Genomic DNA, 55591 nt, shown 5'->3' with positions numbered 1-55591 from the left:
AACCTGATTAAAACCATCATTGCAGGGCTACCGGGCGCAGAAGAAGGTTATACATTAGACCAATTCCGTGAGCGCTTGGCGCTGTATAATAATATTGATGAAAATCAGTTACGTGAGAACTTACGTTATTTCTTGCAGAAAATCGTTCCTGTATGTGAAGAAGAAAATGTGGTTTTAGCTATTCACCCCGATGACCCTCCGCGCCCAATTTTAGGCCTGCCACGTATTGTTTCTACCATTGAAGATATGCGGTTTATTAAGCAAAGCTGCGATAGCATTCATAATGGGTTTACTATGTGCACAGGTTCTTATGGTGTGCGAGCCGATAACGACCTAGTAAAAATGATTAATGAATTTGGTGATCGTATTCATTTCACACATTTACGTTCAACGGTGAGAGAAAACAACCCAAATACTTTCCATGAAGGAAATCATATTGCAGGTGATGTCGATATGTTTGAAGTGGTCAAAGCCATTTTAGCGGTTGAACAAAAACGCCATGCTGCGGGGCTTGCACCAATTCCAATGAGACCAGATCATGGTCACCAAATTTTGGATGATTTGAAGAAAGTGACTAACCCTGGTTATTCCGCTATTGGCCGCTTAAAAGGCCTAGCAGAGGTGAGAGGGTTAGAATTAGCGCTGAAGCGGATGTATTATCCAGAATTACTAAAAGTATAATTTTCTTTGCAATATTGGCTTTTATTATTTGGTATTTACGTGATATCAAAGGGTTGAGTACGCATAAAAATACGCGACTAAATTATAATTAGTCGCGTATTGAACTAGTTGTTAAGTTATTTTAATTTTTTTTTATCGATACTCCAATTCTGTTTTGCAGAAATAGTCAATAAGTCGCCTGACTTAATAATATACGTATAGTAGCCACCAACTATTGAACTATTACGATCCGCTGTTGATTTAACTATAATCTTTTTATTACTTAGGGGCAGTTTGGGAATGGAAATTTTATTTAGCCATTTCTCATTTTTAATTTCAATATATATACTATCGTTAGTTTTAAAAATATCCTTTATCATTTTTTGTGTAATAGAATCTTCATTCTTAAACGTAAGCTGATAAGCTGATTTTTGCTCCAACGAATCTACGTCATTTTTCATTTCAAACTGCCAATAAGACTTACAGGAAACCGTACATTTTTCACCTGTTGAAATCCTATGCTTCTCTTTATTCACGATCAGTGTACTACAATAGGCCGCAGTAGGATCAATGGTAATGGATTGATTATTTTTTAGTGGCGGTATTGTAATTTGGTCAGCCCAGTGACCATTTTTTGATTCAATAAGAATATGGTTGTGCTGATTTAGTGCGGCATTCAATACCTTAATGGTGATATTATCGTCATTATTAAATTTTAATTTATGGTAATTAATTTCATTAGATTTAGGTTTAGATTTGTATTTAATAATTTTATTTCTTAGGGTATTAATTTCTTTCCATGTTTTCTCGTCATAGATTTTTATGTATTCATCTTTGTATTCTTTATTCATTAATAGATTTGATTCTGAAATTAATGAATCAGTTTCTTCGTCAGCATAATCTGGTAGCTCAGCGGCTAAACTTGGTAAAGTAGGTAATAATATTATCGTATCATATTCAGATAAATGAATATTTTGATAAAAATTCCAAGCTTCAAAGGTTAGTTTATCATCTTCTATTTTTAATAAATAGCCAGTGCCTTTATCTGTAACCCCGTTTTCACCTAATGTTAAACTTGGAATATCAATTAATGTTCCAAATGGACGTTGAATAGCTTCAATAATCCTAAAGCCATTATGAATGTGACCACTTAACATAATTATTTGGGGATAACGAGAAAATAGACTTTTTAGTCTTTCATCTTGCGGTCCAAATCCGCCATATAAGTATGACCGCCAATGTGAACAATTGAATGCTTGATGTGTCATCACAAAAATCGGTTTATTCGCATCAGCGCCTTCAGCCAGTTTTTTTTCTAACCAGAGAAGTGATGCTTCATTTAATTCCATTTGATTTTTTAAAGGAACATCTGTGTTCAAACAAATAAAATGATAACCATTAATCCATGCATCAATGCACATTGTATCTTCTTGCCGGTCAATATTGCATTTTTCTAAGTAAGAGTCATATAATCCGACTAAATCGGGGTCTAATGGCTCATGGGGTTCGGCCCCAGTTCGGACATCATGGTTGCCTAACATCAATAATAAATTTTGATGATATTTTTTTGGAAATTGTTCTAGGAAAATATCAAAAGAATCTTTTCTATGTTGATGATAATCACCAATATCCCCAGCCATTAATAACCCTTCGGCTCCACAGTGATTAATATTTTTAATAGACGTTGCCAATACTTCTTTATCATGATCTGAGCCTATATGAATATCACTAATTACACCAATTATCATACGAAATTTCCTTTTAAAATGAGTTGAAAATTATAGTCCATTGTTTTTTGTCTGATTGGGGTTTTTTATTTCAATTGTACTGTCTTGAATTTCATTAATAAAACTGTTTTGGCAAGAAGATAAAAATAAAGAAAACATAAAAAAAGAAATGATTTTCATTGTTAGTCTCGAATTATTTAAATTGATTTTTATTTAAAGTAAAATTATTCATTAATAAATTTCAATATTACTTTCTTTTAGTAGATAAGCTCTCCTATTAATAAAAAAATTAAAGGGTTCTTTTTTAAACACCAAGTCAGGATTCGATTTTTTATTAAAGTATTCCTCAGTCATGAATGAATAGCCAGTTTTATTTTCTAATGAATGTAATAAATCCAGTTCGTTTATTGTAAGTGTTTTAAAGTTTATACCGATTTTTTTTATTTCTTTTAAAAATTCTATCATGGTACAATGTTCGAATGATGATTTTGTTTGAATAAGAATTTCATTACTCATCATTTTCTCAACGCTCATACTTTTTTTCATTAATTCTTTATGAAAAACTAAACCTAATATTTCAGTTTTTAAATTTATTTTTTGTATACTTTTATGGTCAACGTCGATATCTACAGGTGATATTATGATGTCATAGTGGTGGTTTTTTATTTCATACAAAATATCATTTGAGATCTTGCATTCAACTTCAATGTTAATACTCTTATTTTTCAATAAGTTGTTTATTATCGAATGTATTCCATAGAATGGAAATCCATCAATAAGAATTTTAATTTTTTTTTCATTGTTTGGCACAGTTAAATTGTTTAATATTTTATTTATACTTTCATAGTGAGGGTTTATTTTATTAAATAGCTCCATGCCATAATCGGAAATGAGTATTTTATTTTTTTTTTAACTAAAATATTCTTTCCTAGCTTTTTTTCGAGAAGAATCAAACCTTGTGATATCGCTGAAGACGTGACATTGGTAGACTCTGCCGCTTGATTTAGCGAACCATTTTTAGCCAAAGCAATAAACTGGTTTAATTGTTTCGAGAAAAACATAACTGTCCTTAGTCGGTTGGAAAACTCTAAATTAGGATCTCAATCCATTGATAATCTATTACGGTAGTTTAATCTAAAAGCTGTTTTTATAAGTTAAATTAATATAAAATACAGCTATTAGAATTCTAACTAAACATTTATCTATAATTCGCTAATAAATAAAATTGAATAAATAGGAAGTATAATTATTAGTGTGATTAATAACTCTCTCATTTCTACGGTCTCCGCTATAATTTAGTTTTAAAACTATATCAAAGAAAATTAATGCAGTAATTTAAATATCCTTGCTAATGTTTCAATAAAAACTTTATTTAGCTGTATCTATTAGCTTATTAATTATTCTTATATCGTTAAAGTTTGATTAACCCCACATATTTTAACAAGAATAGATGATTTTAAGGCCACCACAATCGGTCATTTATGATATTGAAATAGATTGATTTACACCTTTGAAAATACCTTTATCATCTGTGATTTTGTATCATAATTGTTCTTTGCTTAAGGTAAATTTGTCTGCATTTTTTCCTTTGTTGCCTACAAAACCCTTATCAGATCAAATACCCGTCTTGATACAAGGGCATCAAGGTAGCGACCTAACCGTTTTTGTTTTATCCTGAGCAGTAAGTGGCAGCAATTTCCGCCGATGGCATAAAATAGGAATGATTAATTTGAGTATAGGTTTACCCTATGCTCAAAAAATTGTTCAGAAAATGGAAAAGTGAGAACGCAATGGGTATTCGTATCGTTCCTAAAGAAGAGTTAGGACAAGAAAGATTGAAAGAAAAGGGAATTGGTTTTATTCCACCAGTTCTGTTTCCTAACTTAAAAAGTTTATATCAACGCCGTGCTGAGCGACTCAAAGAACTTGGTGCAGGAGAACATCCTTTTGCAGATTATCTGAATTTTGCTGCTGAAGTGGCAACCGCACAACATAATGCACAGCATGATAATCCATTAGAAATGGATATGGCATCTATCCTTGAGCGCTCAACAAATACCAATAATTCGCCATTGGATGCAAAAACATTTCCACGGACAATGCATTGGCACAAATTATTAACGGCTATTATTGCCGAATTAATGCCAGTCGTGCCTGAGTCTGTACGCCCGGCGTTAGAAAACCTGAATAAAGCGTCTGAAACAGAACTCGAAGCCATGGCAACTGCGTTGCTAAATGAAGAGTTTGAAAAAGTTCCTGCGGACAAATCGATGTTCATTTGGGCTGCATTATCGGTGTATTGGGCACAAATGGCAGCAAATATCCCAGGTAAAGCACGTGCAGAACATGGTGACCATCGCCATTTCTGTCCTGTATGTAATAGCATGCCAGTGTCGAGTATTGTGCAAATTGGTACATCACAAGGTTTACGTTATTTACACTGTAATTTATGTGAAACTGAATGGCATATGGTGCGCGTTAAATGCAGTAACTGTGAGCAAACAGGTAAATTGAATTATTGGTCATTAGATGATGAAAATGCGGCAGTTAAAGCAGAAAGCTGCGGTGATTGCGGTAGCTACTTGAAAATCCTTTATCAAGAAAAAGAAGCTAAAGTTGAAGCTGTCGCGGATGATTTAGCCTCAATTATTTTAGATGCACGCATGGAAGAAGAAGGCTTTGCGCGTAGTAGTATTAATCCGTTCTTGTTCCCTGGTGAAAAATAAGCGGTAAAAGAGAATCGTGACTATGGCTGAATCAGACTTGGCTTTATATCGCCAACTTCCTGCTATTGATAAATTATTGCAGCTCGATGAAGTGCAAATATTGGTTGAACAATCAGGGGCTCATTGGGTCACTGCATGTTTACGTAAGATGCAAGAACAAGCTCGAGCCAGTATTGCACAGGCAGGGAAATTACCTGCTTGGCAGGAAGATTGGGTAAAAGAGTTAGCACAACGCCATCAAGCTTTAGGGCAAAGCGCCCTAAAAAACGTGTTTAACTTGACGGGTACGGTGCTACATACCAATTTAGGCCGTGCGGTCATGTCAACCACGGCGGTGAATGCAGTTAGCCAAGTGATGAGTTCGCCTGTCACATTAGAATATTCTCTAGATGGTGCGATGCGTGGGCATCGTGACCGTGCGATTGCTGACTTGCTGTGTGAGCTCACTGGCGCCGAAGATGCCTGTATTGTTAATAATAATGCTGCCGCAGTTTTATTATTGCTAGCAACGGTTGCAAATGGCCAGCAAGTTATTGTTTCTCGTGGTGAATTGGTTGAGATTGGTGGGGCTTTCCGTGTGCCAGATGTGATGGCGCAGGCAGGCTGCCAATTAGTTGAAGTGGGTACAACGAATCGGACTCACTTACGTGACTATGAGAATGCGATTAATGATCAAACTGCACTATTAATGAAAGTGCATACCAGCAATTACAGTATTGAAGGATTTACTGCAGAAGTTGAAGGTGAAGAGCTTGCAGAGCTAGGTAGAAAGTACCAATTACCAACGGCAATTGATTTAGGCAGTGGTTCGATGATTGATATGACGGCTTATGGGCTACCCGCAGAGCCTATGCCACAAAGTTACCTTTCTCAAGGTATTGATTTGGTTTCGATTTCTGGAGATAAACTTCTTGGTGGCCCACAAGCAGGGATTATCTTAGGGAAGAAAAAATGGATTGATGCAATTCAAAAACATCCATTAAAACGTGCTTTACGCGTTGATAAAATGGTTTTAGCTGCACTTGAAGCAACGCTAAAACTGTATTTAACTCCCGAAAAACTCACAACAGAATTACCCACATTACGTTGGCTAACACGAGATCCTGAAACTATTCGTGATAGCGCAGAAAGCATAGTTGTTGCTCTACAAGCCTTTTATGGGGACAAATTTATTGTTGAAGTTGAGCCTTGTCTCTCACAAATAGGGAGCGGTTCACTTCCTGTCGACCATCTTCCTAGCTTTGCGGTAACATTCACACCGCTAAATGGAAAAGGTAGTACATTAGAGCAACTCGCAACGCAGTGGCGCCAGCTACCTCAACCAGTGATTGGGCGCATGAAAGACGGTAAATTGTGGCTTGACCTGCGCTGTCTTGATGATGAACACGCGTTATTACAGGTTTTACTTTCATGATTTTTGCGACAGCAGGCCATGTTGACCATGGTAAAACTTCTTTAATTCAAGCCATTACTGGCGTAAATACCGCACACCTCCCTGAGGAGAAAAAGCGCGGAATGACCATTGACCTAGGGTATGCCTACTGGCCACAGCCAGATGGGAGCTCTATTGGTTTTATCGACGTTCCAGGACATGAAAAATTCTTAGCCAATATGTTGGCTGGGATTGGTGGTATAAACCATGCGCTTTTGGTAGTAGCTTGTGATGATGGCGTGATGGCGCAAACCCTTGAACACCTTTCGATTTTAAGGCTAGCGGGTTGTGAAAATATCAGTGTTATACTGACGAAGGCTGACCGAGTCGATCATTCGCGAATTGAACAGGTTACGGAGCAAGTCACCTCCGAGCTGGCTAAACAAGGTTGGCCAGATGCAAAACTATTCATTACGTCTATTGAAGATGGGCGCGGCATTGATGCGCTGCGTTTATATCTGCAACAACTTCATCAGCAAAGTGGTTCACATCCCAATATCCAACGTCGTTTTCGTTTAGCCATTGACCGCGTTTTTTTGGTTAAAGGTGCAGGGGTAGTGGTGACTGGCACTGCATTAGCGGGAAAAATTCAAGTTGGTGAGTCACTATGGGTGACAGGAGCGGATAAGCAAGTTCGCGTCAGAGGTATTCATCGGCAAAACCAAATATCTGAATTCGCTGTTGCAGGTGATCGCGTGGCCTTAAACTTGGTGGGCGATATTGATAAAGAAAATATTACCCGAGGGGATTGGTTGCTTGCAGAGCAACCTGCGTTTATTGCAACACGGGTTATTGTTGAATTGGAATGCGATGCATTAATTAAGCACTGGCAACCTGTGCATCTTTACCATGGTGCAAGCCACATCACTGGGCGAGTGTCATTATTAGTTGAGCAAGGGGAAACCCCCGTGCTTGCTGAGTTAATTTTAGATACCCCATTATGGTTAGTAGAAAATGACCGGTTAATTATCCGTGATATTAGCGCTCGCCAAACGTTAGGTGGGGCTCGAGTGATACGTTTGGTTTCCCCACGGCGAGGTAAAAGGCTTCCGGAGTTTTTGGATTGGTTATCTAAGCTTTGCCGAGAACAAGATGAACTGGCTCACTTTAAGCTACAGCTTCCTCAAGGTGAACTTAATTTACGGGATTACAGTTGGGCGCGGCAACTCACCCATGATGTGTTAGATAATTTATTGGCTCAAATGGATGTGGAGCGTGTTGGCAACCATGTTTTATCCACATTTAAAGCGCAAATAGCGAAAGAACGTATCGTTCAAACCCTTGAAGAATTCAATGAAATACACAGTGACCAAATCGGTGTAGGCAAAGCACGTTTAAAACGTATGGCTCTGCCTTCAATGAGCGAGGCATTAGCATTTAAATTCATTGATGATCTCATTGGTGAAAATGTTATTAAGCAAACTCGCGGTTGGTTGCATATGCCCCAACATGGGCTGGTGTTTGATGCCCAACAGCAATTGATTTGGCAGCAAATACACCCATTATTTTCACGTAATGAGGCGTGGTGGGTACGTGATTTAGCATTAGAAAGTGGCTATGAAGAAGATACGATGCGTCGCGTTCTAAAAAAGGCGGCGCAAATGGGATTAATTACGGCGATAGTTCGTGACCGCTATTATAGCCATGAGCAAATTAATTATTTTGCGTCACTTATTCACCGTTATTGCATGGAAAATGAAGTCATTTTTGCGGCTGATTTCCGTAACGAATTAGGGATTGGTCGGAAACTTGCGATTCAAATTCTTGAGTTTTTTGATAAAAGCGGTTTTACTCGTCGTAAAGGCGATGGTCACCATTTACGAGATAAAGGCATTTTCGTTGAATAAATTGAGTGTTTTAATCCGTTATAGTAGTGCCTCATAGCAACCTCCAATATTAAACTTGTGGTAAAACTGATGAAGAAAAAGTTATTTGCAGGCTTTTATCTGGCATTGATCTTTATTGGCTCCCTTTTCTTAGTCTTTGAAAAAGGTAGCGTAATTTATCCTGCTCTCATATCGGTCAGTGTATATGCCGTTTTATTCGGTATTTTAATGGTGCTAACAGCTCGCTGGTTATTTTCCGCTATTATTACCAGCACATTATTTATCATCATAAAATTCCTGAATCAGTTAAAAGTTCATTATTACAAAGAACAACTCTTCTTTAGTGATATCAATATTATGACAGACACTTCCAATATGGGGACCTTGGGTCATTATTGGTTAGCAGGTGTCGCACTGGTTGGGTTGCTTATATTATTAGTCATTAATGGGGTTATTAGCTGGCGATTGCTCAAGCCGAGTAAATCAAAAATGACTCGTGTTATTGGTGTTGTTCTTATTGTTGCGGGTTACTTTGGTATTAACTTCACAAGCTCACATTATTATGACAGATGGTCTCAGACGTTGCCAAAAGGCCGAGGGACAGTGACCAATATTATTATGTCGGCACAAAATGCGAGTTATCAATCCCCTGAATTTGCAGGCTCAGCTGATTATTTTATGGAAAAAGCAGCAGCAATATCCCTAGAAAATAATGCAGTCTCAGAAAAACCAGACATCGTTTTATTACTGCAAGAGTCTACTGTTGACCCACATATTTATGACTTACCTGAAGGAACTAAGCTTCCTGATTTATTTATGTTCCAGCAAGATAGTGGCGTAAGTGCGCATAGTCAGATGCGGGTACAAACTTTTGGGGGAGGAACTTGGTTATCTGAATTCTCAGCGCTAACTGGCTTAAATAGTGATGATTTTGGTGCGCAAAAAAGCGGTGTCTTTTATTTTATCGTTGACCACCTTAAAAATAGCTTATTCAAAGAAATGAAGGCCAACGGTTATTATACTGTGGTACTTACCCCCTTTAATAAAGGTGCATACCATTCAGGGCATGCCTATGAAACGCTTGGGGTTGATCGAATTATTCAACCACAAGAGCTCGGCTATCCAGGTAAACTGCAAGATAACTTATGGACAATCAGCACCGATGATATGCTGAAATATGTAAAAGAAATCTTAGCGAAAGAAACAGATAAACCCGTATTTATTTTCTCTCTTACAATGTATGAGCATGGTCCTTACAAAGAGAGCCATAGTGATGACTACGGTATAAAAGACAAAATTAAAAACTCAGATGCTGCAGGTGAATTTAGCCATTATATGGACAAAATCGTAACCTCAGATGAATCAATACGTGATTTCGCAGAATTCATTGAAAAACGTGAGCGTCCGTTGATGTTTTTATATTTTGGTGACCATCAACCAGGAATTAGCTTAAATCAGTATGATTCTTCATTTTCATCACCCGCTTACCTAACACAATTTACTTTGCGGGATAATTTGAAATCAGGAACTGCGATAACAACGGGCCAGTTAACAGATATTTCCTTCTTAGGCGGAATCTTATTAGAAAGGGCAAATTTAAACATTTCCCCATTTTATGAAGCCAACATCAAAATGCGCCACTTGTGTGACGGCAAATTGAATGATTGTGAAGACCAAAAGTTACTTGATAGCTATCGCAACTATGTTTATGGAACTTTAGAAGCAGCTAATGCCAATAAAGGTGATATGTAAGAGTATGTTATTATCAGCCGTAGATATTTACGGCTGATACTCTCTTTTTTGTTATTTCCTGCCTAAAATATTAATATTTTCTTAAAATTTATTATTTTTTTACGCTTTCTTGTTTTAATAACAAAACCATTCGTTATTTTTTTTGTCTTAATTTTAGTTAATTTTTCTGTGAAATTAGGTGCTCATTTCGAGCTTTAGAATGGTTTAACGCTAGAAGACAATGAATATGAAATATTTGGTCACGGGAAGTGCGGGTTTTATTGGTTTCACGCTTTGCCAACGTTTATTAGAGAGTGGGCATGAAGTTGTCGGGATTGATAACTTAAATGCGTATTACGATCAGGGGCTTAAACAATCCCGTTTACATTTATTGGAGCAGTTTCCGTTATTTCGTTTTATTCATCTTGATATCACAGACCGTGAGACTGTCCGTGTATTGTGTACACAAGAACAATTTGACCGAGTCATTCACTTAGCGGCACAAGCGGGTGTTCGTTACTCGTTGGAAAACCCATTTGCTTACGCAGATAGTAATTTGACTGGCCACCTCGCTATTTTAGAAGGTTGTCGCCAAGCAAAAGTGAAGCATTTAGTCTATGCCTCTTCAAGTTCGGTGTACGGCGTAACCGATAAGACGCCATTTACTACTGACATGGCAACCGATCACCCGATTTCACTCTATGCGGCAACAAAGAAAGCCAATGAATTAATGGCGCACTCCTATTCACATTTATACCAGCTACCGACCACAGGGCTGCGGTTCTTTACGGTTTATGGCCCTTGGGGGCGCCCAGATATGGCTTTATTTAAGTTTACGAAAGCTATTTTGGCGGGCGAGCCTATCGATGTCTATAATAACGGCAATCTCAGTCGTGATTTCACTTTTGTTGATGATATTGTCGAAGGTGTGATCCGTATTTCAGATATAATTCCACAAGCGAACCCGAATAATCATTCGGCATCACCTGCAGAAAGCAGCGCGCCATATCGAATCTATAATATTGGTAATGGGCAGCCTGTTAAGTTGATTGAATTTATTTCTGCACTGGAAAAGGCACTGGGTAAAGAAGCGATTAAAAACTTTTTACCTATGCAAGCGGGTGATGTGTACACCACTTGGGCGGATACGGAAGACTTGTTTAATGTGACAGGTTATCGCCCACAAGTTTCTATTGAGCAGGGTGTTCAGGCATTTGTGGATTGGTACCGTTCTTATTACCACCAATAATATCAATAAGCTGTAACATCTTTAGCAGGATTTGAGAGGCAAGTTTGAAAATAGCAATCGCAGGAACCGGCTACGTCGGCCTATCTAACGCCATGTTGCTGTCACAAAACCACGAAGTGGTTGCGGTGGACATCATCCCTGAAAAAGTGGCGATGCTAAACAACCATCAATCACCGATTGTTGATGCAGAAATTGAACAGTTTTTAACGGAAAAGACCCTCAATTTCCGTGCCACAGAAGATAAAACTGAAGCTTACACCGGTGCACAATACGTCATTGTCGCAACGCCAACCGACTATGACCCAAAAACCAATTACTTCAATACAAGATCGGTTGAGTCTGTTATTCATGATGTGAATGAAATTAACCCAGAAGCGACGATTATCGTGAAATCCACTATCCCTGTGGGCTTTACCGCGCGCTTACGTGAAGAGTTTGGTTATACCAACGTGATTTTCTCTCCTGAATTTTTACGTGAGGGGCGTGCTTTGTGGGATAACTTACATCCTTCCCGTATCGTGGTGGGAGAGCGTTCAGAGCGCGCGAAAATTTTTGCAGATTTGTTGCTGGAAGGCGCAATTAAGAAAGATGTGCCCGTGTTATTTACCGATGGAACCGAAGCCGAAGCCATTAAACTGTTTGCCAACACTTATTTAGCCATGCGTGTGGCGTACTTTAATGAACTCGATACCTACGCAGAAAGCCGCGGTTTAAATGCACGTCAAATTATTGAAGGGGTCTCTTTAGACCCACGTATTGGTAGCCATTATAACAACCCATCATTTGGTTACGGCGGTTATTGTTTACCGAAAGATACCAAGCAGTTGTTAGCTAACTACGATGACGTGCCAAATAACCTTATTAACGCCATTGTGGAATCAAACCGCACCCGTAAAGACTTTATTTCCGATGCAATTATTGCTAAAGCACCATGCAAAGTCGGTGTTTATCGCTTAGTCATGAAAGCGGGCTCTGATAATTTCCGTGCCTCTGCGGTACAAGGTGTGATGAAGCGCATCAAGGCCAAGGGCATCGAAGTGGTGGTGTATGAGCCGGTTTTAAAAGAAGAAGAGTTTTTCCGTTCGAAGGTTATCCGTGATCTCGACACTTTCAAAGCACAAAGCGACATTATTCTAGCCAACCGTATGGTGCCTGAGCTGGAAGATGTGGCAGAGAAAGTCTATACCCGAGATTTATTTGGTAATGATTAAAACGCGTTTATGGGGTAGGTTGGTATCGTGCTAACCTATCTCTGTATATTAAGACCTAATAACCCTATCTATTTTGTGCCATAGTGCACAAGTTACCTATTTTTAAACGCTACTCTGCAACAATCGCTAAGAAATGTTGTTTGCCATTTGCTAGCATCCGTCAATGATATGAACCACAAACAATGAGAAACAAAAGAGATAGGGAATTGGCGAAAATAAACGGGAATTCGCGGATAAGAATCTAGGTGATTCGCGGGTTTGCGAGAAGTAACGTAGAACTATTTAAGCATTTATGCAAAATTATCAAAATGAGAAAAAAATTTGAATTAGTTATTTTGATTCACTTATTTTGGTAAATACATCATGCATATGAAAATCATTTAAAACATCTTTAAAATCTATTTAAAACTTGCCAGCCATTTAGCTGGCTTTAGTTTTATCGCTCATATCGCGGTTAGCTTTGCTGCGCTCGTCTTCAAAGAAAGATTCCAAAAAACTCTTTTTGTCTTCAGGGGCTAAAGATGCATACATCCTAGCAATTAGCATGTCGTCAGCCGATAGGTCATCAACAGTTTCATGATGTGATGCGACAGCTTGCGCATTGCGTAACAAAGCATTTATTCCCTGCCTAAAAACGCTGTCAAGAACAGCCTCTCTTTCAATTGGTGTCATTCTATCTAAAATCTCTTTCCACACTCTTTGCTGTTCAGGCGTAGCACTCGATGATGATAGTTTGCTCATATCGTTAGTCAAAATATCCGATGATTCGTCAATTTCTCCAGTAACTAACCACCCAACAGGTCGTCCGCTTACATTTGCAATAACTGCAAGCCGATCTAAAGATGGGTAGCTTTCGCCGTTTAAATAGTTACGGATAACCTTCTCTGACCAACCGCATTGCTTTGCAAAAGCATTGTTAGACATACCATTCATGGCCTCTCTAAGGCGCTCTCCAAATCGGTTTATTTGCTCCTGACTAATAATCCGAGATGGTTTATTCTCGGGTTCAATATCATTTTTCTTATAACTCATTGTTACTAAACCTCTATTTACACTAACTGTTCTTTTTTATGATTAGTCAAATAATCCGAGTTAGTGCTTTACATTCGGATTATTTGACTATATGCTTATATCTATACCGATAATCGTTGGTGGTTATCGCGCCGAATTATCAGGACGGATAAATATAAGGATCGCATGATGTCATTAAACACGCAAGACTGGCACCGCGCAGATATCCGCGCGGCATTAGAAAAACGCGGTACAAATTTACGCACGTTATCAAGAGGAGCAGGCTTAGCGGCTGATACACTCCGCAACACGTTATCCCGCCCATGGCCTAAAGGGGAACAAATTATCGCTCAGGCTTTAGGGGTTGAACCTCGGATTATTTGGCCTAGTCGCTACCAAAAATAATATTTTTGTAGCATGTGATTTTTTGTTTAAAGGTATGAACTAATGGATATTTGGATTACTGCTAAAGAATGCATTGGTCTGCCCGGCCTACCAACAATGCAACATAATATTCGCGCAAACTTAGATAAGTTAGCTGGAGATAATCGACGTAAGCGTACGGGGTCAAAGTCATTTGAATACCCTATTCAATGTTTGCCGCCCGTTGCTCGCGCAGCAGCACTTAAAAAACAAGGTGTTATTGAGGTTGCGGGTACACCAATCGAAATCAAAAAGCGCGAAAGTGGTAATTATGCTCGTGAGCTACTTTGGCAAAACTGGAATAACGCCAGTGAAAGACAGCGTGAAAAAGCACGCGAACGTTGTGAAGCGGTCATTGCTGCCGCTGGATTATTAGATAGTGGTATCGATGTATTGACCGCATTTGATTCTGTTGCCGAGGCGTTATCTGTTGCTTCAGCTTCTGTGCGCCGTTGGTACTATCAAGTTAAATCATTCGACCGCTCTGATTGGCTGGCAGCGCTTGTGAGTCAGCATGGTAATAGTGTTTCTGCTCGTCGTAAAAAAGAAGCTGAATGCAGTTCTGAAGCATGGGATTTTTTCTTAGCTGATTATTTACGTCTAGAGCAACCCGCTTTACGCACTTGCTATGCTCGACTTGTCGAAGCGGCCAATGCACATGATTGGGTTATTCCTAGCCTTTCATCATTACGCCGTAAGTTAGAGCGTGAAGTACCGCAAGAGCAAATTGTATTACTGCGCCAAGGTGAACACGCCTTAATGACGTTATACCCAGCTCAAGAGCGTACTGTCCTTGACTTAGATGCAATGGAGTGGATTAACGGGGACGGCTATCAACATAACGTTTTTGTACGTTGGTTCAATGGCGAAATCATCCGCCCTAAAACGTGGGTTTGGCAAGATATTCGTACTCGTAAAATTTTGGCTTGGCGTACTGATGTTTCCGAAAACAGTGACAGCATACGTTTAGCGCTTGCTGATGTTATTGAACAATACGGCATTCCTAAACATGTCACTATCGATAACACGCGTGCAGCAGCCAACAAATGGATGACGGGCGGCGTTCCTAACCGTTACCGATTCAAAGTGAAAGAAGATGACCCGAAAGGGATCATTCCTTTACTCGGGATTGAGTTGCATTGGACAACCGTCCAATTTGGTCAAGGTCACGGGCAAGCAAAACCTATTGAGCGTGCGTTTTCTCATGGTGGCTTGGGTGAAGTTGTTGATAAACATCCACTACTTGCGGGAGCTTATACAGGGGCGAATACGAGTTCTAAGCCTGATAATTATGGTGAACGGGTTGTCGAAGCCGATGTGTTTTTAAAAGCCTTAGCAGAAGGGATCGCTTTCTGGAATCGCTTGCCTAAACGCGATACGGAAGCCTGTCAAAAGCAATTGTCTTTTGATGAAGCCTTTGAGCAAAGCTACCAAGAAAGCGCCATCCGTAAAGCGACAGCAGAGCAGCGCAATTTACTCTTACTGACCGCTGAATCAACCATGGTGAAAAATGGCGCATTTACATTAGAGGCAGGCGGAAGGATCAAATCACGTAAGAACCGCTATTACAGTGAATTACTGATGGGTGTTAAAGGCAAGGTTGTCATTCGCTTTGACCCGCAAGCCTTACATGATTCAGTGCTGTGTTACACCTTAGACGGTCGTTTTATCTGTAAAGCGGAATGTATTGAAAAATCAGGCTTTGGTGATACACAAGCGGCGCGTGAGCATCATCGTAATCGTATGCAGTTTGTTAAACGTAATAAAGAAGCGGCTAAGGCGAAAAAACGCATGACCGCATTAGAAGTCGCGGAAATGATGCCCGATATCGCACCACCGGAACCGCCTGAAACACATGTAGTTGAAATATTCCGGCCAACAGGCAATACCGTTCGCCGTGAGCAAGTCTTAGTTGAGCCTGAAAGTGATAGAGACTATGACGAAGATTTTGAGAATGCCGTCTCACAATTTTACGCGCAAAGCACCAAGAACACGATCTAGGAGAATATATGACTAACATTATTGAATTAACCCAATCACAAATGAGTCACGACGACACGCGTGCCGCTCTGCGCTCTATTGTTGATAACGATGGCATGACTTATACCGCCATATCGCGGGAAGCGGGCTTATCGAGTACCGCGGTGTCTCATTTTATGAATGAGAAGTACAAAGGCGATAACGATGATGTCAATACCAAGTTAAACCTCTGGTTAGAAAACCGTACTCGTCGTGCAAACGAAATGCCACAAGCACCGGATTTTATTGAAACCAAAACCTCAAGACAGATTGATAGTGCGTTGCAATATGCGCAATTAGCGCAATGTATTACCGTCATTTACGGTGTTCCTGGTGTGGGAAAAACCAAGTCATTACAACACTTTGTACAGAAACGCCCTAATGTCTGGTTAATTACTATTTCACCCTCTCGCGCTAGCTTGAGTGAATGCTTATATGAATTAGCGTTAGAGTTGGGCATTGGTGATGCCCCGCGCCGTGCGGGTCAGTTGGGGCGTGCTGTTCGTCGTAAATTACGCGGGACAAATGGCTTGCTGATTATTGATGAAGCAGACCATTTAGGTTATCCCGTTTTGGAAGAGTTACGTATTTTACAAGAAGATACGGGCATTGGTTTAACTCTGGTGGGTAACCATCAAGTGTATTCAAAGCTCACAGGCGGCAACTCGCGTGATATGGATTTTGCCCGTTTATTTAGTCGTATTGCTAAAAAAGTCTCTATCTTGAAACCTAAAACAGAAGATGTAAAAGCGATTGCGGCCGCATGGCATCTCGGACAGCCCGAACGTGCATTAGTGTTTGAACTGGCTAAAAAGCCCGGTGCGTTGCGTGTGATATCTCACACCTTACGTTTAGCGTCGATGTTTGCCGCAGGGGCTAATGAAGTGTTGAACGAAAAACATATTCGTAAAGCAGTCAAAGATTTAGAAGGTATTGAGGAGAATGTTTAATGAATATTTCTATTAATACAGAAAATCAATCTGTTATGTCTGATTTAATGCGAGCTGGCTCAGTGGTTCAGCAGTTAGAGCAGCAAGGCGTTACGGTGTTAAGCGTCATTACTCGTCAAGGTAAACCTTGTATTCACATTGCCCGCCACAGCTACTGTGATGCGCTTATTCGAGACGGTAAGGCCGCTTACCAATATTTTAATCAAAACAAGGGTAAACAAGGCGTATTTGATACTTTGGGCTGCCGCGTTTACTGGTCTGAATCTATTCATTAAGGGGGGCTTTCATGCCAGCAAAAATTACAATTGTTATTACAGAAAAAAGTAAAGGAAATTTTGAATACACCATCACAGGTGATCGCATTGCCGCAATGACTAAGAATGAAATGGAAGTCGCTAAGTTATTGGTTCAGGGTATCAATGGCGGAATGCTTAACTTTCAGGAGATACAACATGTTAGCGAATGACAAACAATTTACCCAACATGAAGCCCCTGAAGGGTTTTGGGTTAACGCCAAAGGCCATAATGTGCCTATCATTAAAATCAAACCTATTGACCGTCTGCGCGATACCTTAGTGGGCGATATTGTTACGCCAGCAAGAGAGCTAAATCAGGCGCTGAAAAATTTTAAAACTTTTGCGTTCCGTACGATTGATGCGTTTCGCGAATTATCGGCCGAGCAATATGACGCGGTTATTGGGGGAGGAAAAGGCAACATTAAACTCTATGCATTTGATGGTGAACATTATATTCAGGTCGCTATTCAAGACCGCATGGCCTTTGATGAACGTTTGCACATCGCTAAAACACTGGTTGATGAATGTATTTTGTCGTGGTCTGAAGGTGCGAATCCCAATATTTCAGCCATTATCAATGATGCTTTTCAGGTAGATAAAGAAGGTAAAATCCGAATTAAAGAAATCTTAAGCCTGCGCCGTTTGGATATTACCGACGAAAAATGGCTTAAGGCAATGGAAGCGATTAGTGAATCAATTCATACCGTTGATAGTTGCCGCTACATCCGCATTTATGAGCGTAAAGGCGATAACAATAATTACATCCAAATTTCACTCAATATTACAGGGGTTTAACTATGGCTAGGCAAATCAAGATTAGTTCAGGTTCATGGCAATTTGATTTGGAAATGGTTGTATCTGTCGTTGATGAAGTTAAGTTTAAAGCAGAATGTGAAGCAATTAATAAATTTTTTATTTCCGCTGAATATCGAAAAAGTAAATTTGGTAGCCATGAAAAAGCAGGTTTCGCCATGTTCTGCGCTGAGTGTTTTCAACAGATGGCATTTAATAACTTCAAAGATGAAGAATGGCTTACCGAACAGTTCGATTGGTCTAAGGATAAAGGTATTGAAGGCTTTCCTAAATTGGATGATATGGGAATTCGGATTGATGAAATTGAATCATGGTTTATTGATCCTGATGAAATAGAGATAACTGGGTGGGAGGAAAATAAAGGCTAACCATAGCGTTAGTATTTATAGAGCAAATATTACATATTATTTAAAAATAATTTAACCCACTAAAACTAAACACTTTTTAATTAATGGCGTAAACCCGTCAGGACACGCTTACGCCTAAATCCAGATAACGAGGTATTTCCGATGGCCATCCATATTAAACAAATAGGTTTAGTTAGTGCTATCTCTCTTGAAATAAGTAACCAATATTCAGGCATTAAAATTAACCAAACTCAATTAGGGGCAATTGTTGAAGCTGCAAATCTAGTTTGTGCTGCCTTTATTGAAAAAAATCACTGCGATAGCTGCAATGACAAGCTACGTGGTGGCTGTCTACCAACATGTGCTTTTTATCAAAAAGGAGTCACACATGACTAGTGATCAACTGGTACGTCTTATCCACATTGCAAAGTCTAAATTGAAATTAGACGATGATACCTATCGCGCGATGTTAGTAACAGCAACAGGTAAAGATTCTTGTCGCAAAATGCGCCATGGTGAACTTCAGTTAGCGTATGACGCCTTTGTTGAGCGTGGATTTAAACGCAGCTTTAAAAAGCATAAACAGCGAGTTAAACACCGTTTAAATGGTCAGGATAAAGCCGCTGAAATTGGTAAAATTAGAGCCATTTGGATCACGATGCACCAACAGGGTTTTATTGTTGATAGTTCTGAAGAAGCACTCAATAAATTTGTACAGCGTCAAACTGCTCGATTAAATAATGGTATTGGTGTTAATGAGTTAGGTTGGCTTGATGGTGAATTAGCTTATCGTGTACTGGAATCACTGAAGCAATGGCATCTTCGCATGATGCTTGATGTATTCCGTGATATGGGGAAACAGTTACCAGAACGCCGTGGATATGATGCCGTCTGTGATGCATTCGGAGGTGTACAATGAAAATTGGCCGCTGTCCAATTTGTCACTCTGACTTTCATTTAGACGCCATACTGGAAGATGAATCCAGCCGCCTCTTAATGGATAAAATCAGTAAGTTATCTCATGGTTGTGCTCGCCATTTAGTTAACTATATCGGCTTATTTCGTCGAGAGAAAAATAATCTGTCAAATAGCCGTGCCCTAAAACTGGTTGAAGAAGTGCTTGAACTTTACCCATCGAATCGAGTGTTAGCCCATGCACTGAGTGAAACGGTAGAACGTATTCGTGAAAAACGTGCGCAAGGTGATACTAAGCCGCTCTCGAATCACAATTACCTCAAGACGGTTTATAGTTCTTCACAACAGCTATTTGCACAAAGTAGCAATGTTAAAGAACGTGAGAAAAAACAAACTTCTGGCTCTGATAGTCAAGAAGCATACCTAAAACAAATGCAAAGTTATGGTGTTGATGTAAATGGTTTGCCCGGTGGTAAAGAATGGCTATCTAAGAAAGGAGGCTAACGTGGATAATCTACCGCTTTTTGATGATGACCATGCAGGTATAGGGCTGCTAGTAGACCAACTTAATGATATTCCTACTAGTGAACTACAGTCACGTTGGCCGCAGTTATTAGCTGATATAGTGGATTTATTCCACGCTGAATTGATGCGTCAAGGGTATGATGAGCCTAAAGCTCGATTGGCTGCCAGTAAATTGGTAGTGGCGTTATCTCATTATTATGGTGGTCGGGCTGTTTATTTACCCACAGGTGACACTTTGAAGGCAGCTCTACGGGACAACCAATTGTTTATCGAATGGAGCCTTGAATCCAAAGGGGATATTGATGTATTGGCTAAAAAATATGGTCTGACTAATTCGACAGTCTATGCCATAATCCGCCAACAGTTAGCCTTACACCGTAAGCGTCATCAGATTGATTTGCCAATTTAAAACTTGAGGGTGAGCATGAAAAAATTACTGTTTATATTTAGTTGTCTTGTACTTTCATTTTCTAGTCAGGCATCTAAAAAACTACCTGATTTTGAAACACTAAAAAACAAAATGGAAAATTTTGGGGTGTTATCAGCGAAAGAATGGAAAAATACAGGAAATACTAATATCGCAATAATTAATGGCTCTCAATATTGGTCGAATGATAAAGCTATTGCTGCTATTTTTTCACTCAAAGGCAACCGAGAGGAATTAGATGAAAAGCTTCTTGATACAGCAACGAAATGTTTAAAGATTTCTAGAGCTGCTATGGGGGAATTGACAGAGGAACAGGCTAACGATGTATTGTTAACGATAGGCTATTCTGGGAAAGTTGATGACAGGCAGGTTTCAACTTTCATTAATGGCTACTCTTTTTTCTCATCTCTACAACCAAGTAGCACTACGAGTGAGATTGTTTTTACTTGTGGTGTTAGGCAGAATGACTTCTAATATAACTATCTGAATACAGACCCGCCGAATTGGCGGGTTTTTTGTTTGATTCCCCACAAACCCACCATTCACATAAAAACCCTGAATATAAGCCATTATTTAATCTTATTCAGGGGCATTTATGAAAAAGCCATTTGTCTTTTCCCAGCGCAGTAAAAGCAACCTTGTGGGTGTTGATCCACGCTTAGTGAAAGTGATTACCCGCGCGCTTGAGCTTACCTCTGCCGATTTTGCCGTCATTGAGGGTCTCCGTTCCCAAGCGAAGCAGGCTGAATATGTCAATAATGGCGCGTCACAGACGCCTAATAGTCGCCACTTAACAGGTCATGCCGTTGATATTTTGCCGTCAGCCATGAAGCCCGGCATGGTTTGGGATGAACATCCAGAGCTTTTTGAACCTGTGCTACTTGCCATTAAACAGGCGGGTGATGAATTGGGCATCCCATTGCGTTTTGGTAAGAACTGGACGCATGACCCGTCATTACCGATTAAGACGCGTTTTATTGATTATCCGCACGTCGAAATTCCGCGCTAAGTCGAGGTGAATCATGTTACCGCCTGCAATCGCTGACACGCTGTTACTAAAACTTAATCCTGCGCTACGTAACCCGCGCTATTACCAAACGTATCAATCAGGTCGTGAGCAATGCTTAGCGCGTGGCCTTGCAGGTGATGACATTACCGCTGTTCCACTCTATAGCCACAATCAGACCTATCAATCGTTTTTCCGTCAAGGCTGGTTATCAGTCACAGCTCAAGATATCCGCTTGGCAAAAGTCGAGGTCACGCATGTTCGCTTTACTTAAACAGTTGATCACTAACCCAGCCACGGGACGTTTATCAACGTCAGATACCACATTATTTGGGGCATTTATCGCCAGTACCTTTGTGTTGATTTGGGTCACGTTATCGGGGCGAATGGTGGATTGTGAATGGTTGTATGCGGGGTATCTCACGGCATGGGTCGTACAAAATCAAGCTTCAAAACAAGCTGCAATTAAGCGCGATAAGGAGCTAGGCCAATGAATACTACGCTAATTCGCTATGTCATTACCGCTGTCGCTGGTGCCTTAATTGTTGGCGGCCTCAGTGCATTGATGGCAACCAATATCATGCAATCGAAAGTTGACGATGAAATTAAAGCCCGTCAAACCATGGCGTTAGACTTTGCTCAAGCCCAGCAAGCCACCGCCGAGGATAATGAGAAAGCCCTCAAGCAGTTGGTGAAACAGCAACAGGAACAACTGATAAAAAATGTGGAAATTTCCAATCATGTCTACAGCGAACTTAAAAAGATCACCATGGCGGCCAATCGGATTGAGCAACAAATTCCCGATGCGGTTGCCCTCGATGGCAATCATTACACTGGCCTTGGGGTTAATGGGTTGCGGCTCTACCGAGAAGCCTTCGGTTACGGTGACACCCCCCGTGGTGATCGCCTCGTGCCCATTGCCCCCGAACGACTTACTCCAATTCCCACCGAAACCGCTGCCCCCACCAACGGGCAAACCGGAAGCCCTACTCAAACACGCGAGCGATTACGGCCAGTGGAGCCTAAGCCTCGAAGTCAAGCTGATGGGGTTACAGAAGTGGGTCACCGAAACACTCAGGACGAACCATGAAGGTGATAGATAGAGCCTGTGAGCTTGAACAGTGGCAGCGTGAGCAAGATTTAGCGCAACACTTTAAACAACAAGATGCGCAGGCAGGAACAGGCATATGTTGCGATTGTGGTCATGATATTGACCCTAGGCGATTGGCGATCAACCCCCGCTTTGAACGGTGCGTCATGTGTCAAAACCGTGTTGAAAACAGGAATAAGCATGTTAGACGTACTTAAAGAGCACTGGTCTATTATTTGGGCAGTGGCGACGAGTGTCGTGAGTCTGGTATTGCTGTTACTCAGTAAAACTTACGCTAAGCGAGATGAGGTTGAAGTGATGAAACAGCAACTCAATCAGCTTGAAATCTCACTGTCCACACTGCCTAACCGTGCGGAGTTACACAATTTGCAGTTAGAAATTGCCAGCTTACGTGGGGATATTAAAGCGGTTTCCCCAGAGCTGCGTCAGCTACGTCACCTCAGTGACTTGTTATTACAAAACGAACTGAAAGAGAAAAAATAATGTCAATGCACGAAATTTTAACCACTGACCAACGTTTGGTGTTATTGCGATCATTGGAAGAATGTGGCGGTGACGCGAATGAGTCTGTCTTGCAAACTTGCCTTGATGCGTATGGGCACCGCACGAGCCGTGATGTGGTACGCTCGCATCTTGCATGGTTAGAAGAGCAAGGCTTGTGTGTGACTAAAAACATCGCGGGTTGCCTTGTTGCCACTATCACGGGGCGTGGTTTAGACGTTGCGGAAGGTCGTAGCACTGTCCCCGGTGTGAAACGTCCTCGCCCTCGGAGTTAACCATGAGCGATAAAAAAACGCGTGGGCGTCCCTCCAAGATTGATTTGCTTCCCGAAGCGATACGTGACCAGTTGCACGCACTCTTGCGAGATAAGCGCCATACGCAGGAAGATATTCGCGCGGCCGTCAATGAGTTGATTGATGAGTCTGGCTTACCTGAAGACCTGAAAATCTCCCGCACGGGGTTAAATCGTTATGCGTCCCGTATGGAAACTTTGGGTGCAAAAATCCGCGAGGGGCGAGAAATTGCCGATGTCTGGGTATCAAAACTTGGCTCTGCGCCGACCTCTGACGTCGGTAAGTTACTGCAAGAGTTTGTCAAATCATTGGCATTTGAAACCAGTATGTCCCTGTCTGAAGGGGATGCGGTGGTAGAGCCTAAAGCCTTGGCACAATTGGCGCTTGTTGCTTCTCGTATCGAGCAAGCGGCGATGATGAGTACCAAACGTGAGAAAGAGATCCGCGCTGCATTTGCGGCTGAAGCGGCGACAGAAGCCGAGAAAATGGTCAAGCAAGCTGGACTCACTGAAGAAGCGGCGGCCAATATCAAACGCCAGATTTTGGGGATAGTCTAATGTTAGCCTCCAAGTTAAATCCCTCCACCGAGTTTATTCTAGGGGCGGCGAATGACGCGCAATTTAACCCAACGGATGTCTTACTCGCGTATCAAAAACGCTGGATTGCGGATGATTCACCGCTCAAGATTGCGGAAAAGTCCCGCCGAACCGGGTTAACATGGGCGGAAGCGGCAGACGCCGCGCTCACTGCCGCGCTCGCGCGTGAGGCAGGCGGTACAAACCATTTCTATATCGGCTCGAATAAAGAAATGGCGCGTGAGTTTATTGATGCGGTGGCGATGTGGGCAAAGGCTTATGGGCTGGCAGCGGGTGAAATTGGCGAGGAAGTGCTGCAAGATGAGGACAAAGATATCCTCACTTTTGTTGTCTATTTCAGTAGCGGCTTTAAAGTGCAAGCCTTATCGAGTAACCCCAAAAACCTGCGGGGGATGCAAGGTAATGTCACCATTGATGAAGCGGCTTTCCATGACCAATTAGCCGAGGTGTTAAAAGCGGCTCTAGCACTCACCATGTGGGGGGCAAAAGTCCGTATCATTTCCACGCATAATGGTAATGAAAATCTGTTTAATGAGTTAATCAAAGACTCACGTGCAGGCCGTAAACGCTATTCTATCCATACCATCACCTTAGATGATGCGTGTAACGATGGGCTGTATCGTCGTATTTGCCAAGTACGCCGCCAAGAGTGGACGCAAGACAAAGAAGACGAATGGAAAGCCAATTTACTCAAAGATACAGCCACTGAAGATGATGCGCTGGAAGAGTATTATTGCGTGCCGAAACAAGGCTCTGGTGCCTATATCCCACGCGTCTTGATTGACCGAGCCACCGATGAAAACTGTTTAGTGGTGCGTTTTAGTATGCCTAACGGTCACATGACATGGACAGAAGATGAGCGTGTGAGCACGGTTAATACGTTTATTGCTGAAGAAATCACGCCCATTATTCACCAGTTTGATCCTGATACGCGCCACGCTTACGGGCAGGACTTTGCGCGCTCTGGCGACTTATCCGTTATCGGTGCGGGCAGTGTTGAGCAAGACACCCGCAGGGTGCTAAAACTCACGGTAGAAATGCATGATGTGCCGTATAACCAACAGCGTCAAATTGCGCTGGCCGTGATTGATGCGCTACCCCGTTTAGTGGGGATTGCGGTCGATGCTACGGGGAATGGTGGCTATTTGGGTGAGGCGTTACTGCTCCGCTACGGTGAGGACATGGTAGACGCCATTCATATTACCGATAATTTTTACCGTGAGTGGTCACCCAAATACAAAGCGCTGTATGAATCCAATGATATTTCCATCCCCAAAGATGAAGACATCATTGCCGACCAGCGGCAAATGCAAAATATTCGCGGTGTGCCAAAAATCGACAAAAACCGCCGTAAAGGCGCGGACGGTAAAAAACGCCACGGTGACAGTGCGGGGGCGTATTTGATGTTTACTCGGGCGACGTATCTTGACGGGCAAGAGATGGATTTTACTCCGCTCCCCGATAAACGTGCCGCGTCCAATGATGACGATGATTATCACAATTTTGATAGGGGGTGCTGGTGAAAATTTTGAATAGTATGAATCGCATGAGGGATGCTCTAGGGCGTCGCTTTTGGTTTAAGCCGCACAGCCAAACCCAAGATGATGAGTCGCGCGTCCATCAACTCAATCGCTACTATGGCGATCATCCCGTTAGCGGGCTAACACCTGCACGCGCGGCGGAAATCCTACAAAATGCCGAACGCGGCCAATTACTCGCGCAATGTGAACTTGCCGAGGATATGGAAGAAAAAGACCCGCATTTACAGTCTGAATTGGGCAAGCGTCGCCGTTCACTTCAGGCGCTCGACTGGAAAATTACACCGCCACGCAATGCGAGCCGTGAAGAGAAGCGAGATGCGGAGTTACTCACTGAAATTTTAGATGATGCTGAGTGGCTCACAGATTGCATCTTTGATGCGACAGACGCCATTTTAAAAGGGTTTAGTTGCCAAGAGATTGAATGGGAAGAAGCTGAAGGCTTGATTATTCCGCGCTCCATTGAGTGGCGTGACCCTGCATGGTTTCAAACGCCTCAAGGTGAGCGCAATGAGTTACGCTTGCGTGATGGCTCCGCCGATGGGTTAGCGCTTCAACCGTTCGGCTGGGTGCAGCATGTGGCAAAATCCAAATCGGGTTATCTGGCGCGTACAGGGCTTATTCGTACCTTGGTTTGGCCTTTTATCTTTAAAAACTATTCCGTGCGGGATTTAGCCGAGTTTCTCGAAATCTACGGTTTGCCCATTCGCGTTGGGCAATACCCCGCAGGGGCAACCGACAAAGAGAAAGACACTTTGATGCGGGCAGTGATGTCGATTGGGCACAATGCGGGCGGTATCATCCCCCGTTCGATGCTCATCGATTTTAAAAATGCCGCCGACGGTACGGCCGACCCATTTCTCGCCATGATGAATTGGGCTGAAATGAGTATGTCTAAAGCCATTTTAGGCGGGACGTTAACCAGTCAGGCCGACGGTGCGACCAGTACGAATGCCTTGGGTAACGTACATAATGAGGTACGCTTTGAGGTGCGCGACAGTGACGCCACACAGTTAGCGGCCACTTTGACCCGTGATATTGTATTTCCACTGTATGCGCTCAATTGCCAATCATTCGATAACCAACGCCGTAAACCGAAGTTTGAGTTTGATTTGTCCGAGCCGGAAGACATTACGGTCTATTCAACGGCCTTGCCACAACTGGTCAATATGGGGATGAAAATCCCGACTCAGTGGGCGCATGATAAATTGCAAATTCCCATCGCCAGTGAGGATGAGGCCGTATTGACCCCCGCCGCACCCGCTACACCCGATTTTTCTACCGCGCTACTGAATGCCAAACAGTGCAATGAACCGCGTCAAGTGGCTCTCGCTGCAGAGCCTGAAGCCGCCTCAGTGCAAACCATGGCGGATACGGTTAGCCCGCAAGCGTGGCAATCGACCGTTGACCCGTTGTTGTTGCCGCTGATTGACGCGATTGAAACGGGCGGCTTTGCGGCGGCACAACAGCTTGCGGATGAGCTTTATACACAGATGGACGATACCCAGTTAACGGATATGCTCCATCGTGCGATGTTTGTCGCTGAATTGTGGGGGCGTCTCAATGCCACAGCCCGTTGATTTAGGCTATGCCGCTACGCTTGAGCCTGCCTTAGCGGTCGATTACTTTCGGTCAAAAGGCTATGACATTACATGGAATTGGCAAGAAGCCAATGCGACCAGTCATGCGAAAGCCTTTACCGTGGCGAAAGCAGCACGTCTCGATATTTTACAGACCCTCCGCGCGGAAACTGACCGCGCCATTAGTCAAGGTATCACCGAGCACGAGTTTAAACAGAACCTCTCACCTCGCCTACAAGAGCAAGGTTGGTGGGGGAAACAGGTTATTGTGGACAGTGACGGCGGTGCGGAAATGGTGCAAATGGGCAGCCCGTCGCGGTTGTCGACGATTTACCGTACCAACGTCGCAACTGCCTATCAAGCGGGTCGTTATCAACAGCAGCTCGCGAGTGTCGAAACACACCCTTACTGGCAGTATATTGCTATCCTTGATGGACGCACCCGCAAAAGTCATGCTGCCATGCATGGCCGGGTCTTTCGATATGATGACCCGATATGGGATAAACTCTATCCCCCGAATGATTGGGGCTGTCGTTGCCGTGTTCGAGCACTCACAGAGGCACAAGTTAAACGCATGGGCTTAACCGTCGAATCAAGCACAGGTGCGTTACAGACTCAACAAGTTGAATCTGGCGTGGATAAGCGCACAGGCGAAGTGTACGAATCTGAAACCACCACGTTTAATCGTGGTGGTCAATCGATGACCACGGGCGCAGGTTGGTCAAATAACGTGGGACAAGCAGCGATGGGCGCAGATGTGGCAATGGCGAAAAAACTCGTTGAGATGCAAAACCGCGCATTACGCCAACAAGTGATCCAGTCGATGAATAACGCCCCAGCACGTCAAGCCGCGTTTGCACAATGGGCGGGTGAAACACTGACACAGCAGAACGCCCCGCAAACCACCCAATCATTAGGGTTTGTCAGTGACACGGTGGCGGTGGCTGTCGAAAAACGGTTAGGTCAAGCTGCCCCACGCGTGGTGACGGCCAATAATGCCACCCTGCAATCAGGGCTAACGATGGCTGAATATCAAATGTTACCGCGCATAATCGGGCAACCTGTGGCGGTTATCTTAGATAAATCCCAACAGCAATTATTGTATGTCAGCGCCACGGGGCGTGATGTGGGGCGTACCGTGGTTAGATTACCGATTGGTGCGAGTCAGGATGCTTTGTTAAGTCAAGCCGTACAAGCCGAAATGATGCCGTTATCCTCGTTACAAACGGGATTACAAAACGGCCGCTATGAATTGATTGAGGGGGGATTATGAGAGTAGAAAGCCAGATTGATGTTACACCCATTCAACAAGCCTTTAAGCGCCTTCAGCAACTCGGCACAGATACAACTCCTATCACGCGCAGTATTGCGACAGTCCTTGCCAGTGAAAGTGAAGATGCATTTGCCAGTGAAACTGACCCGAACACAGGAAAAAAATGGTCACCGTTAAGTGCGCGTTATCAAGAAAAACTCGACGATAGCGGTCGTAATGGGTTGATGCTGCAACGCTCACAAGGTGGTCTCGCCATGTCATTAACCACGACTTATGATGCAACCCGTGCCGCCATTGGCTCCAATAAAGCCTATGCAGCCCTACATCAATGGGGCGGTTTACCCACTATGCCCGCCGCCCCTGCGGCTGTGCCTGCACGTCCTTACATGGGGTTATCACCGCAAGGGGTGGCTGATATTGTAGATATCATTCGCCAGAAGCACGAGGAAGCCTCAAGGCAACGTTAACGCCCGTTATATCATGTTCAACCCGTTTAAACGTGTGATAGCGTTTTTAAACGGGTTTTAAACGCGGTATAGTGTCCTTTCTTAACCTGCTTTTTAATTCTCCCTCTCATTAAGGTGTGATTTACCACAAACCCGCCTTGTTTTGTTCCTCCGCCACAATGGCGGTATGAAAACCCGAAAAAACACCCCACACAAACGCGTTGCCATTTTAAGTGCAGCGATAACAAACAGCCAAGATGGCTGGTATCAACTGCTGCCTGCGGGGCATTTTGCCGCCCGCGATGGTCGTCCCGATGATGTACCGGGTAACCAGTGGTTTATTGATGCCACCATTGCCGCGCAATTTATCGAGGCCACGGCGGCTATCGGTCAACCTGTGTTGTTTGACTATAACCATGTGACGTTGAAACAAGACGAAGACCCGACCGCCTGCGCCGAAGCCAAAGCGGCAGCATGGTTACGTGACCCGCGCAACGATATGCAGTGGCGCGAAGGGTTGGGTTTATTTGTGCGCTTGTCATTAACGCCTGCTGCACAAGCCGCAGTTGATAATGGTGAGTGGGCTTACCTTTCGGCGGTATTTCCTTATGACGAAGCTGGCTATCCGCTTTATTTGCGAATGGGCGCGCTGACCAATGACCCCGGTTTAACCGGAATGCAATCCATGGCCGCACTGAGTGCGCGGCTCGATACTTTAATAACCTTATCCCCCCAACCTGAGGACGTTCTTATGAATGAAACTCTCCTTCAGCTCCTTGAGAAGCTGGGCATTACCTTGCCAGAAGACACAAGTGAGCTGACTGAAGACACGTTACATGAGCTTTTAGGGCAAGCCATGGCAGCGATTGATACCTTACTTGCTTCCGCGCAAGTCGCCGTTGACACCCTTGATGTGATTGATACCACGCAAGATACCGATGTTATCGCAGAAAATATCACCGACATCGTGGATGGCAGCAGTACGGAACTTGCCGAAGTTGAGCAAATTCTCGAAGAGGCCGCCTTAAGTGGCATGGATTTAACCAAAATGGTGCCTAAAAGAGCGTATGACCTGCTAGCTCGCTCAGCGGCAGTATTGAGTGCGCGATCTAATGGTGGTGATACAAATGCCTTAATTCGCGCAGCTCGCCGCGAAGGGCGTATTGTCGCGGCTGAAATTCCCGTGTTGCGTGCGATTGCAAATACGCAAGGCGTTGCCGTGCTGTCTGCCATGCTGAAAAAACGCCCGGCCATTAATGCTGTAACGCGTCGCCAAACAGCAGGATTGGTAAAACCCGCGAAAGGGGTTGCAGTGTTATCGGCATCCGATAAAGAGGCTGCACGTTTACAGGGTTTAACAGATGCGGAGTTCTTAAAACGTAAAAAACTGGGAGCTAAAAAATAATGGCTATTGTTACCCCTCAACTCATTAAATCCCTTTTTACAGGATGGAATGGCGACTTCCAAAATGGTTTGGAAGATGCACCGAGTCAATTTGAAAAAATTGCGATGACCGTCCCGAGTACGACAAAATCCAATACTTACGGTTGGTTGGGTAAATTCCCGGGCATGCGTGAATGGATTGGTAAACGTGTTATCAGTGATATGCAGTCACACGGTTACCAGTTAATCAACCGCCCGTTTGAAAGCACCGTGGGTGTTGATCGCGATGATATCGACGATGACAACATTGGTATTTATTCACCTCTCTTTACGGAGATGGGGCGTGCCGCAGGCGTTCAGCCCGATGAGATGTGCTTTGGTGCACTGACTAACGGCTTCAAAACATTGTGTTACGACAAACAGAATTTCTTTGATACTGACCATCCAGTTTATCCCAATGCGGATGGTACGGGTGATGCGGAAATTGTCAGTAATATTCTGACTGAAGAAGGTTATACAGGTCAGCCATGGTTTGTTCTCGATTGCTCACGCGCAGTTAAACCCATCATTTTTCAACAACGTAAAGCCCCTGAGCTGGTCGCCATGGACAAAGTGGATGATGAAGAAAACTTCATGCAGAAACTTATTCGTTACGGTGTCGATACGCGTTGTGAGGCGGGTTATTCATTTTGGCAGTTAGCCTATGCCGCCAAAGCTGAATTGAATGCTGACAACCTGTGGACAGTTATTCAGAACATGGGTGCCATAAAATCAGATGGTGGTCGTCCGCTAGCCATTGCTCCCACACATTTAGTTGTTCCGCCAACGATGCAAAAATTGGCTAAGCAACTGATTGAACGTGAGCTGATTGTCGACAGCAAAGGCGGAACAGTCAGTAATGAACTGAAAGACAGCCTCGAAGTTGTTGTAGGTCACTACCTTTAATCTTTTAAACGGGGTTTAAGCCCCGTTTAAATCAACTTAATCGGAGTTGAAATGCTATGTCTGATAAAGCAGATCCTAATGCGCTGGCGGCAGGTGAAATGGTGGAAATGGTCGGGGTTAACGTGGTTAACACGGCACACGAAGGCTACCGCCGCGCGGGTTTTATTTTACATCAAGGCGAAAACAACTTACCGCCCGTTACCCCTGAGGTGCTCAAGGCGCTCGAAGCTGACCCACGTCTCGCTGTTATGGTTATCGCGACAGATATTGATAGTGACACATCGCGGGGGCTGGGCGATCAGGTTATATCAACAACAGTAACCGTGGAAGATACGCCTGTGACTGAAACCATTGCGCCAGTTGAAACGCCAGCAGCCACTGAAGCAGAAGCGGCTCAACCTGAAACCCCAAAAAAAGGTAACGGTAAAAAATGAGTTACGCCACCCTGAAAGATATTTATGCGCGGTACAGCCAGAATGATTTGCATTTATTAACTGACCGCAAGATTGACAATTCTTTTAGCTTGCCGCTTGAAGAGTTGACGCCTGCCCGTCATGCCATATTACAAATCGCCCTCGATGATGCCACCGCCACGATTGACGGTTATATCGATGGCCGTGCCACGTTGCCACTAAAAACCGTGCCAACGGTACTTGTCAGGGTGGCGTGTGTGTTAGCGCGTTTTTCATTGGAAGAAGGTCAGGCCACCGATAAAGCGACCAAAGACCAAGAGGATGTTATCCGCTTGCTTGAAAAGGTCTCGGCGGGTGATGTCAGTTTAGGGTTAAGCCCCGAAGCAGAACGCCCTACGGGTGGCGATGTTGCCATTATTACCAGCGCGGGCAGTGTTTGGGCGCGTGATAAATCGAAGGGGTTTATCTAATGGCGATCACCTCGGATATTTCAGATAGCTTAATCGCGGGTATTTCAGCCTTATTTAAAAATACCTTACGCCGTGTCGATACGCATCCGGGTCAATGGAGCGATAGCACGGTCGCACTGATGATTAATACCCATCCTGCGGTTTATGTGGCATGGCTAGGCTGTCAACGTGGCGCTATTCCACGCACCGCAGTTTCAAACTGGGGCATTTTTATCAGTGCGCAAGTGTTGAATGGTCGCCAAACCAATCAGATAGGTATCTATGAAATTGTCGAACGCTTAACGGGATGGCTTAACAATCGCCGTATTGAGCCTGCGGGTACATTCTCATTAACGCAAGTCGCTAACCTGTGGAGTGATATCCAAAGTAGTGCAGGTGTTGCCGTGTACGGCCTCTATTTTGATGCACCACAACCGCTGCCTGACCCCGTTGATATGAGTGACCTTGATGACTTTGCGACCCATTACCAAGTCTGGACGGAGCCGAAAGGCACACCAGAGCAGGAAGCCTTAATTACTTTACCGATACAGGATGCACCATGACCATTTTGCATATTAAACCCGTTTCAGGGCTGACGGTTCGTGACCCTGAAACCTATAAACCCTTAGCGGCAGAAGGCGAAGTGAAGCCCCGTAACGCGTTTTGGTTACGTCGCCTCAAAGACGGTGATGTCGTGTTGGTTGACGAACAATCTCAAGGAGTTAAATCATGATTTCATTTAATGAGATCCCTTCGAATATTCGTGTCCCCCTCACGTACATCGAAATTGATAATTCTGCGGCGGTCACAGGTACACCACCCACGTTGCACAAAACGTTATTACTGGGTCTACGTAACAAAAACAGTCAAGTACTCGCGGGTGAGCCGTTTCGTATCACCTCACAAAGTGCCGCAGAGGTGGCCTTTGGTCGTGGTTCGATGCTGGCCGAAATGGCAACCCATTTTATTAAAGCGAATGCGTTCGCTGACCTTTGGGCGCTGGCTATCGATGATGACAGTAACGGAGTGAAAGCCGTTGGTGAAATTCAACCCATGGGGTCAGTGGCGCAAGCGGGTCAAATTGCTTTAATGATTGCAGGTCAATCGGTACGTGTCACCGTTCGTGCGGGGGATAGCGTGGCGGTGATGGCGACCAAAATCAGTGATGCCATTAACAGCAATGACCGCTTGCCTGTGACGGCAACGGTTGAGCCTTTGCACACGAACGGCTCGCCTGTACCCGATAAAATCAATACGCATACGGTTAAACTCGCTGCGAAATGGTCGGGAGAAACAGGTAATGATATTGATGTCCGTGTTAATTATTACACAGGTGAATTACTACCATCGGGGATTGACGTCATTATTACCCCAATGGGTAAAGCCACAGGCAACCCTGATTTGTCCAATGCGATCACTGCCTTTGGTGATACATGGTGGAACTATGTGGTTAATCCGTTTACCGATACGTTAAATCTCAATCTCTTGCGTGACGAACTCAAAGACCGTTGGGGCGCACTCAAAATGATTGACGGCATTTGTTGGATGGCAAAGCGTGGCACTTTGGCGCAAGCGTCCAGCTTTGGCCTCAGTCGCAATGATTATTTGTTTTCCACCATGGCAACGGGAATGGCACCGCAACCCCCGTATCTTTGGGCTGCCACGCTTGCGGCGGTTGCAGTGGGTTCTCTGAGTATCGACCCCGCTCGCCCTTTACAGACCTTACAATTGCCTAGCATTTTACCTCCGTCGCTCGGTGACCGTTGGGCGCTGAATGAACGTAACTTACTGCTTTATGATGGAGTTTCAACCTTTACGGTTGATACGGGCAGTAATGTGCAAATTGAACGCGCTATCACCATGTACCGTGAGAACTCGTTCGGTGACCCTGACCCAAGCTATCTCGATGTCGAAACCATCGCCACGTTGTCCTATTTACGTTATGCAACCCGTGTGCGCATTACGCAGAAATTTCCGCGTCATAAGCTGGCTGATGATGGTATTCGTGTCAGTCCGGGGCAAGCGATTGTGACCCCTTCCGTGATTAAGGCTGAACTGCTAGCGCTCTTTACTGAGCAAGAGTTTGCGGGGCTGGTTGAGGATTTTGAATCCTTCAAGAAAACGCTGTTAGTTGAGCGTGACCCAAATGATCGCAATCGCGTCAATGTGCGCAGCAACCCTGATTTGGTCAATCAATTCCGCATTTATGCGCACGCTATTCAATTTATTTTGTGAGGATAACGACTCATGGCTAGCCCTTATCAGTACACAGGTATTGCTTACATTTTGATGAACGGGAAAGAACTTCCCACCCTTGAAGGGGCAACACTGACACCGGGCGGCAAAACCCGCACACCGTTAGTTGGCTCTCGCGTCTATGGTTTTCAAGAAGCGCCCAAAGAGGCGGGACTCTCCTGCACCATCCCGCAAGGCGATGGGGTCAGCTTGTTTGCCATTAAAAACGCCGTCGATGTCACGATTTCATTTGAATGTGACACAGGCGAGAAGTTTTTGCTTGCGAATGCATGGTGTGACGGCCAATGCACTTTAACGGGCAAAGGTGAAATTGCCGCTCAATTTAACGCTGTCGAATGTAAGGAAATTTAATCATGCAATTTACGTTAACGCACGGTCTGCCCTACGGCAAAGGTGAAGAGATGGAGCTACAACTTGACGTTGAATTACGTGAGTTGACCGCAGGTGATTTGATTGATGCAGAGGCGGCCAGTGAGCGTGTCGTCATGACTGCAAAAGGTGCAACCTTGCTGTCAAGTCCGTCACGTATGGGATATGAGCTTATCCGCCGTGCCATTGTTCGTATTGGCAAAATTAATGGCCCATTGCCGTTTGAGATGCTTAAAAAATTACATCAAGACGATTTAGAGCTGATTTCTGACCAATTTGGCGGATTACAAAACGCCGCTATCGCGACGGCTGAGGGCGTGGCGGATAAGGGGCGATAGTTTGCAGTGCGTTCGGAATGTCGAGCGTACTGCATTATATATCGGGATTAAGTTAAAAAGCGGTGCGCCATGGGCAATGGCGTTACCCTTGTCAAAATTACGGTTATATAAATCTTGGGTAGAGGCGCGGTAATGGCAACACAAAATAAGACACAGTTTACTGTTGATTTAGTGGGTAATGTCACTAGCCGCGCGCGCCAGTTCGGCGATAGCATTCGTCGCTTTGGAGCGGATGGTAGCCGCTCCATGAAATTGTTTACCAGTACCGTCAATGGGGCAAATGGCATTCTCGATAAGTTTGACAATAAGCTCGTTGGGTTCGTCACAGGCGGTGGCTTAGCGATGGCAGGCAAGAAAGTGGCTGACCATCAACAGGTTATGACGGAGTTAGGCACACAGTACAATTTAACTGCTGACCAAGTGAATGAGCTAGATGCGGCCATTTCAAAAGTGGCTGCTCATCGCCGTTTGAGTAGTGGTGATTTAACCGTCGCGACGAATGCTTTTTTAAATCAAACCAATGACTTTGACGCCGCCATTAGCCAACTCGATAATATCGCGCTTACGATTAAAGGTATTGGTATAGAAGCCAATACGGCGGGATCTAAAATCGGGGATATGTTCAATATTGGCTATAATTCCCCTGAGAAAGTGCGTAAGTGGCTTGACGGTATCGCAACATCTACTCAATTTGGCACAGGCAATATTACAGAACAATTTAGTGCATTACCGAGCGTGGGTAAAAATACGGCGTGGAAAAGCCAGAAAGACCAAATGCAAGTGCTAGGGATTATGCGTATTGCTAATCAAGAGTTTGATGACCCGACGCAAGCTGCTGCGGCTACAAAAGGTTTTCTAGATGTTGTCAGTGATAAAACAAAACAGAAAGCTTTACGTGCCTATGGTGGTATCTCAGTTAAAGATAAAGGTGGTAAGTTTAAGTCTCCAGCAGATTTGGTAAGTGAGATCAATACAGCTGCTTATAATAAAGAGAATAACCTTCAACAAGTTTTTGACGGTGACACTTTAAAATTAATGATGGCATTTACTGATTCAAAAAAGAAAGATCTCCTTAATAAAGCTGCAAATCCTGCAAATATCCAAGACGGCTTGATGGATGAAAAAGCCACTCAAAATGTACAAACCTTTAATGGTTCCTTGGTTTCATTGACCAATGCGGGCGAACGGTTTGCTCAGCTTAAACTCGCCAAACCTATCCAAGATTTAGCCGATGCCATCAATGACCTAACCCCTGAAGAACTCGATAAATATGCCGAGCGTATCGAAAAAGCGGCCATGGCCATTGGCGCTGTCGTTGCGGCGCGTTATGCCTTTCGGGGCGGTAAAAAAATCTATAACTTTGCGCAAGGTTTCCGCACGACAGGTGGCAGTGGTGGAAATAGCGACGGGGGTTTAGGTGGTGCGAGTGGTGATGTTGTCCCCGTTTATGTCACTAACTGGAAAGAGCAAGGCCGCGGTAATGGCGGTGGTGATAATGGAGGTTCAAACGCTGGTAACGATTTAAGGCGTAATGTTGCCCTCAAAGGTGCAACTGCTGCATTTTCTATGTTGCCTTTTTTAGACTCTGAAGAAGCCCAGGCCAACATCCAAAAAATGCGAGATAAACAGCGTGAAGACTATCCCTACGCGGATTTAGATTCTTTTATCCCTGCACCTGTGAGTAATTGGTGGAATAAACCCGATGAAACTCAAACTAAAAATAGCTTTGGTGATTGGTCGTCACCTTCCGGGGATTTGGTCGGTCAACTCATTCAAGCACTCCCTGAAGCTGCCCCGCCTGCCGAGGGGAAAATTGTTGTGAAAGTTGAATCGTCTGAAGGCTTAACCGTCAGAACTAAATCTGTGCAGTCTGAAAACGTCGATTTACGGGTCAATACGGGCTACAGCGGGGGGAATACATACTAATGGAATTCGAACAAGCAATGTCGTTATTTAACGATAATTCATGGCGTAGCCGCGTCAGTTCGGGCAAAGGGTCATTTCGGGGTGTCCCGTTCTTTATTATGGATGATGGCACGATTAGTGGTGGCCGCCGCCTCGTTCGCCATGAATACCCCATGCGGGATGATGGCGAAATTGAAGATATGGGGCTGTCCACCCGTGAATATGCGTTTACGGCCATTGTGTTTGGGGATGATTATCTTGACCAAAAAGATGCGTTAATCGACGCGCTTGAAGCCAACGAGTCGGGCGAAATTGACCACCCGTACTATGGCAAAGAACAAATCAAAATCGAAACCTACACCGTGCGCGAATCTTGCTACACGGGCGGTGTGGCGATGTTTTCCGTGACGTTTGTGTTAGCCACAGAAAATACGTCACCTATCGTGGCCTCGGAATCTACACTCAATAGCGACACGTTAACTGATAGCGCACTGGCAGATATTACCGACACTTACGGCACGTTTACTGACAAAATCAATAATGCCATTGACCGCATGAATGCCATTGAAAATACCGTCAATACGGTTGTGAATGGCATTCGTAGCCTTCCGGCTGGCTCGGGCATGAATCAACTGCTAGGGGCAGCACTCGGGTTAAAAGGCTCACTGAAGAACTTAATCAATGCCCCCAGTGAACTGTTTGGCTCGTTGAGTGATTTAATCTCGGGCATGGTCGATGTCGCGCCCGCCGATGCGGCCAGTCGTGCATTGCGTAAAACATCCAGTGCGCTTCAGTCGCAATCCACCTCGAATGTGCCTGCGGTGGCTGAATTTCAGCGTGTGATTAATACCACCACGGATGTTTTCTTAACCCGTGAATTAGCGGAGTTAACCCTCGATGCGGCGGGGGCTTCCGTGCGTGAGCAGCAATCTGCACCTAAATTAACGCAAGCGCCCAGTATTCAAGGGATAACGCCATTATTACCGACCACATCCCAAATTGATGAATCTCAAGTTGTGATCCCTTTAATTGAAACCGTGGGCGATGTGCTGCAAAACAGTCACGAACTGGACGAATCGCTGACTCAACTCATTGTGACCACGGGGGATTTAGGCTGGTTTAAAACCTCCGAGCAATTACGTGATTTTCGTATTGTGTTTTTACAACAGATGAAAACAACCTCAACCAGCTTGCCAACAGCGCGTACCGTAAAGTTAATGGATACCGAACCCGCGTTAGTCACGCTTTATCGTGAAACCCAAAGTGTGGCGCAGATTGACCGTTTTATTCGCCGCAATGGCATTCGTCACCCCGCGTTCGTCACGGGCGCATTATCGGTGGAGGTGATTGGTGGCTAATACGATTGAACTCAAATTAGGTAACACCATTTATTCGGGTTGGAAAAAGCTGGATGTTACACGCAGTTTAGAAGACATGTCCGGCCAATTTAGTTTGGGTATCACGGTCAAAAGCGATGATTCCCCACTCGTGCTTAAACCCGGTCAAGCATGCCAATTAGCGATGAACGGTCAGCCTGTTGTGACGGGCTATGTCGATTCGGTTGATGTGAGCATTAGCAGCGATGAGCGCACGATTACGTTATCGGGTCGCGATAAAACAGGTGATTTAGTCGATTGTGCCGCCGTACACGGCAAAGGCCAGTGGCGTAATGTGCCCCTAGAAACTATCGCTAAGGATTTATGTAAACCGTTTGGCGTCACCGTTCGTTGGCTAGTTAAGGACGCGGCGGCCGCAAGCGCGTTTCGTCAGTGGCAAATTGAGCCGGGCGAAACGGTGTTTGATAATTTATCCCGCGCAGCGCGCCATCGTGGCGTACTCATGACCAGCAATGCGGCGGGTGAGTTGGTGTTTGCGAGTGCTGGCACACAATCAGTCGCTACATTAATTCTGGGTCAAAGTGAGCGCCAAGGCGTTAAGGTGTTAAGCCTCGACAGTACGCTGTCATGGCAAGAGCGTTTTAGTGTGTATCGTGTAAAAGGCGCAAGTGCTGCGGGCGGCCGTTGGGGCGAAACTCAAACCGCTACCCAATCCACCGCCGTTTATATGGACACCAAAGACCCCGATATCACGCGCTATCGTCCGACCATCATTATTGCCGATGACAACATGACTAACGCCAAAGGCACCGCCCGCGCTCAGTGGGAACAAAAACGCGCCATGGCACACGCCACAAAAGCGAATGTCACCGTGCAAGGTTGGTTTAAATCGTCAGGCCAGTTATGGCAAACCAATGAAATAGCCCAATTACAAGCGGTTGCCGCAGGCTTTGTGGATGAGTCGCTGTTGATTGTCTCGGTTAATTTCTTGCTCGATAACGACGGTGGCACCACGACACGCTTAGAGCTGATGCCGCGTGATGGCTTTACTGAGCCAGCCGAACCTGAAGTTAAAGGGAAACATTCTGATATCAGGTGGAAACCATGATTGCCCAATTTAATAAATTTACGGCCAGTATTTCACGTCGTCTGCGGTTGCTGGTATCTCGCGGTGTGGTGAATTTCGTCAATGACTCCCTGAAGCAGCAAAACCTGCAAATTTCCATGCTAGCCGATGAAACCGCCGATGATGTGGAACGCTTCCAAGATTACGGCCACACCAGCGTGCCCCCTGCGGGCAGTGAAGCCATTGTATTATCGGTGGGTGGTGTTCGTCAGCACTTGGTGGCAATCGCGGTGGATAATCGCAGTGTGCGCTTAGGTAATCTTAAAGAGGGTGATAGCGCACTTTATCACCTCGAAGGTCATAACATTTTACTGACCAAAGATGGCGTTATTCGTATTGAATGCAAAAAACTTGAGATTGTGGCAGATGAAACCATGTTTGATTGTCCACAAACCCAGTTTACGGGCGACGTCGAGATAATGGGGATTAGTAAAGCGAAAGACCATCAATCGGGTGGTAAGAGTGGAAAAGACCACACCCATAAAGAGCATGACGGTTACGATACGGGCAAACCTCAATGAATGCAATCAATGATATCAAATTACAGTGGCAGTTAGATAATGCAGATATTGTGATTAATCAGGCTGATATTGCGCTGGATGATTCATTGTGTACCGCGGTGATCATCTCCTTATTCACTGACCGCCGCGCCTTAGATTCAGATGTCTTACCGACAGGCGCGAACAGTGATAAACGCGGTTGGTGGGGCGACAGTTTTAACACGCGCCCCATCGGTTCGCGCCTGTGGTTATTATCCCGTGAAAAACAGCTCTCATCGGTTTTGCATCGCGCTAAAAATTACGCCACTGAAGCGCTGGCATGGTTGACGGAAGACAAGCATGTTAAAGGCGTCGAGGTCACCGCCACTGCCCCTGAAAACAGTCTGTTATTACTGCTGGTTTCGTTAACGCTCCTTGACGGTAGCGTTTTGCCTTTACCTTTTAAAACACGATTAAACGGGGTTTAAATGCCGTATCAAGCACCGACACTCTCCACCTTAATTGCGCGCAATCAGGCCGACATCGAAAGCCGATTGCCGGGCACGTATGCACGCACCGCGTTTAGTGTGGCTCAAGCGATTGCCTACGCGAACGCAGGTAATGCGGCGGGCTTGCATGAGCATTTGGCGTGGACAAGTCGGCAGGTCGTGCCCCATTTAGCCGATGATGACAAATTACTTGAGCATTGCGAGTTTTGGGGGGTGTGGCGTAAAGCGGCCACCTTTGCAGAAGGCACATTGACGGTCACGGCCACTGCATCGGCTTTTATTCCTTCAGGTACGCGCTGGCAACGCCCAGACGGTGAAGTATTTGAATCAAAAGAGAATACGTATCTAGCCGCAGGCAGCAATAGCATTGCGGTTAACGCGTTAAATGAGGGACGTCTCGGTAATACGGTTGCAGGTGTGCCTTTTGCCTTGGTTTCGGCAGTCGTGAATGTGCAGCCTGATGCGGTCAGTCAAGTGATTAGTGGCGGTGCAGAGCTGGAAACTATCGACTCATTACGCTCACGCCTGCTATTTCGCGTGCAATACCCGCCTTCAGGAGGGAATCGCTTTGATTATGAGCGTTGGGCGCTCGAAGTGCCGGGCGTTACGCGTGCGTGGTGCATTCCGCGTTACCGTGGTCATGGCTCAGTCGGTGTGATGTTTGTGATGGATGAAGAACCCAATATTTTCCCCGGTGAAAGTGACTTAGCGCGTGTGAAAGATTACCTCACAGGTCACGTTAACCCCATCACTAACGAAGTTGAGGGGAAAACAACCGGCGCGGAACTGATAGTCATGAGTCCAGCGGCAAAAGTGATCGCGTTTAACTTGCGCATTTCGCCTAATACTGAAGAAGTGCGCCAGTCGGTTAAGGCGAGTCTAAAAAGTTACTTAGACAATTTGCCCCCGGGCGGATTGGCGTATTTATCCGAGCTGCGAGCCGCAATCTCTAATGCGCCCGGTGAAGTGGATAACACCGTTTACAGTCCAACGGCGGATATCCAAGCCAATGAAAATGAAATCTTTATTTTAGGCGACATTGTATGGCGATGAATCCTAGCGATTTTCAGCGTTCAGGCTTGCAGCTACTTCCCACTGGCCGCGCATGGACAAAAGAGCCTGACAGTGATTTAGGCCGCTTAATGCTTGCCACAGGTGAAGAATTTGCGCGAGTTGATGACATTAATGACTCGCTACTGAATGAAATCTTTGCTGACCGGGCATTTATGTTGCTGGACGATTGGGAGGATTTTGTTGGCTTACCTGATTGCAGTATTGATAAAGATTCGTCGATTCAAGCGCGCCGCAGAGCGACAAAATCAAAATTAGTGATGTCGGGCAGCTTATGCAATCAATTTTATGAGCAGTTAGCCGCAGACCGTGGCTATAACATCAAAATTGTTGAGCACTACCCGCATCATTGTTTACGGGATTGTAATTATCCCCTCTACCCAGCAATTAACTGGTTTCAGGTTTTTGTACACGTTGCAGAAATATCAACACAGTGGGCAACCGTGCTTGATAACTGTCAACAACGTTTACGTATTGCAGACGCCGCTGATTTAGAGTGCTTATTGGCGCGTTATGCCCCTGCTGAAACTGAATTTATTTTTATTTATGAGTGAGGTTTAAATGTACGGACTTGATAACGCCAGCGGCGTGAATGTGATGCCCAAACTCGCCCCAGTGAGTAGCGCGACCCCGCTTTGGTTCACTGAAGGCGGCGCAGGTTTAGCGGCCAGTTACCCGGGGCAAGATTGGTTTAATATGATCCAAGCTGAATTGCTTGGTTTATTGTCGGCGGGCGGGCTTAAGCCTGAAAAAGGTAAGTTAACTCAACTTGCTGATGCGGTTAAGAAAATTGTGAATAGCGCTGACTTTCAACCATCAGGTAGCTACGCAACCACCACTGCCCTTGCAAATGGATTAGCATTAAAATTTGATAAAACAAGTGTTGTCCAAAGTACAGGTACATCAACGACACAAGTGATGAGTCAGGGGGCAGCAACAAAATTATTCATTAAGCCCGGAGATGCTGGAATTGGCGGCAGTGCTGAACGTATTTACGTCGATGCACTCGCATCTTTACAGGGTAAGCCGTCGGGATTTTATCACTCAGGTGGTGATATTCTGAACCTGCCATTTTCAGGACAATGGCATGAATTTGTTAAAATCATGTTAACAGAAACGTACGGTTCATTGTTTAGCCTATCAGCAAGCAATCAAGTCAGCACTAATGTATTGAATAATGGCGCTTGGAGTGGATGGGCGACTTTATTCGGTGAATCGAATACTTATACAGACCACAATAATGTAATCAAAAAAAGCAATGCCTATTTAAGTGATTATCCAGTGGGTTCACCCATCCCTTGGCCTCAATCAGCGGCACCTAGTGGGTTTTTGATCTGTAATGGCCAGTCATTCAATAAAGCAACATACCCGCTTTTGGCGGCGGCTTATCCGTCAGGGGCATTACCTGACTTGCGAGGTGAATTTATACGTGGTTTTGATTCTGGGCGGGGGGTTGATGCAAGTCGTACTGTTTTATCAGTGCAAGGACATGCCCTTCAAGGGCATGGTCATACATTTGCCTATAACAGAACAAATACAACAGAAGATAATCCGGGGACTGGAGCCGCAATTCACCGGGATAGTATAACATTAAGTGCAACAAATCGAGTAGGCGAACCAGTCACTCTAGCAGGGTTTGGTGAAGTTAAGCTCGCGACAGAAACACGCCCACGTAATATCGCATATTTATACATAGTGAGAGCAGCATAATGAGCAAATATAATTTAGACATTGAACTAGCTGAAATCGGCGAAAATGGTTTGGCAACAAAAGCGGGTTGGATTAAAACGTATGTCGCAGACCCAACAACACGTGAATATTTAAATGCCAATATGGAGTTTATCTATTTTGATGTTAGCGCGTCAGCAGGAGCATATATTGACGCGCCAGAACTCCCCGCAAAAGCAGGCTTCGCTATTATCCGTAGTGAAGATGGTTCTAAGTGGGAGATTGTCACAGATAATAGAGGAAAAATCGCCTATAACACAGAAACACGCCGACCGACTGAAATAGATTTTATTGGTGACTTACCTGTAAGTTTAACGCTATTTGAACCTCAAACTGAATTTGATGTATGGAACGGTAAGAAATGGGTTACTGATACTGAAGCTCAAAAGGCTGCATTTACTGCTCAGGTTGAGCAGGAAAGAGCGCATCGATTGGAGGAAGCGAATAGCAATATCACGTATCTACAAGATGCTATTGAGGTTGGTCTTGACGATGACGATTACGACACAAAATTGAAAGCTTGGAAAACATACCGTGTTTATCTTAATCGTGTTGATGCTTCACTCGCACCGGATATTGCTTGGCCTGAAAAACCAGAATAATTCACATATTTTGATAAAGTGTTAGAGGCTTAAGCGTTTCTCATTTCAAGTGAAACGCTTTTTCATTTCACGTGGCGCGCTACAGTCAATTGATTAAAAATTGGCTATTTTGTTATGCAGAAAATAATAAAAAAACAAAGAGACGGTTTTATCACCTTTCAAAAAGAAGGTGAGATAGATTTTTGGCAAATTGTTAATGATTATATTGATGGCAAGATCGCGGGTAAGAATTTAAGTAGCGGAAATATTGAGAGAAGTGTTGCTCGTATTCATGTAAATGGACAAAGTTATATTATTAAATGCGAAAAAGAACGCGATAAGCGTATTGAAAAACGGCTGATGCGTATTATTTCTGGCCCTTTTTATTCACGTTTATTGAAACGTTGAGCTATAGTCATTTGTGGTGTATGAGGGGAAAAGAGGGTGGCGTATCCTGTTGATTGTTTCCTCCAAGAAATAATTAACAGTAGAGCGATACGCCATGACAAATATTACCCTGAATGTTCTTTCACAACCAGATGAAACTGGCACTGATGTGCTAACTGCTTTATTGCGTAATGGTGCTCGTCAGCTCATTGCGCAAGCAGTTGAAGTAGAGCTGCAGCAACTGCTGCAAGCTCATGAAGAACTGCGTTTACCCGATGGCCGCAAAGCTGTGGTGCGTAACGGCTATTTGCCTGAGCGCAGCATCCAAACGGGCATTGGCGATGTTGATATCAAGGTGCCAAAAGTGCGTGATCGTAGCGGCTCTGGTATTCGTTTTACCAGCGCACTGCTACCGCCATACCTCAAGCGTGCCCGCAGCGTTGAAGAGTTATTACCGTGGCTGTATCTCAAAGGTATTTCCACTGGAGACTACCAAGAAGCCCTTGCAGCCTTGCTGGGTGAGAATGCCAAAGGTCTGTCAGCTAACACCATTTCCAGGCTCAAGGAACGCTGGATTGATGAGCACCGAGAGTGGCGACAGCGCGATTTGAGTGACAAGCGCTACGCGTACCTTTGGGTTGACGGTATTTACAGCAACGTCCGCCTCGATGACCGTTTGTGCTTGCTGGTGGTGATGGGCGTGACAGAGCATGGCCGCAAGGAACTGATTGCTGTTGAAGAAGGCTATCGCGAGTCCGAAGCCAGCTGGCTTGAGCTGCTGAATGGCCTGGTTGCGCGTGGGCTTACGACCTGCCCAAAGCTGGCAACAGCTGACGGCGCTCTGGGCTTCTGGAAGGCTCTGAGCAAAGTATACCCGCAGACCAAACAGCAACGTTGCTGGGTGCATAAGACGGCCAATGTGCTCAACAAACTGCCCAAGGCAGTGCAACCCAAAGTAAAAGAAGCACTGCATGATATCTGGATGGCAGAGACGCGTGAGAAGGCTCATAAAGCCTTTGATATAGCGCTGGAAAGGTTTACTGCTAAGTACCCACGCGCAATGGAATGCTTAGCTAAAGACCGTGAGAGCATGTTGGCTTTCTACGATTTTCCAGCAGAACATTGGGTGAGTATACGCACCACCAACCCAATTGAATCTGCCTTCGCTACAGTACGTTTAAGAACCAGCAAAACCCGCAACTGCGGTTCAAGAAACACAACCCTAGCAATGGTTTATAAATTGCTGCAATCAGCGCAGAAGCGCTGGAACCGCCTGAAAGGATTTCAACTGCTAACCCTCGTGGTCAATAACGTTAAATTCCAAGACGGCGAACAAGTAATGGAGCAGTCAGACAGGAAAACCGCCTGATGCTCGTACACCAGATTTGACCATAACTCTGAAACGTTTAGTGACTGCACAAAATAACGGTTGTACCGTAACGAATGATATTTACTTTGTTGCAGAAAAAATGGTCGGTCGTGAGTCAGTAGAAACATGGATTATTGCGGAGTATGTGGAAGGAACTGTTTTATCTGAAGTTGATGATATCAAGCCTTATTATGCAGAGATGAAAGTCATTATCAACCAATTGCATTGGTATGGTTTATCTTCTAATGATATCCATGCAGGGAACTTTGTTATAACCAATGAAGGACTTAAGGTTATTGATTTATCAGATTATGGTAATTTTGCTATTTGCAAAGCGAATGATTTAATTGCATTACAGCGTTTTTACAATATCGAACCTGATAGCAAAAATTTTGTTTATCGATTTATTCGTTTCAGAGATAACTTTCGTCATTGGTCAAGAAAAGTAAGAGGGAAGAAAACTCGGCTCTAATAAATGAAACCAAGTTTTCATTACAACAAAGTTATCGAAATAGCAAAAGCTATTGATCACAACAAAGCGATTGATAAAGCGCATCTAAAAACTCAGGGATAAAACTACCCGTCCCATGGCAACGCTGGGTTGCGGCTTCTCCGGCTTGTTTCATGATAGCGCAAGCCGCGGCAACATTTTGCAGCCTATCACCAGGTAGAGCACAACATGCAGCAACCACCGCAGAAAGAGCGCATCCCGTACCGACCACTCGAGTCATTAAAATATGGCCGCCAGTCACCGCAAAGGTGCGTGTTCCATCGGTGATGTAATCCACTTCACCGCTTATCGCAACAATAGTCTTAGCTTGTCTCGCTAATAATTGTGCCGCGGGGAGTGCATCATCAGTGGAGTTAAGGGAATCAACGCCTCTGCCACCTGCACTGCTTCCTGCTAACGCCATAATTTCAGAAGCATTACCGCGAATAGCGGCAGGTTTAAGTGTCAACAATTCATGGCAAAAATGGGTACGAAAGCTGAGCGCACCTGCAGCGACAGGGTCAAGTACCCAAGGTTTTTGTGCTTGATTTGCACTGTTAACCGCACATTTCATCGCATATCGACGCTCTGTCGTTAATGTGCCCACATTAATTAGTAAGTGTAGTGGTTTAATAAATTTGGCCACCTGAACAGAGGTGATATGCTCACCTCAGAACAACACAGGTGCCTTAATGAAAAAACGAAATTTCAGTGCAGAATTCAGACGTGAATCAGCCCAGCTGGTTGTGGATCAGAACTATACAGTTGCAGATGCCGCGAAAGCCATGAATATCGGGCTTTCCACCTTGACGCGGTGGGTAAAGCAATTACGGGACGAACGGGCAGGCAAAACACCGAAAGCATCCCCTATCACGCCGGAACAAATTGAGATACGTGAGCTGAAGAAAAAAATTCAACGTATTGAAATGGAAAACGAAATATTAAAAAAGGCTACCGCGCTCTTGATGTCAGACTCCCTGAACAGGTCTCGGTGATCGGGAAACTCAGAGCGCATTATCCTGTGGCCACTCTTTGCTGCGTGTTCGGAGTTCACCGCAGCAGCTATAGATACCGGGAAAACCGGCCTGACAATCCGGACGGCAGGAGAGCCGTATTACGTAGTCAGGTTCAGGAGCTGCACGGCCTCAGTCATGGCTCAGCAGGTGCAAGAAGTATCGCTGTAATGGCAACACACAGGGGCTTCCGGATGGGACGATGGCTTGCCGGACGGCTAATGAAGGAGATGGGGCTGGTGAGCTGTCAGCAGCCTGTTCACCGGTATAAACGTGGCGGTCATGAACACATTGCTATCCCGAACCACCTTGAGCGACAGTTCGCAGTGACAGAGCCCAATCAGGTATGGTGCGGCGACGTAACGTATATCTGGACCGGTAAACGCTGGGCATACCTGGCCGTTGTACTCGACCTGTTCGCAAGGAAACCCGTGGGCTGGGCAATGTCATTTTCTCCGGACAGCAAACTGACAACCAAAGCGCTGAAAATGGCATGGGAAATACGAAATAAGCCATCCGGGCTCATGTTCCACAGTGATCAGGGTAGCCACTATACAAGCAGGCAGTTCCGACAGTTACTGTGGCGATACCGGATAAAACAAAGTATGAGTAGGCGTGGTAACTGCTGGGATAACAGCCCGATGGAGCGCTTCTTCAGAAGTCTGAAAAATGAGTGGGTGCCGGTGACCGGCTACATCAGCTTCAGTGAAGCAGCCCATGCAATAACGGATTATATCGTCGGGTATTACAGCGAAGTCAGGCCGCATGAATATAACGGTGGATTACCACCAAACGAATCAGAAAACCAATACCGGAAAAACTCTAAAACCGTGGCCAATTTTAGTTGACCACTACAGGCGAGAAGTTATTGAATTTATTGAGGAGTTGAAAGAGTCGCCTCATGCGGCACAGACGATATTAATTTATGCAACTTCAGACAGCCCACCGATTGAGCGGTGTAATGCCGCGTTGCTTGCGACTACGATTGCTGAATATTTTCGTGACTGTGGTCGTAATGTATTGCTGTACGTTGATTCCATGACCCGATATGCGAGAGCGTTGCGAGATGTGGCTTTAGCTACCGGAGAACTGCCGGCTAGACGCGGTTATCCTGCCTCTGTTTTTGAACAGCTTCCTATGTTGTTGGAGCGTCCAGGGCAATTAAAGCATGGCTCGATTACTGCTTTTTATACGGTGTTATTAGAAAGTGAAGAAGAGGCTGACCCGATTGGCGATGAGATTCGCTCCATTCTAGATGGTCATATTTATTTAAGCCACAAATTAGCGGGACGTGGGCATTACCCAGCGATTGATATCTTACACAGTATTAGCCGCGTATTCCAAAAGGTAACGACTCCAGAGCATCGCCAGTGCGCAATTGATCTACGTGACATGATCTCAAGGCTTGAACAAATTCAGCTTTACCTTGAACTCGGTGAATATCAACGAGGTGAAAGCCATGAAAATGATCGAGCTTTAGATAAAAAAGAGCAAATTGAAGCTTTCTTAAAACAAGCCATGGATGAGCCAATGAGTTTCGACAATATATTAAGCAATCTCAATGAATTGGCATCTTAATGATTTCTAACTTGCTGGCTTTAACTGAGAGACGTTTTGACCGGACATTACAAGAACAATCGCAATTAAATTCAATAATAAAGCAACAGCAACAGCAATGCAGGGATATTCGCCAGCGTATTTTAGTTCTATCAACACAAACTGCATCTTATGAAAAATCAGAAGAATTAAGCCGAACTGCTTTTTGGGAAAGGCAGCGATTAAAGGCAGCGGTTCTTGCGGAAATAGCTCAACTTGAATTTCAAATAGAAACTCTAGCAGCCGAAATATCAAAAAATAAAATACTACAGTCTGAAATTGCTAAACGAATATTCATATTACGTAATAAGTGCGAGAAATTCAGAAATTATCTCAAGCAACAACGTATAGCCAGAAGGTTAAAATCAGAGCTGCAGCAACAAAATGAAATTGAGGAGTTATTCGTACATGTCAGCAATAAAAACGAGCTCAAATGAAAAAGTACCCTGTGTAGCTATCGACAGAGAAGCAATATCATCAACATATAACACCACTGAATTTAGCCACCAAAATATAACTCCAAAAATGGCAAAAGTAGTGAATGACAAAAATATGATGCATCTATTCGGCCATAAAAATAAAAGTCAGCCAAAGGATATATCTGCTTTTCTATCCGTATCCCTTCCTTTTATGCAAAAAATATCGCAATTGAGCGACTTAGCGAAGGGGTTTATTACATGGAAAGAAAATGTATATATTGGTGAAGGTATCCAAATAGCCGGGGAAAATAAAGAATTAAAGGCCAAAGCGATTGAGCCGCTAATAAATAATTATATATTTACGGAAAGTTGTATACCTGTTGTTCATCATTTTCAGGATAACTTACCAAAGACTTATCAGGTCAATATTACAAATAAATTGATGGTGGATAATCAGCCAGATATGAATCTATTGGCTGATTTGACGACTACTGGGAAAGTCGAAACCGTCCCTGAATTAATTGATAATAATCTGTCAGAGAGTCCGGATATTCACGTTGAACAAAATATTGCTGACGAAGATGAGATCCCGTTGTTCAACTCTATGATGGCTAGCTTTCCATTACCGAATATCCCACAGCGAGTAAGGGGAAAAGCTAACGATAATTCAGTTCCATACGGGGAAAATAAACCGCAATTAAGTGAGAAGAATCAGCTCAATATGGAAAGTCCACTGGCAAATTTGGCGCTTAGGAGTACTTTAGAACCGACATCAAAAGAGTTGAAACCAGAGGTTAAAACGGGGAAACAGTATATTAGATCTTCAGTCAAAGTAGAGCTTGAGCCCGCTATCCAAAGGAAAATAGTTGGAGAACAATCCAAGCCAGTTAATATTCGACAAATTGATTCACTCGATACCATTTTGTTAAATACATATCCACGAAAAAATAACCCAGCAAAAGATGACTCACTAAGAAATCCCCCTTCTCTTCTGGGAATGCAGTTAGCTACCCATCATTTGCATGACCAACAGGGCACCCATCAAGGTATTAAAGAGAACACTCATCAAGGTATTAAAGAGAGCACCTATCAAGGCATTAAAGAGAACACTCATCAAGGTATTAAAGAGAACACCTATCAAGGTATTAAAGAGAACACCTATCAAGGTATTAAAGAGAACATCCATCATCATGTTGTTGGGCAGCTTGAACTTGCTTTTACAAAAAATGAGCCACCTACACAGCCAGTTACCTCACTGAGAACTTCTTATCTATATGATAATAAAAGTATTTTATTATCTGAAAATGAGACAAATAATCTCCCTGATAAAGTGCAAGAGACGACAATTTCTGCACAAATCTCACCTGCAGAAGATATGAGCCCACCTAGCAATATGGTAGCAACGACTGCGAATGAGGTTATGCGGGTGTCTGTGCCACTACAAGCCACACAGCAAAAGCCAGAGATGCACAAAATGCCAGAGCTAGTGGAAATCCCCCCATTTTTAGGTGAAAACCAACAGCCGAAAACTGCAGAACGTAGTTTCACTTATACCTTTAACCAGTGGCAAAGTAGCCCATCAGTGACGTTTGAATTGGCCTCTAAAGGAGAGTTCGTTGCCTCAACAGCGAGTCCAGAAGTTCAATTGGCATTAAATGAGAATAAGCATTTATTGGCTCATGAAACGAGTGTGCATATTCGACGTGAAGATGAACGTCAGCAGCATCGAAACCGACAGCAGCATGACCAACAGCAAGAAGAAGATTAATTATGTTGAAGATTCGACGGATCAGCTCTCAAGAAAAACAACTTAAAATTTGGCAGCAATATTATTTAGTTAATCCACAAATAAAGCTAGCTAACCGCAGTATTGGTTATTTTCAATTATCACTAGTGAGTGAAACACAGAAAATAAATGCATTCGTTGTTGTTGAAAGTTGGTGTCATTATCGTTGGCCTGAACTGGTTCATTATGCATGGAGTTCATTATCAAACAGCCAGCTATGTGAATTGTTTGCTTCTGAATATATTGGAATTACATTTTTCTCCCAGAATTTCCGTTGTGAATCTGTCGAGATAGTTGATGATATGCGTATTAATTACCAGCCATGGCTAATTGTTAAAGAAGCTAGCCTCGGGGAAGTATTATTAGCAGAACCAATAGAAAGCCTCGAAAAAAAGCAGGGAACTAATCAGATATTCGACCATTTAAAACTGCGAGCGGATTGGATATTAGGGTATAGCTATATTAGTGCCAAACTTTTGCAAACTATAGAATTACGTGATGTGCTGAGTATCCAACAATTACAGTTAAATATGTCTGTGGCAGGACAGGTATTAGCTCGATTTCAAAAGCAAGATGAAGGACTACTTATGATTGAAGAATTAGTGGCGCCAGAGAGTGAAGAGGAATTCGTATTTCCTGAAGAAGATGAAATGCAAGAAATTGTACGCCCCTTTAATATAAAAGAAATGAATATTAAATTAACCTTTGTTTTAGGTCATAGTGATATTACGGTCGATGAGCTTTCAAAAATGGAGCCCGGTTATATTTATTCTATTGGTGAAAATAAAGAACGTGAAGTTAAAGTCTATGCTAATAAGCAACTTATTGCAGAAGGGGAGCTTATTTATATTGGCAATAGTGATGAATTAGGTTTGGAAATCACACATGTTGTCAGTTTGGGTGATAAAAGAGTTTAATATGCCAACGATACCTGATGGGATCCCATTATTAGCGATTATCGCATTCTCGACATTATTGCCATTTGTTATTGCTGCAGGCACCTGCTATTTAAAAATATCTATTGTATTAATTATGGTACGCAACGCGATGGGCGTTCAACAAGTTCCTTCTACTATGGTATTAAATGGTATTGCATTGTTACTTTCTATTTTCGTTATGATGCCAGTTTTACAGGATGTGAATAATCATATGCGACAAGAACAGGTTGATTTTAGTAATGTCGAATCAATCGATAATTTTGTTGAGAATGGGCTAGGGGGATATAAATCGTATTTGAAAAAATATTCAGATCCACAGTTAGTGACGTTCTTTGAATCAATACAACAAGGTCGAAGTGAAGAGGAAATAACCGCCGATGAAGGTAAAGCTACATTATTTTCTTTATTACCTGCTTATGCATTAAGCGAAATAAAATCAGCTTTTGAAATCGGTTTTTATATTTATTTACCTTTTGTTGTAGTTGATTTAGTTATTTCCAGCATTTTATTGGCACTGGGTATGATGATGATGAGCCCAGTAACAATTTCGATTCCGGTTAAATTAATTCTATTTGTTGCAATTGATGGCTGGTCACTGATTTCTAAGGGGTTAGTGATGCAATACATTGAATTAGCACAGCATTAAAGCGAATGATACTATGGATCAAATCGTTTATTTAAGTAACAAAACGATGTTATTAATCGTTATATTATCTGCAATACCAGTAATAGTGGCTACTGCAGTAGGACTATTGGTAGGGTTACTACAAACTGTCACGCAACTTCAAGAGCAAACATTACCTTTTGGTATTAAATTATTAGCTGTTTTTGGTTCACTTTTTATGATCTCTGGTTGGTTATCCGATAAGGTAATGAATTTCGCATTAGAAACCTTAAGCGCTGCTATCCCTGCTATCGGGTTATTCGGATGAATCAGGAAATACTATCGCTGATGTCCTCGCTCTATTTTATCTTTCAAGAAGGATTGATAAAAATAGCGTTAGCTTGGTTGAGAATTGCACCAGTGATGTTTTTATTACCTTTTTTAAGTAACAAATTACTTAATGGTGGGATTATTAAAAACTGTGTGGTGGCTTATATTGCATTAGGTTTATGGCCTTTTTTTTCATCCTATGAAATACAATGGGATGAAATTAATTTTGTTGATGTATTTATTTATGAAATTTCGATTGGACTCGTATTAGCACTGATGTTAGCGCTGCCTTTTATGATAGCCAATATTGTTGGCGAATTAATTGATGCGCAGCGTGGCGAGACGATTAGTAGTATTGTTGACCCTGCGAGTGGAACCGAAGCTTCGGAGCTTGCTGTATTATTAAACCATATTACGTGTATGATATTCTTAGCACAAAATGGAATGTATCAACTTGCTAATCTATTCGCACAGAGCTATCAGTTATTACCCTTTGCCCATGGATTTACGTCATTCAATAGCCTTCCTTTAGGGGAATGGTTAAATAAAATGGTCGTCAGTGGAGTTGTTTTAACTGCCCCAATATTAGTGACATTATTTATTACAGAGGTTGCCTTAGGGCTATATTCCCGTTTTTGCCCTCAATTAAATGCATTTTCATTATCTTTAGCAATAAAATCAATCATCGCTTTCTGTGTTTTTTTACTTTATTTCCATAATGAGGTACCAGAGATATTAGTCAATATGATTTCGATTTCACCACTGCGAGACATATTCCTTTCTTCTTGATTTTATGGATATAAATAAATATGGCTGAAAAAACAGAAAAACCTACGGATAAAAAAATTAGAGATTCAGCTAAAAAAGGGCAAAGTTTTAAGAGTAAAGATAGCGTTGCGGCAATTGTATTAGTCGTAAGTGCATTTGTTATTGAAGGCGTATCTAGTTTATATGAACTGGGTGGGTTAATGCGAAAAATATTTTTATCCCCAACGGAGATAAAAATTGATGCACTACTTTGGCAATTCTTCACGATATTTTTAAGTATTGTATTACCTGTTCTATTTACTTGTTTTTTATCCGGTACAATTATTTCTTTATTACAAAGTCGATTTAGATTGGCCAGTGAAGCAATAAAGCTTGATTTTACTAAATTAAATCCAATTGCAGGATTTAAAAAAATATTTTCATTGAATTCATTGAAAGAGTTAATTAAGGCGATTTTGTATTTAATTGTCTTTATTATATCAATATTAGTCTTTTTTATTGTTTGGCGTAAAGATATTTTTATGCTCTACCGAACAATGATTAATGGGATGATTAGCCAATGGGTTAGTTTGTGCGTAACATTTATTGTCGTCTTTCTTGCAGTTGCTCTTATTATTATCTTGGTTGACGCAATAGCTGAATTTTTTTTTGTATATTAAAAACTTAAAAATGGAAAAGAAAGAGGTTAAAAAGGAATACAAAGATAATGAAGGTGATCCTCATATCAAAAGTGCACGTCGAGGAATGCATCAGGAATTACTGTCTGAAGAGGTTAAATCAAATGTTCGTAATTCAACATTTGTAATGGCAAATCCAACGCATATTGCATTGCTTATTTATTATGATTCGAATATTGCACCATTGCCCTTTTTATTCTCTAAAAGTAAAGGCTCACAAGCAAAAGCAATTATTAAATACGCGGAACAGCAAGGTGTTCCCGTTATTAGGGATATCGTTTTAGCAAGGCAAATATGGCGGTCATATAAAAATGATAGTTTTATCGATGAAAAAGGACTAGAGGATGTTATGCAAATAATATCATGGTTAATCCGTATAGAATTAGTAAAAATGGGAGTCGATATTGATAAAGCATTAGAAAAAATATCAGAGAACGAGGCATATTCGAAAAATAATAGCGAGCTTAATAATTTGTTTATTACTTAAATCGTTTTTTTAAAGAAAGAATCAAATCGGTTAATTATGATGCAAGCATAAAGTATATGTTATGCATTACATATCAACAATAAGGTAAATATATGAATAATGCGGAAACAGAGAGTTTTCAACAATCTGATATGGAAGAATTACTTGACAATATTACAACTGCACTAATGGATGGTGCAACTTATAAAGATATTCACGGGATCCCACAAAGTACAATGGATGGCATTTATTCCTATGCATACGAATTCTATCAACAAGGTAAATTAAAAGAAGCAGAAACTTTTTTCCGATTTTTAAGTATTTATGATTTCTATAATACAGATTATGTGATGGGACTTGCTGCTGTCTATCAATTAACGAAACGGTATGACAAAGCAACTGAATTATATGCTCTCGCATTTGTATTGGCAAAAAATGATTACCGCCCACTATTCCATGCAGGACAGTGCAATTTAATGATGAAAAAAAGCAGTGCCGCAATTCATTGTTTTGAAAGCGTTGTAAAAAGCAGTACAGATATTGATTTAAAAAATAAATCTCAAGCTTATTTAGCCGCATTAGAAAAAAAATTAGAAAAGACAAATTTAGAAAATAAAAACCCTAATATAACGTAGAGGAAATTATATGGTTCAAATTATCAATTCAAGTAATGAACGAATAAATAATATTCATACATTTCTACAAGGCAGTAATCCTATTGGATTAGGGGATGAGTGCATCAAGTCGGTATTAGCTTTAGAAATGGCGTGTGAAGAATTAACGTCAACAGAGCAGATGAAGCGCAGCCGTATTGAAAATGCACCACAATTACCTGCACCTAAAAATAATTTATCCGTTATGTTCAAGGCAGCCGCGGCAAAAGAAGAAAAATTATTCCTAAAAGAAGAGGGGTTTAATGCGGCTTCAGTACTTGTTGGTAGCCTTACGGCATTACGCCAGTTATTACATGAAGGGAATATTAGTGAGCTAGCTAATCGCCTCCAATTGTTAAATATAGAATCAAATACACTTCGAGAAAAAGGAAATGATTTATTAAGTTCTTTTACAAGTAATACGGACAAGGCCAGTGCACTTAATAACGAAGCTAATGCTTTAATACAAGAGCGTGCCGAAAGTAAAGAGCGTTTAGCGAATCTCAAGTCTTTGAAGGGTGGAAACCAAGAGAAAATTAAGCAGCAAATTAAGGCAGAAAATACAAAAATTACA

At 43.3% G+C, this 55591-nt stretch carries 68 protein-coding genes and 1 pseudogene (2 of these 69 running past the window's edge); 64 read left to right on the top strand and 5 right to left on the bottom strand.

All coding sequences use genetic code 11. The features are described from left to right. Nucleotides 1-681, top strand: partial view of a mannonate dehydratase gene (gene uxuA / locus M1F25_RS21460; RefSeq protein ID WP_094961970.1) — the 3' portion only. It extends 513 nt beyond the left edge of the window; the window shows 681 of its 1194 coding nt (coding positions 514-1194); the start codon falls outside the window, past its left edge; it ends in the stop codon at nucleotides 679-681. A gap of 116 nt (nucleotides 682-797) precedes the next feature. Here uxuA and M1F25_RS21455 read toward each other — a convergent pair whose 3' ends face one another. The 3 genes from M1F25_RS21455 to M1F25_RS21445 form a co-directional block, all read right to left on the bottom strand. Then, nucleotides 798-2408, bottom strand: coding sequence for a metallophosphoesterase (locus M1F25_RS21455; RefSeq protein ID WP_318839882.1), 1611 nt, complete (start codon nucleotides 2406-2408; stop codon nucleotides 798-800). A gap of 210 nt (nucleotides 2409-2618) precedes the next feature. Next, the gene (locus tag M1F25_RS21450; RefSeq protein ID WP_180312257.1) at nucleotides 2619-3263 is read right to left on the bottom strand and encodes a hypothetical protein; all 645 of its coding nucleotides are present in this window, start codon (nucleotides 3261-3263) and stop codon (nucleotides 2619-2621) included. After that, nucleotides 3242-3448 carry a helix-turn-helix domain-containing protein gene (locus M1F25_RS21445; protein ID WP_094961967.1) on the bottom strand — a complete coding sequence of 69 codons (207 nt, stop codon included), beginning with the start codon at nucleotides 3446-3448 and terminating at the stop codon, nucleotides 3242-3244. The genes M1F25_RS21450 and M1F25_RS21445 overlap by 22 nt, the downstream gene beginning before the upstream one ends. A gap of 729 nt (nucleotides 3449-4177) precedes the next feature. On the opposite strand from M1F25_RS21445, the gene fdhE reads away from it, so the two are divergent. From fdhE to M1F25_RS21415, 6 genes are all read left to right on the top strand, one after another. Further along, the gene (gene fdhE / locus M1F25_RS21440; protein ID WP_094961966.1) at nucleotides 4178-5113 is read left to right on the top strand and encodes a formate dehydrogenase accessory protein FdhE; all 936 of its coding nucleotides are present in this window, start codon (nucleotides 4178-4180) and stop codon (nucleotides 5111-5113) included. Between the two features lie 22 nt (nucleotides 5114-5135). Further along, complete coding sequence (selA, locus tag M1F25_RS21435; protein WP_181488931.1) at nucleotides 5136-6527, top strand: L-seryl-tRNA(Sec) selenium transferase; 1392 nt, start codon at nucleotides 5136-5138, stop codon at nucleotides 6525-6527. Then, a complete protein-coding gene (selB, locus tag M1F25_RS21430; RefSeq protein WP_094961964.1) occupies nucleotides 6524-8392 on the top strand; it encodes a selenocysteine-specific translation elongation factor in 1869 nt (622 codons plus the stop codon). Before selA ends, selB begins: the two co-directional genes overlap by 4 nt. Before the next feature lie 69 nt (nucleotides 8393-8461). Continuing rightward, complete coding sequence (locus tag M1F25_RS21425) at nucleotides 8462-10123, top strand: LTA synthase family protein (RefSeq protein WP_181488929.1); 1662 nt, start codon at nucleotides 8462-8464, stop codon at nucleotides 10121-10123. Nucleotides 10124-10349: 226 nt separating this feature from the next. After that, nucleotides 10350-11351, top strand: coding sequence for an NAD-dependent epimerase (locus M1F25_RS21420; RefSeq protein ID WP_036959200.1), 1002 nt, complete (start codon nucleotides 10350-10352; stop codon nucleotides 11349-11351). Between the two features lie 44 nt (nucleotides 11352-11395). Further along, a complete protein-coding gene (locus tag M1F25_RS21415) occupies nucleotides 11396-12562 on the top strand; it encodes a nucleotide sugar dehydrogenase (RefSeq protein ID WP_004906180.1) in 1167 nt (388 codons plus the stop codon). A 420-nt stretch (nucleotides 12563-12982) separates the two neighbouring features. On the opposite strand, the gene M1F25_RS21410 is transcribed toward M1F25_RS21415, so the two are convergent. After that, complete coding sequence (locus M1F25_RS21410; RefSeq protein WP_181488567.1) at nucleotides 12983-13594, bottom strand: helix-turn-helix domain-containing protein; 612 nt, start codon at nucleotides 13592-13594, stop codon at nucleotides 12983-12985. 168 nt (nucleotides 13595-13762) lie between these two features. Between M1F25_RS21410 and M1F25_RS21405 the strand changes: the two genes are divergently transcribed. From M1F25_RS21405 to M1F25_RS21185, 45 genes are all read left to right on the top strand, one after another. After that, nucleotides 13763-13978, top strand: coding sequence for a helix-turn-helix domain-containing protein (locus tag M1F25_RS21405; RefSeq protein WP_181489717.1), 216 nt, complete (start codon nucleotides 13763-13765; stop codon nucleotides 13976-13978). A gap of 42 nt (nucleotides 13979-14020) precedes the next feature. Then, a complete protein-coding gene (locus M1F25_RS21400; RefSeq protein ID WP_181488565.1) occupies nucleotides 14021-15997 on the top strand; it encodes a transposase domain-containing protein in 1977 nt (658 codons plus the stop codon). Nucleotides 15998-16005: 8 nt separating this feature from the next. Continuing rightward, nucleotides 16006-16965: an AAA family ATPase gene (locus tag M1F25_RS21395; RefSeq protein WP_110591404.1), complete on the top strand. Its 960-nt coding sequence runs from the start codon at nucleotides 16006-16008 to the stop codon at nucleotides 16963-16965. Then, the gene (locus tag M1F25_RS21390) at nucleotides 16965-17240 is read left to right on the top strand and encodes a hypothetical protein (protein ID WP_181488563.1); all 276 of its coding nucleotides are present in this window, start codon (nucleotides 16965-16967) and stop codon (nucleotides 17238-17240) included. Before M1F25_RS21395 ends, M1F25_RS21390 begins: the two co-directional genes overlap by 1 nt. Nucleotides 17241-17251: 11 nt before the next feature. After that, complete coding sequence (locus tag M1F25_RS21385) at nucleotides 17252-17431, top strand: hypothetical protein (RefSeq protein ID WP_181488561.1); 180 nt, start codon at nucleotides 17252-17254, stop codon at nucleotides 17429-17431. Then, a complete protein-coding gene (locus M1F25_RS21380) occupies nucleotides 17418-18056 on the top strand; it encodes a DUF3164 family protein (RefSeq protein WP_181488559.1) in 639 nt (212 codons plus the stop codon). The genes M1F25_RS21385 and M1F25_RS21380 overlap by 14 nt, the downstream gene beginning before the upstream one ends. A 2-nt stretch (nucleotides 18057-18058) precedes the next feature. Next, the gene (locus M1F25_RS21375) at nucleotides 18059-18442 is read left to right on the top strand and encodes a DUF2528 family protein (protein WP_181488557.1); all 384 of its coding nucleotides are present in this window, start codon (nucleotides 18059-18061) and stop codon (nucleotides 18440-18442) included. Between the two features lie 141 nt (nucleotides 18443-18583). After that, the gene (locus M1F25_RS21370; RefSeq protein WP_181488555.1) at nucleotides 18584-18817 is read left to right on the top strand and encodes a hypothetical protein; all 234 of its coding nucleotides are present in this window, start codon (nucleotides 18584-18586) and stop codon (nucleotides 18815-18817) included. Beyond that, complete coding sequence (locus M1F25_RS21365; protein WP_181488553.1) at nucleotides 18810-19340, top strand: gp16 family protein; 531 nt, start codon at nucleotides 18810-18812, stop codon at nucleotides 19338-19340. Before M1F25_RS21370 ends, M1F25_RS21365 begins: the two co-directional genes overlap by 8 nt. Then, nucleotides 19337-19840 (top strand): hypothetical protein, encoded by a 504-nt coding sequence (locus M1F25_RS21360; protein ID WP_181488551.1) that lies wholly within the window; start codon nucleotides 19337-19339, stop codon nucleotides 19838-19840. The genes M1F25_RS21365 and M1F25_RS21360 overlap by 4 nt, the downstream gene beginning before the upstream one ends. A 1-nt stretch (nucleotide 19841) precedes the next feature. After that, nucleotides 19842-20270: a Mor transcription activator family protein gene (locus tag M1F25_RS21355; protein WP_232368695.1), complete on the top strand. Its 429-nt coding sequence runs from the start codon at nucleotides 19842-19844 to the stop codon at nucleotides 20268-20270. A gap of 15 nt (nucleotides 20271-20285) precedes the next feature. Next, a complete protein-coding gene (locus M1F25_RS21350; protein WP_181488547.1) occupies nucleotides 20286-20762 on the top strand; it encodes a hypothetical protein in 477 nt (158 codons plus the stop codon). Between the two features lie 121 nt (nucleotides 20763-20883). Then, the gene (locus M1F25_RS21345) at nucleotides 20884-21297 is read left to right on the top strand and encodes a M15 family metallopeptidase (protein ID WP_181488545.1); all 414 of its coding nucleotides are present in this window, start codon (nucleotides 20884-20886) and stop codon (nucleotides 21295-21297) included. Nucleotides 21298-21310: 13 nt separating this feature from the next. Next, the gene (locus M1F25_RS21340; RefSeq protein ID WP_181488543.1) at nucleotides 21311-21568 is read left to right on the top strand and encodes a hypothetical protein; all 258 of its coding nucleotides are present in this window, start codon (nucleotides 21311-21313) and stop codon (nucleotides 21566-21568) included. Next, a complete protein-coding gene (locus tag M1F25_RS21335; RefSeq protein ID WP_181488541.1) occupies nucleotides 21552-21788 on the top strand; it encodes a hypothetical protein in 237 nt (78 codons plus the stop codon). Before M1F25_RS21340 ends, M1F25_RS21335 begins: the two co-directional genes overlap by 17 nt. Continuing rightward, the gene (locus tag M1F25_RS21330; protein WP_181488539.1) at nucleotides 21785-22384 is read left to right on the top strand and encodes a hypothetical protein; all 600 of its coding nucleotides are present in this window, start codon (nucleotides 21785-21787) and stop codon (nucleotides 22382-22384) included. Before M1F25_RS21335 ends, M1F25_RS21330 begins: the two co-directional genes overlap by 4 nt. Continuing rightward, on the top strand, nucleotides 22381-22602 hold the full coding sequence (locus M1F25_RS21325; protein ID WP_181488537.1) for a TraR/DksA C4-type zinc finger protein: 222 nt from the start codon (nucleotides 22381-22383) through the stop codon (nucleotides 22600-22602). Before M1F25_RS21330 ends, M1F25_RS21325 begins: the two co-directional genes overlap by 4 nt. Then, complete coding sequence (locus tag M1F25_RS21320; RefSeq protein ID WP_181488535.1) at nucleotides 22586-22888, top strand: DUF2730 family protein; 303 nt, start codon at nucleotides 22586-22588, stop codon at nucleotides 22886-22888. The genes M1F25_RS21325 and M1F25_RS21320 overlap by 17 nt, the downstream gene beginning before the upstream one ends. Nucleotides 22889-22893: 5 nt before the next feature. Next, nucleotides 22894-23181 (top strand): ArsR family transcriptional regulator, encoded by a 288-nt coding sequence (locus M1F25_RS21315; RefSeq protein WP_181489716.1) that lies wholly within the window; start codon nucleotides 22894-22896, stop codon nucleotides 23179-23181. 2 nt (nucleotides 23182-23183) lie between these two features. Beyond that, nucleotides 23184-23756 (top strand): DUF3486 family protein, encoded by a 573-nt coding sequence (locus tag M1F25_RS21310; protein ID WP_181488533.1) that lies wholly within the window; start codon nucleotides 23184-23186, stop codon nucleotides 23754-23756. Next, complete coding sequence (locus M1F25_RS21305) at nucleotides 23756-25318, top strand: terminase large subunit domain-containing protein (protein WP_220129043.1); 1563 nt, start codon at nucleotides 23756-23758, stop codon at nucleotides 25316-25318. The genes M1F25_RS21310 and M1F25_RS21305 overlap by 1 nt, the downstream gene beginning before the upstream one ends. 14 nt (nucleotides 25319-25332) lie before the next feature. Then, nucleotides 25333-26913 (top strand): DUF935 domain-containing protein, encoded by a 1581-nt coding sequence (locus M1F25_RS21300; RefSeq protein ID WP_181488531.1) that lies wholly within the window; start codon nucleotides 25333-25335, stop codon nucleotides 26911-26913. Then, nucleotides 26897-28186 (top strand): phage minor head protein, encoded by a 1290-nt coding sequence (locus M1F25_RS21295; RefSeq protein ID WP_181488529.1) that lies wholly within the window; start codon nucleotides 26897-26899, stop codon nucleotides 28184-28186. Before M1F25_RS21300 ends, M1F25_RS21295 begins: the two co-directional genes overlap by 17 nt. Next, on the top strand, nucleotides 28183-28653 hold the full coding sequence (locus tag M1F25_RS21290) for a phage virion morphogenesis protein (RefSeq protein WP_181488527.1): 471 nt from the start codon (nucleotides 28183-28185) through the stop codon (nucleotides 28651-28653). The genes M1F25_RS21295 and M1F25_RS21290 overlap by 4 nt, the downstream gene beginning before the upstream one ends. Nucleotides 28654-28819: 166 nt before the next feature. Further along, nucleotides 28820-30037, top strand: a complete 1218-nt coding sequence (locus tag M1F25_RS21285; RefSeq protein ID WP_181488525.1) for a phage protease — start codon at nucleotides 28820-28822, stop codon at nucleotides 30035-30037. Further along, on the top strand, nucleotides 30037-30960 hold the full coding sequence (locus M1F25_RS21280) for a Mu-like prophage major head subunit gpT family protein (RefSeq protein WP_110591426.1): 924 nt from the start codon (nucleotides 30037-30039) through the stop codon (nucleotides 30958-30960). The genes M1F25_RS21285 and M1F25_RS21280 overlap by 1 nt, the downstream gene beginning before the upstream one ends. A gap of 56 nt (nucleotides 30961-31016) precedes the next feature. Then, nucleotides 31017-31394, top strand: coding sequence for an HI1506-related protein (locus tag M1F25_RS21275; protein ID WP_220129042.1), 378 nt, complete (start codon nucleotides 31017-31019; stop codon nucleotides 31392-31394). After that, nucleotides 31391-31843: a gp436 family protein gene (locus tag M1F25_RS21270; protein WP_181488523.1), complete on the top strand. Its 453-nt coding sequence runs from the start codon at nucleotides 31391-31393 to the stop codon at nucleotides 31841-31843. Before M1F25_RS21275 ends, M1F25_RS21270 begins: the two co-directional genes overlap by 4 nt. After that, nucleotides 31843-32385: a DUF1834 family protein gene (locus tag M1F25_RS21265; protein ID WP_181488521.1), complete on the top strand. Its 543-nt coding sequence runs from the start codon at nucleotides 31843-31845 to the stop codon at nucleotides 32383-32385. The genes M1F25_RS21270 and M1F25_RS21265 overlap by 1 nt, the downstream gene beginning before the upstream one ends. Beyond that, on the top strand, nucleotides 32382-32555 hold the full coding sequence (locus tag M1F25_RS21260; RefSeq protein ID WP_181488519.1) for a DUF2635 domain-containing protein: 174 nt from the start codon (nucleotides 32382-32384) through the stop codon (nucleotides 32553-32555). Before M1F25_RS21265 ends, M1F25_RS21260 begins: the two co-directional genes overlap by 4 nt. Further along, nucleotides 32552-34057 carry a phage tail sheath subtilisin-like domain-containing protein gene (locus M1F25_RS21255; protein WP_220129041.1) on the top strand — a complete coding sequence of 502 codons (1506 nt, stop codon included), beginning with the start codon at nucleotides 32552-32554 and terminating at the stop codon, nucleotides 34055-34057. The genes M1F25_RS21260 and M1F25_RS21255 overlap by 4 nt, the downstream gene beginning before the upstream one ends. 12 nt (nucleotides 34058-34069) lie before the next feature. Beyond that, nucleotides 34070-34429, top strand: a complete 360-nt coding sequence (locus tag M1F25_RS21250; protein ID WP_181488517.1) for a phage tail tube protein — start codon at nucleotides 34070-34072, stop codon at nucleotides 34427-34429. A 2-nt stretch (nucleotides 34430-34431) separates the two neighbouring features. Beyond that, nucleotides 34432-34785 (top strand): phage tail assembly protein, encoded by a 354-nt coding sequence (locus tag M1F25_RS21245; RefSeq protein WP_181488515.1) that lies wholly within the window; start codon nucleotides 34432-34434, stop codon nucleotides 34783-34785. A gap of 132 nt (nucleotides 34786-34917) precedes the next feature. Then, complete coding sequence (locus M1F25_RS21240; protein WP_181488513.1) at nucleotides 34918-36711, top strand: hypothetical protein; 1794 nt, start codon at nucleotides 34918-34920, stop codon at nucleotides 36709-36711. Beyond that, nucleotides 36711-38048: a DNA circularization protein gene (locus M1F25_RS21235; RefSeq protein WP_181488511.1), complete on the top strand. Its 1338-nt coding sequence runs from the start codon at nucleotides 36711-36713 to the stop codon at nucleotides 38046-38048. The genes M1F25_RS21240 and M1F25_RS21235 overlap by 1 nt, the downstream gene beginning before the upstream one ends. Next, complete coding sequence (locus M1F25_RS21230; protein WP_181488509.1) at nucleotides 38041-39135, top strand: phage baseplate assembly protein; 1095 nt, start codon at nucleotides 38041-38043, stop codon at nucleotides 39133-39135. The genes M1F25_RS21235 and M1F25_RS21230 overlap by 8 nt, the downstream gene beginning before the upstream one ends. Then, the gene (locus M1F25_RS21225) at nucleotides 39132-39674 is read left to right on the top strand and encodes a phage baseplate assembly protein V (protein WP_220129040.1); all 543 of its coding nucleotides are present in this window, start codon (nucleotides 39132-39134) and stop codon (nucleotides 39672-39674) included. Before M1F25_RS21230 ends, M1F25_RS21225 begins: the two co-directional genes overlap by 4 nt. Continuing rightward, nucleotides 39671-40120, top strand: coding sequence for a phage GP46 family protein (locus M1F25_RS21220; RefSeq protein WP_110591438.1), 450 nt, complete (start codon nucleotides 39671-39673; stop codon nucleotides 40118-40120). Before M1F25_RS21225 ends, M1F25_RS21220 begins: the two co-directional genes overlap by 4 nt. After that, on the top strand, nucleotides 40121-41194 hold the full coding sequence (locus M1F25_RS21215) for a baseplate J/gp47 family protein (protein WP_181488507.1): 1074 nt from the start codon (nucleotides 40121-40123) through the stop codon (nucleotides 41192-41194). After that, on the top strand, nucleotides 41185-41766 hold the full coding sequence (locus M1F25_RS21210) for a YmfQ family protein (protein ID WP_181488505.1): 582 nt from the start codon (nucleotides 41185-41187) through the stop codon (nucleotides 41764-41766). Before M1F25_RS21215 ends, M1F25_RS21210 begins: the two co-directional genes overlap by 10 nt. A 7-nt stretch (nucleotides 41767-41773) precedes the next feature. Further along, nucleotides 41774-42922, top strand: a complete 1149-nt coding sequence (locus M1F25_RS21205; RefSeq protein ID WP_181488503.1) for a tail fiber protein — start codon at nucleotides 41774-41776, stop codon at nucleotides 42920-42922. After that, entirely contained in the window at nucleotides 42922-43542 is a 621-nt protein-coding gene (locus tag M1F25_RS21200) for a tail fiber assembly protein (protein ID WP_181488501.1), read from the top strand. Before M1F25_RS21205 ends, M1F25_RS21200 begins: the two co-directional genes overlap by 1 nt. A gap of 114 nt (nucleotides 43543-43656) precedes the next feature. Next, nucleotides 43657-43929 carry a hypothetical protein gene (locus M1F25_RS21195; RefSeq protein WP_318836619.1) on the top strand — a complete coding sequence of 91 codons (273 nt, stop codon included), beginning with the start codon at nucleotides 43657-43659 and terminating at the stop codon, nucleotides 43927-43929. 94 nt (nucleotides 43930-44023) lie between these two features. Beyond that, nucleotides 44024-45277: an IS256 family transposase gene (locus tag M1F25_RS21190; RefSeq protein WP_135536280.1), complete on the top strand. Its 1254-nt coding sequence runs from the start codon at nucleotides 44024-44026 to the stop codon at nucleotides 45275-45277. Between the two features lie 40 nt (nucleotides 45278-45317). Beyond that, nucleotides 45318-45749 carry a lipopolysaccharide core heptose(II) kinase RfaY gene (locus tag M1F25_RS21185; protein WP_318836618.1) on the top strand — a complete coding sequence of 144 codons (432 nt, stop codon included), beginning with the start codon at nucleotides 45318-45320 and terminating at the stop codon, nucleotides 45747-45749. Nucleotides 45750-45798: 49 nt separating this feature from the next. On the opposite strand, the gene thiM is transcribed toward M1F25_RS21185, so the two are convergent. After that, nucleotides 45799-46413: a hydroxyethylthiazole kinase gene (gene thiM, locus M1F25_RS21180; RefSeq protein ID WP_232368704.1), complete on the bottom strand. Its 615-nt coding sequence runs from the start codon at nucleotides 46411-46413 to the stop codon at nucleotides 45799-45801. A gap of 46 nt (nucleotides 46414-46459) precedes the next feature. Here thiM and M1F25_RS21175 point away from each other — a divergent pair. The 12 genes and pseudogenes from M1F25_RS21175 to sctE all read left to right on the top strand — a co-directional run. After that, a protein-coding gene (locus M1F25_RS21175; protein WP_094963266.1) for an IS3 family transposase occupies nucleotides 46460-47628 on the top strand; the annotation gives its coding sequence in 2 pieces (ribosomal slippage) (nucleotides 46460-46709 and nucleotides 46709-47628; 1170 coding nt in all). After that, nucleotides 47621-48358: pseudogene (locus M1F25_RS21170) on the top strand (EscN/YscN/HrcN family type III secretion system ATPase); the annotation flags it as partial. The gene M1F25_RS21175 and the pseudogene M1F25_RS21170, both read left to right, overlap by 8 nt. Next, a complete protein-coding gene (locus M1F25_RS21165; RefSeq protein ID WP_047756416.1) occupies nucleotides 48358-48813 on the top strand; it encodes a hypothetical protein in 456 nt (151 codons plus the stop codon). The pseudogene M1F25_RS21170 and the gene M1F25_RS21165, both read left to right, overlap by 1 nt. Further along, on the top strand, nucleotides 48785-50563 hold the full coding sequence (locus M1F25_RS21160; RefSeq protein ID WP_181488925.1) for a hypothetical protein: 1779 nt from the start codon (nucleotides 48785-48787) through the stop codon (nucleotides 50561-50563). The genes M1F25_RS21165 and M1F25_RS21160 overlap by 29 nt, the downstream gene beginning before the upstream one ends. 2 nt (nucleotides 50564-50565) lie before the next feature. Continuing rightward, nucleotides 50566-51498, top strand: a complete 933-nt coding sequence (locus M1F25_RS21155) for a FliM/FliN family flagellar motor switch protein (protein WP_110592719.1) — start codon at nucleotides 50566-50568, stop codon at nucleotides 51496-51498. Nucleotides 51499-51508: 10 nt separating this feature from the next. After that, a complete protein-coding gene (locus M1F25_RS21150; RefSeq protein WP_172767530.1) occupies nucleotides 51509-52165 on the top strand; it encodes an EscR/YscR/HrcR family type III secretion system export apparatus protein in 657 nt (218 codons plus the stop codon). A gap of 13 nt (nucleotides 52166-52178) precedes the next feature. After that, nucleotides 52179-52451, top strand: a complete 273-nt coding sequence (sctS, locus tag M1F25_RS21145; RefSeq protein ID WP_004262998.1) for a type III secretion system export apparatus subunit SctS — start codon at nucleotides 52179-52181, stop codon at nucleotides 52449-52451. Further along, nucleotides 52448-53242 (top strand): type III secretion system export apparatus subunit SctT, encoded by a 795-nt coding sequence (gene sctT, locus M1F25_RS21140; protein WP_094960861.1) that lies wholly within the window; start codon nucleotides 52448-52450, stop codon nucleotides 53240-53242. Before sctS ends, sctT begins: the two co-directional genes overlap by 4 nt. 20 nt (nucleotides 53243-53262) lie before the next feature. Continuing rightward, nucleotides 53263-53880, top strand: a complete 618-nt coding sequence (locus tag M1F25_RS21135) for an EscU/YscU/HrcU family type III secretion system export apparatus switch protein (RefSeq protein WP_250690681.1) — start codon at nucleotides 53263-53265, stop codon at nucleotides 53878-53880. Between the two features lie 10 nt (nucleotides 53881-53890). Then, nucleotides 53891-54385 carry an EscU/YscU/HrcU family type III secretion system export apparatus switch protein gene (locus tag M1F25_RS21130; protein WP_250690682.1) on the top strand — a complete coding sequence of 165 codons (495 nt, stop codon included), beginning with the start codon at nucleotides 53891-53893 and terminating at the stop codon, nucleotides 54383-54385. A 92-nt stretch (nucleotides 54386-54477) separates the two neighbouring features. Next, nucleotides 54478-54999, top strand: a complete 522-nt coding sequence (gene sicA / locus M1F25_RS21125; protein ID WP_110592716.1) for a type III secretion system translocator chaperone SicA — start codon at nucleotides 54478-54480, stop codon at nucleotides 54997-54999. Nucleotides 55000-55009: 10 nt separating this feature from the next. Then, on the top strand, nucleotides 55010-55591 hold the start of the coding sequence (gene sctE, locus M1F25_RS21120; protein ID WP_181488923.1) for a type III secretion system translocon subunit SctE. 1332 nt of this gene lie beyond the right edge of the window; 582 of the gene's 1914 nt are visible here — the first part of the coding sequence; the start codon lies at nucleotides 55010-55012; its stop codon lies off the right edge, out of view.

Source organism: Providencia sp. PROV109, assembly GCF_033681625.1.
In the GTDB taxonomy this organism is placed as follows: Bacteria; Pseudomonadota; Gammaproteobacteria; order Enterobacterales; family Enterobacteriaceae; genus Providencia; species Providencia hangzhouensis.
This window is presented reverse-complemented; position numbering and strand designations above follow the sequence as displayed.

What these genes read in the sequence shown, in the direction of transcription:
- M1F25_RS21455 (WP_318839882.1), bottom strand. Translation starts at nt 2,408, where the DNA reads ATGATAATTGGTGTAATTAGTGATATTCATATAGGCTCAGATCATGAT.
- M1F25_RS21450 (WP_180312257.1), bottom strand. Translation starts at nt 3,263, where the DNA reads ATGGAGCTATTTAATAAAATAAACCCTCACTATGAAAGTATAAATAAA.
- M1F25_RS21445 (WP_094961967.1), bottom strand. Translation starts at nt 3,448, where the DNA reads ATGTTTTTCTCGAAACAATTAAACCAGTTTATTGCTTTGGCTAAAAAT.
- fdhE (WP_094961966.1), top strand. Translation starts at nt 4,178, where the DNA reads ATGGGTATTCGTATCGTTCCTAAAGAAGAGTTAGGACAAGAAAGATTG.
- selA (WP_181488931.1), top strand. Translation starts at nt 5,136, where the DNA reads ATGGCTGAATCAGACTTGGCTTTATATCGCCAACTTCCTGCTATTGAT.
- selB (WP_094961964.1), top strand. Translation starts at nt 6,524, where the DNA reads ATGATTTTTGCGACAGCAGGCCATGTTGACCATGGTAAAACTTCTTTA.
- M1F25_RS21425 (WP_181488929.1), top strand. Translation starts at nt 8,462, where the DNA reads ATGAAGAAAAAGTTATTTGCAGGCTTTTATCTGGCATTGATCTTTATT.
- M1F25_RS21420 (WP_036959200.1), top strand. Translation starts at nt 10,350, where the DNA reads ATGAAATATTTGGTCACGGGAAGTGCGGGTTTTATTGGTTTCACGCTT.
- M1F25_RS21410 (WP_181488567.1), bottom strand. Translation starts at nt 13,594, where the DNA reads ATGAGTTATAAGAAAAATGATATTGAACCCGAGAATAAACCATCTCGG.
- M1F25_RS21405 (WP_181489717.1), top strand. Translation starts at nt 13,763, where the DNA reads ATGTCATTAAACACGCAAGACTGGCACCGCGCAGATATCCGCGCGGCA.
- M1F25_RS21400 (WP_181488565.1), top strand. Translation starts at nt 14,021, where the DNA reads ATGGATATTTGGATTACTGCTAAAGAATGCATTGGTCTGCCCGGCCTA.
- M1F25_RS21395 (WP_110591404.1), top strand. Translation starts at nt 16,006, where the DNA reads ATGACTAACATTATTGAATTAACCCAATCACAAATGAGTCACGACGAC.
- M1F25_RS21390 (WP_181488563.1), top strand. Translation starts at nt 16,965, where the DNA reads ATGAATATTTCTATTAATACAGAAAATCAATCTGTTATGTCTGATTTA.
- M1F25_RS21385 (WP_181488561.1), top strand. Translation starts at nt 17,252, where the DNA reads ATGCCAGCAAAAATTACAATTGTTATTACAGAAAAAAGTAAAGGAAAT.
- M1F25_RS21380 (WP_181488559.1), top strand. Translation starts at nt 17,418, where the DNA reads ATGTTAGCGAATGACAAACAATTTACCCAACATGAAGCCCCTGAAGGG.
- M1F25_RS21375 (WP_181488557.1), top strand. Translation starts at nt 18,059, where the DNA reads ATGGCTAGGCAAATCAAGATTAGTTCAGGTTCATGGCAATTTGATTTG.
- M1F25_RS21370 (WP_181488555.1), top strand. Translation starts at nt 18,584, where the DNA reads ATGGCCATCCATATTAAACAAATAGGTTTAGTTAGTGCTATCTCTCTT.
- M1F25_RS21365 (WP_181488553.1), top strand. Translation starts at nt 18,810, where the DNA reads ATGACTAGTGATCAACTGGTACGTCTTATCCACATTGCAAAGTCTAAA.
- M1F25_RS21360 (WP_181488551.1), top strand. Translation starts at nt 19,337, where the DNA reads ATGAAAATTGGCCGCTGTCCAATTTGTCACTCTGACTTTCATTTAGAC.
- M1F25_RS21350 (WP_181488547.1), top strand. Translation starts at nt 20,286, where the DNA reads ATGAAAAAATTACTGTTTATATTTAGTTGTCTTGTACTTTCATTTTCT.
- M1F25_RS21345 (WP_181488545.1), top strand. Translation starts at nt 20,884, where the DNA reads ATGAAAAAGCCATTTGTCTTTTCCCAGCGCAGTAAAAGCAACCTTGTG.
- M1F25_RS21340 (WP_181488543.1), top strand. Translation starts at nt 21,311, where the DNA reads ATGTTACCGCCTGCAATCGCTGACACGCTGTTACTAAAACTTAATCCT.
- M1F25_RS21335 (WP_181488541.1), top strand. Translation starts at nt 21,552, where the DNA reads ATGTTCGCTTTACTTAAACAGTTGATCACTAACCCAGCCACGGGACGT.
- M1F25_RS21330 (WP_181488539.1), top strand. Translation starts at nt 21,785, where the DNA reads ATGAATACTACGCTAATTCGCTATGTCATTACCGCTGTCGCTGGTGCC.
- M1F25_RS21325 (WP_181488537.1), top strand. Translation starts at nt 22,381, where the DNA reads ATGAAGGTGATAGATAGAGCCTGTGAGCTTGAACAGTGGCAGCGTGAG.
- M1F25_RS21320 (WP_181488535.1), top strand. Translation starts at nt 22,586, where the DNA reads ATGTTAGACGTACTTAAAGAGCACTGGTCTATTATTTGGGCAGTGGCG.
- M1F25_RS21315 (WP_181489716.1), top strand. Translation starts at nt 22,894, where the DNA reads ATGCACGAAATTTTAACCACTGACCAACGTTTGGTGTTATTGCGATCA.
- M1F25_RS21310 (WP_181488533.1), top strand. Translation starts at nt 23,184, where the DNA reads ATGAGCGATAAAAAAACGCGTGGGCGTCCCTCCAAGATTGATTTGCTT.
- M1F25_RS21305 (WP_220129043.1), top strand. Translation starts at nt 23,756, where the DNA reads ATGTTAGCCTCCAAGTTAAATCCCTCCACCGAGTTTATTCTAGGGGCG.
- M1F25_RS21300 (WP_181488531.1), top strand. Translation starts at nt 25,333, where the DNA reads ATGAATCGCATGAGGGATGCTCTAGGGCGTCGCTTTTGGTTTAAGCCG.
- M1F25_RS21295 (WP_181488529.1), top strand. Translation starts at nt 26,897, where the DNA reads ATGCCACAGCCCGTTGATTTAGGCTATGCCGCTACGCTTGAGCCTGCC.
- M1F25_RS21290 (WP_181488527.1), top strand. Translation starts at nt 28,183, where the DNA reads ATGAGAGTAGAAAGCCAGATTGATGTTACACCCATTCAACAAGCCTTT.
- M1F25_RS21285 (WP_181488525.1), top strand. Translation starts at nt 28,820, where the DNA reads ATGAAAACCCGAAAAAACACCCCACACAAACGCGTTGCCATTTTAAGT.
- M1F25_RS21280 (WP_110591426.1), top strand. Translation starts at nt 30,037, where the DNA reads ATGGCTATTGTTACCCCTCAACTCATTAAATCCCTTTTTACAGGATGG.
- M1F25_RS21275 (WP_220129042.1), top strand. Translation starts at nt 31,017, where the DNA reads ATGTCTGATAAAGCAGATCCTAATGCGCTGGCGGCAGGTGAAATGGTG.
- M1F25_RS21270 (WP_181488523.1), top strand. Translation starts at nt 31,391, where the DNA reads ATGAGTTACGCCACCCTGAAAGATATTTATGCGCGGTACAGCCAGAAT.
- M1F25_RS21265 (WP_181488521.1), top strand. Translation starts at nt 31,843, where the DNA reads ATGGCGATCACCTCGGATATTTCAGATAGCTTAATCGCGGGTATTTCA.
- M1F25_RS21260 (WP_181488519.1), top strand. Translation starts at nt 32,382, where the DNA reads ATGACCATTTTGCATATTAAACCCGTTTCAGGGCTGACGGTTCGTGAC.
- M1F25_RS21255 (WP_220129041.1), top strand. Translation starts at nt 32,552, where the DNA reads ATGATTTCATTTAATGAGATCCCTTCGAATATTCGTGTCCCCCTCACG.
- M1F25_RS21250 (WP_181488517.1), top strand. Translation starts at nt 34,070, where the DNA reads ATGGCTAGCCCTTATCAGTACACAGGTATTGCTTACATTTTGATGAAC.
- M1F25_RS21245 (WP_181488515.1), top strand. Translation starts at nt 34,432, where the DNA reads ATGCAATTTACGTTAACGCACGGTCTGCCCTACGGCAAAGGTGAAGAG.
- M1F25_RS21240 (WP_181488513.1), top strand. Translation starts at nt 34,918, where the DNA reads ATGGCAACACAAAATAAGACACAGTTTACTGTTGATTTAGTGGGTAAT.
- M1F25_RS21235 (WP_181488511.1), top strand. Translation starts at nt 36,711, where the DNA reads ATGGAATTCGAACAAGCAATGTCGTTATTTAACGATAATTCATGGCGT.
- M1F25_RS21225 (WP_220129040.1), top strand. Translation starts at nt 39,132, where the DNA reads ATGATTGCCCAATTTAATAAATTTACGGCCAGTATTTCACGTCGTCTG.
- M1F25_RS21220 (WP_110591438.1), top strand. Translation starts at nt 39,671, where the DNA reads ATGAATGCAATCAATGATATCAAATTACAGTGGCAGTTAGATAATGCA.
- M1F25_RS21215 (WP_181488507.1), top strand. Translation starts at nt 40,121, where the DNA reads ATGCCGTATCAAGCACCGACACTCTCCACCTTAATTGCGCGCAATCAG.
- M1F25_RS21210 (WP_181488505.1), top strand. Translation starts at nt 41,185, where the DNA reads ATGGCGATGAATCCTAGCGATTTTCAGCGTTCAGGCTTGCAGCTACTT.
- M1F25_RS21205 (WP_181488503.1), top strand. Translation starts at nt 41,774, where the DNA reads ATGTACGGACTTGATAACGCCAGCGGCGTGAATGTGATGCCCAAACTC.
- M1F25_RS21200 (WP_181488501.1), top strand. Translation starts at nt 42,922, where the DNA reads ATGAGCAAATATAATTTAGACATTGAACTAGCTGAAATCGGCGAAAAT.
- M1F25_RS21195 (WP_318836619.1), top strand. Translation starts at nt 43,657, where the DNA reads ATGCAGAAAATAATAAAAAAACAAAGAGACGGTTTTATCACCTTTCAA.
- M1F25_RS21190 (WP_135536280.1), top strand. Translation starts at nt 44,024, where the DNA reads ATGACAAATATTACCCTGAATGTTCTTTCACAACCAGATGAAACTGGC.
- M1F25_RS21165 (WP_047756416.1), top strand. Translation starts at nt 48,358, where the DNA reads ATGATTTCTAACTTGCTGGCTTTAACTGAGAGACGTTTTGACCGGACA.
- M1F25_RS21160 (WP_181488925.1), top strand. Translation starts at nt 48,785, where the DNA reads ATGTCAGCAATAAAAACGAGCTCAAATGAAAAAGTACCCTGTGTAGCT.
- M1F25_RS21155 (WP_110592719.1), top strand. Translation starts at nt 50,566, where the DNA reads ATGTTGAAGATTCGACGGATCAGCTCTCAAGAAAAACAACTTAAAATT.
- sctS (WP_004262998.1), top strand. Translation starts at nt 52,179, where the DNA reads ATGGATCAAATCGTTTATTTAAGTAACAAAACGATGTTATTAATCGTT.
- sctT (WP_094960861.1), top strand. Translation starts at nt 52,448, where the DNA reads ATGAATCAGGAAATACTATCGCTGATGTCCTCGCTCTATTTTATCTTT.
- M1F25_RS21135 (WP_250690681.1), top strand. Translation starts at nt 53,263, where the DNA reads ATGGCTGAAAAAACAGAAAAACCTACGGATAAAAAAATTAGAGATTCA.
- M1F25_RS21130 (WP_250690682.1), top strand. Translation starts at nt 53,891, where the DNA reads ATGGAAAAGAAAGAGGTTAAAAAGGAATACAAAGATAATGAAGGTGAT.
- sicA (WP_110592716.1), top strand. Translation starts at nt 54,478, where the DNA reads ATGAATAATGCGGAAACAGAGAGTTTTCAACAATCTGATATGGAAGAA.